The organism is Clostridium sp. UBA5712, from assembly GCF_002419845.1.
Taxonomy (GTDB): Bacteria; Bacillota; Clostridia; order Clostridiales; family Clostridiaceae; genus Clostridium_J; species Clostridium_J sulfidigenes.
Genome location: NZ_DIGW01000001.1, coordinates 115,344 through 173,014 on the forward strand (window position 1 = coordinate 115,344; position 57,671 = coordinate 173,014).

Genomic DNA, 57,671 nt, shown 5'->3' on the forward strand with positions numbered 1-57,671 from the left:
CCATGGGCTAAGGGGAAATATATAGGCGTTATAGAAATTGATGATGAGGGAGTTATAGTTACTGCTGAATTAAAGGCTGTAGAATTATAATATAATAAGTAAGAGATTATTTTAAAATACCATAAACAGAAAAACAGATAGAAAATATAGTGTTTTTACAATATATTTTCTATCTGTTTTTCTTTAATGGATTATTCACTTATTAAATAAAGAAAATCTCACTAATTATCAAGAGTTAAATTAATATAATAATTCAAACTCGTACCCTTGATTTTTGACGTCTTTTATAACTGAATCCAGTATTTCAGTATTAGTTTTAGATACTGCATGAATAAGTAATATTGCTCCATTATGGAGTCCATTTAGAATTATTTTCTTTGCTTCTATTGGGTTAGGTTGATTATTAGGGTCCCAATCAGCGTAAGCAAAACTCCAAAATATAGACTTATATCCTAAATTTTTAGTCATAGCTAAAGACTTTTGGGAATATTCCCCCATAGGTGGTCTAAAATATGGTGGAATATCCTTACCAGTAATGTCTTTAAATTTATTTTCAACATCCTTAATTTCTTCGATAAATTTTTTTTCATCATCAGCTAAGGATGGCATGGATAAATGACTACTTGTATGATTTCCTACCCTATGGCCTTCATCTACCATCCTTTTAATGATTTTAGGATTCTCATTTAAATAAGGAAGTGTAGCAAAAAACGTTGCCTTTACATCATTAACTTTAAGAATATCTAATATTTGAGAAGTATATCCATTTTCGTAACCTACATCAAAAGTTAAATGCAATACTTTTCTATCTGTATCCATAACATAATGAGCATCATATTCATGTAAGTCATAATTTAAATTGTCATTTATTCCAGGTGTTGTATGATCTTTATTTGGATTAAACCACCAAGCTGTTTTTTCATTATCTAAAGATGAGGTATTAATTATTTTATTTAAAGAATCCTTTTTCTCATTAGCAGTAGTAGTTTCTTGATTAATTTCTTCCTCAGTTGTATAATCACTTTTTATTGATGCATTTTCACTTATTTCATACTCAAGTATTCCAATAAATACTATAATTAATAGAGCTATTAAAATTATTATGTTTACCTTCTTATTCATTTCATCACCTACCATTTCTTTATAAATTTATAAACACATAACAAAACAGAGACTTATATAATATAAAAGTTTAAGAAATATACTCTAGAATTCCATCAGCGATGGCTTTTGCACACTTAGCTTGTCCCTGTGTTGACAAGAGAAATTCAGTATCAGAGTCATTAGTTAAGTATCCTAGCTCAACTAATGTGGAAACAGCATTATTTAGTCTAATTACCTTAATTTCACTGTCAGACTCATATTTTATTCTTCTATCTGTAGTATAGTTAACACTTGCTAATTTATTTTGAATATTCTTTGCTAAGGATTCCCCTTCACTACTTGGAAATCTACACCAGCTTTCTACACCTTTAACACTTGAATCTTCAAAGGAATTACAATGTATAGATACAAATACATCGGCATTTTTTGAATTTGATATATCTATACGTTTAAGAAGATCATCACTTTCATTACTGGGCCATGGAACTTCATCACTGGTTCTTGTGTAAACAACATTTATCTGATTTTCCTCTAATATTTTACCGATTTCAAGGGCTACCTTTATTGTAATATCTTTTTCATATATACTAGAGTCTGTCATAGTTCCAACGTCATAACCTCCATGACCAGCATCAATACAAACTATAGGTCTATCAGGATACTTTAGGACTTCTTGTGTTTTAGTGTCTTTCCTTCCGACTAATGTGATAGCATTACTTTTGAAGATGTTTAACTGTTTAATTCCAATGACAACAAAAACTATTAGGATAATACCTATGACTTTAAAATTACGTTTCTTTCTATTCTTTTTATATTTACTACTATTAACTTTATATGTATATTCACTTTTCACATTTTTTTCTCCCATAAATACACCTCTAATCAATCTTTATTTTAAATATTCCTCTAGACAAATTCCTCTTTCAGTAATTTCTTTTGCTGTTTCTTTTCCTACATATCTATAATGCCAAGGTTCATACTCTATTCCAGTAATATTAGTTTTATCAGAGGGATATCTTAATATAAATCCATATTTATAAGAGTTTTCTATTAACCACTTTTGCTCCGGTGTATTTTCCTGTTCCTTATTTAGTAACTGATAACTAGATGAAACAATATCTAATGCAAGTCCAGTTTGGTGTTCACTTGTTCCTGGTATTGCTATCCATTGAGCAGCCTTCTTTTTAGCTTCTTCTTGAGAATAATTTTGTCCCATATATTTACTAACCTCTTGATTAAATATCTGTTGTTGAAAATCCATGGTTCTATAAGAAGAGCAAATCATAGGAGCTAAGCCTTCCTTACGTGCATCATCCATCATATTTTGTAAGTCATTATATGCACGACTATTAATCTGGTGGCCATTGCTAAGTTGTGCCAAATCTACACTAAAGTCTTCTGGTAAAACGGTTGAAGGATTTGCTAAAATTAAGTTCCAACCTTTTTTATCTTGTGAAGATAGATTGTTTTTTTCTTTTAAATTTTCTTGATTAGATAAATTGGATTGAGTTTTATTTCCTAGTGCTAACATACTAGCGGATTTCCGTACTTTAGTAACAGCATTTTTTGAAATTTTGAAAACCAATGTAGAAAATGTGAAAAAAACTATGCAATATATTAAAATTAAATTTCTTTTTCTCTTTCTCTTTCTTGATACTCTTTTATCTTTAGATGTTTTATTCATGTAAATCACTCCTTCTATGAATCTATAATATAAAAGGAATGTTTAAAAACTATATCATTTTTCCATCAAAGTTGCATACTTTGTAAAAAAACTATAATCATGATATTTATCATGATTATAGTTTTTTTAATAATTTATTATATTAAATCCTATATAGCTATCTGATACACTATATCTATAAAATATTTGTTTTTCTACTATTGAATAAGTTGTATCATTAGAATATCCATAGTTTTCCACACTCGACCATTTGATACCTAAATAATTAGCAAATTCATTAGGATTAGTTACTAATTTAATATCTCCATTATTCATAAAAGACGAAATACTAAATCCATAAATTATATTGGTTTCTACATCAATTATTATGTTAAGGTCACACTCATCAGTACTTAAGCTAATATCCCAGATTTTAACTTTGGTTTTTAAATTCTTTGAATCTATATATGTTTTAAGAGAAAAATTTGTAATCCTTAAGTTATTATCTAAATTAACCTTTGGAAAAATCTCTTTATCTTGTAGCTTCTTAATTTCATTAACTATTGAATCTGGTATTCTTATATTGTTCATTTTGGGTTCAAATAGTTGTTTTTTATCAATTAGAATAATATCTTTATTCATATTTCCATAGCCACATACCATAGATAATTTATCAATAATAGATGTTTCAGAACTGTTGATATTATTATCACTATTTATAGCAGAAGTCTCAACTTTGCCTACAAGGTAGTTCTGTTGAACGTAAGATAAAATTAGAGGCAAAGAAGCAAAGGCTGCTATAATGCTGAAAAATATTATACCAATTATAATATTTTCGTATTTAATTTTATCTTTTCTCATATTGTATTTCACCCCTTAACTTTACTATAACTTTAGTTCCTTCATTTAGCTTACTATGAAATAGAATTTCCCCATTATGAAGTTTTATAATTTCTACGCATACTGCAAGTCCAAGACCAGCTCCACCTTGACTCCTTGCCCTTGATTTATCTACCATATAAAAGGCCTCTGTAATTCTTGATAGTTCACTTTCTTCCATGCCCTTACCGTTGTCTTCTATAGTAACTATATAATCTTCACCTTGTCTTCTTCCTAATAAAGATATTCTACCACATTCATTATGCTGTCCAGCATTAATAGCCTTAACAGAATTGTCTATTAGATTTATAAATACCGTCTTTAGGAAATCGGGCTCTATATATATTTTTTCTTTATCTACATTAAGTGAAAATTCTATATTATGTTTTCTAAAGGAAGGATGCATAATTCCATTTATCTCTTCAAAAAACTCACCTGTTGATATATAGTACATTTTAAATTCTCTCTTCTTTAAAATAATTAAATCTAAAAGCTTCATAGATAAAGCTTCAATTCTTTTACCCTCCTCAAAGATATAATTAGCTGAAAGCATTATTTCTTCTTGTGACAATTTTTTTGAGCGAAGCATATCTGCATATCCAATCATAGATGTTAAAGGAGTTTTTGTTTCATGGGCAAAGCTTCCTATAAATGACTCCTGCCTAACATTTAAATCTTTAAGTTCTTTCACTGTTGTATCTAAGTTCTCTGCCATCAAATTAAAATTATCTGCAAGGTCTCCGGTTTCATCCTTAGATTTTGTATATACTCTTTGTTCAAAATTCCCCATTGCAATTTCTTGAGTTGCCTTTGATAACCTATATATAGGTTTTAAAATTAGCCATGAAACAAAAAATGATACCATTCCGCTTATAGCTATCATTATAATAACTATATATATAAAGGTTTTGTATTGGTTGTTTAGACTATCAAATACGTGAGAGATATCAGTAAAATTTTGTACATAGAAGGTTTCTTCCAAAGTTTGCATTGGAACTATAGCATGTATGTAGTATTTATTATTTATATGTACGATTTCATGAGCTTTTGTATTTTTATCAAGCTTTTTTATAATTTCATTACCAAACTTGTCTTCCAAGTTTTCATAAATAACTTTACCGTTATCATTGCTTATTCGAAAATTCATCTTGCCTTGAACAGTACCAATATTCACTGTAGGGGCAATTTGAGCTATCCATTGGGATTTAGTGTAATTTGCCTCATCACTATTACTATTTGAAAATTCAATAAACGATTCACTGATGTCATCAAGTTCTTGGGATAAAGTAAAATTTAAAATATCATTTTCTATATAAGTTGTATCAATTTCTCTTTTTAGTGAAGACTTAAAATTGCTGTTAATTAAAATATAGCTTCCAATACTAAAACAGCTAATAGATATTATGATAGTTGCAAAAAAAATTTTCCAAAATATCTTCAAAGACTATACCTCCAGTCTATATCCTATTTTGTATACTGCCACGATTTTATCCTCTAAATCTAATTTTTTTCTCATTCTTTGTACATGCAAATCTACAGTTCGAGTATTTCCCATATAATCGTCGCCCCAAACTCTCATGTATATCTGCTTTCTAAATAGAGCAATATTTTTGTTCTGGATGAAAAGCAATAATAAATCATACTCTTTAGCAGTTAAATTTATAATTTCACTCTTCTTTTTTACTATTCTAGATAAAGTATCTATCTCTATATCAAATAGATAAAGATGATCTTGAAGCTTATTAAAGCGTCGAAGTACTCTCTCCACTCTTGCAAGTAATTCCATTATTTCAAAGGGTTTTGTAAGGTAATCTTCGGCTCCAAGCTTTAAGCCTTTTACCATATCTTTTACATCAGATTTTGCTGTTAAAAATATAACTGGAATTTCTAGGGGTTTTATATATTCAAATAGTTCATATCCATCTACCTTAGGTAGCATAATATCTAAAAGAATTAAATCATAATTATTTTTTTCAATCATTTCAATAGCTTGTTCTCCATCAAAGGCACATTCGCAATCATAGCCAGCATCTAAAAGATTTATCCTTATTAAATTAGAAATTGGTTTTTCATCTTCAACTGTTAATATTTTAATCATACATTCATCTCCTTATGGAATATAAAATACCCTTATTTCTTTATTTTATATCATAATTGTATCATTATTGCATCATTCGTCATTTTTTATATAAATAATGCCTTTGTCTTTTTTATCAAATTTAGGAACACTAGAACCTTATCTGGCTAATTTAATAAACAGCAATAGAAATAAAATACAAATAAAATATTAAATCAACTAAATATAAAAGTTAATTAGTCAATTAAATTAAAAAAAGCTGATGCAATACTTATACCGCAACAGCTTTTTTTAATGAAACTTAAATATTTAATGTACCTTATTAGGTATGATGTATAAATGATATTCAAAGAAGTAATTATATTCTATTAGATATCAAATTAACTAAGAGTTATCCAATACCTTTGAGTTATTTCATCTCCATTTATAACTTCATTTTCTAGAATTCCACCATTATTCATAATGGTTTTAGCTGAACCTACATTACTTTTGTCACAAGTAATTAATGCCTTATTTATTCCTAATTCTTTAGCTATGGGTAGTGCTAGAGTTAACATTTGAGAAGCATAACCTTTTCTCCTCTGAGAAGGTCTTATTCCATATCCAATATGTCCTCCATATCGTAATAAGTAATCATTTAGCTCATGCCTAATATCTATAGCTCCATAAATTTTTTTGTCTTCATCCATTAAAAAATATATGGAAGAAGGTACTAATCCTTTCTCATACATCCTTTCTGACTCATATTCTTTCCACTTATTTACTAACTCTTTGAAACTCATGCTATCTCGTTTAGATGCATTTGGAACAATCTTCTCTTCAGTAGCTTCCCATTCAGTAATATAGTCTATATATTCTTTCTCCATAGATAATGAGGGTTTAACTAATTTAAACAACTATCTCACTCCTTCTCATATTATATATTTATTAAAGCTTTAATCTATATTTTAATGCCCTTTTCTTTTAAATAATTGATTATATGTTCTTTATCTTTTAATCCTTTGAATAATATTGCCTCATAAATGTAATATCCACTTGTAAATGGAGTTCTTCCTTCTTTATTTATAATGGAGTTTTTTAAATTTAAGATTAAGCTCCTGTTTTCTTCATTTAAATTTTTAATTACTTTAGAGGTATAGTTTTTATTAAATTCAAAACTTTCTTTATCTACAATCCACAAATCCATTTTCCAAGTTTTATCGGTGATCTTACTTTCATAATGAATTCCCCAATAAAATCCCTTTGGAAGCCCTTTCTTAGGGTAATTAACAAAGTCTTGAAATTTCATTAGTTTAATGTTCTTTATCTTTGCAAGTTCACTCCCCATTTTAAAGAAATTATCTAAAGAAAATTCTTCTCCATTCATTACCATGTTCATATCAATATCTTCCCAGGCCATTAAATTAAATCTATAACTACCAGTATAATTAATTTGTCCATATTTCTTTAGAATAGAGTCAATACCTTCTTTATAAATTATATCTTCAGCTTCTTTATGTAATTCTATAGCACGATTTAAATAATTCATTATTTCACCTCACTCACTATTTTAATTGTGTAATAATCTATTTTCAATTTCAGATTTACATGATAAAGTTCCTTGATGAAAAAACATTTTCCATTTTCCATCACAATATTTCCATATGGAACTACGAAGAGAATATTTTTTATTTTCATCAGTTTCATTATGCTTTATTACTTTATACATGGCTAATATACAATCCTTTGATAATTCTTTTATATTAAAATCTAAAATTTCCCACTGTAATGTAGTATCATCAGCTTGATCTTGATATACATCTCCGTTTTCATAATAATATTCTCTTCCTGAGCTACAAAATTCGATAAAATCATCTGTTAATATATCATTTATCTTTTGTGCTGATTTTCTTACTTCTGATTTTAGTAAATTATTCTCTAACTTTAATATATGTTCTTTGATATAATTCATTATTTCACCTCACTATTAAAATAGTTATCTATATTGTTCATAATAAAATCTGCAAGGTTCACTAGACCTTTCTCATTAAAATTAGCTTCTTCTCCTTTTTCATAGCAGTTTAAAGCTTTTTCCACAGTCTTTATATACTCCTTCGGAAGATTAGAGCATGCCCATTGTCCACCCTCTTTTTTTGAACAAATAACGTCTTCTTTAAGATAATATAAAACTCTACAAAGATTAAGAATAGTATACATAGGCAACTCTATAATTTCTTCTCTAGAATTTGATATGTCAAAATAAATTGATTTTAAATAGTCTTTTCTTGGTACAGGCGAAAAGATATCTTCTATGGAACTACCATATATACAAATCCCTCTAGCTCTTGTTATTGTAATATGAGCAGCTAAATCAGGATCTTCTCCATCTTCACATAAATAGCTATGATTAGCTTCATAAGTTGCTTTATATGCATTAGAATAGTGAAGTATATATGGAGTTGGATGCTTAAAGTTCTTAACATCCTTTTCTAAAAGCACACTCATTTCCAAACCTTTTCCTGGTCCATCTTTAGATAGTCCTAATAAAATATCTACAAGTTTTCTTTTATCATTGGCATTTAGGTTTTCTTTTACTACTACTAAAAAATCTATATCACTTATATCAGGGTTAAAACAATCCATAGCTAAAGAACCATGAATATAGATTCCTATCAGGTTATCCTTTAATATGGTCTTATAGCTTTCTACTATACTATCTAATATGGTTTTTATATTTTGCATTTTATACAATTCCTTTCCTACAACTCATACTTTTCATTACAGATCTCTATGATAAATTTGATGAAGTCTTTAACTGAGTGTTCTCTTTCAAATGTTGATCTGTAAAAGGATGAATCAGAATTTCTCTTCCTAAGTCTTAAACATTCTTTTATGATTAAACTGTACTCCTTAGGTATAGTAGTTATTGTATATTCTAAAGCTTTATCTTTAGAAGTTATAGCTTTATTTTCTAAGGTATATAGTATTCTACATAGGGTTGCAACTGCGAATTCAATCCATTCATCCTGAAGAAATATATGATTTTCACTTAATTTATCTTTCCAATAATTATTTAAATTGTAGTTCATATTATCTATAATACTACACCAATCTACTTCTATAGATAAACTGTTAACATCAGAGCAATTTATAGGTATGCCAAAATACTTTAATGTCCACCAAGTAATATAATTAATATCGTAATAGCCATAGTAATGAAGAATATTATCACAAAAGTATATATAAGGACTTATTTCTGAATTAAGCTTACCTACTTTATCCTTAGTTATATACATGCCTTCCATCCTATTACCATATTCAAAAGCTTCACTTATTTTCCTATGGACTTTTTCTACGGTACCAATATCTTCATTTTCAAATTCCTCATTTAATATTGTTATAAAATCTATATCGCTTGTTTTCTCACTAAAACAACCTAGTGCTACTGAATTATAAATATATATACCAAATATCTTATTAGGAAAGTTTTCTCTTAGGGATTTATCATATTCATTTAACATAGGAATTAAAATCTCTGGAATGGGCGTGTTTTTTACCTTCTTCTCATAGCAATAAAAGTGACCTTCTCTATTAGGAAAATATAATTTACCTACTCTTTTATATCCATGATTCTCATATAATTTAAGTGCTTTTCTATTTTCGCTATAAGCATCTAATCTGATAGATGTATATACGTTTTCATCAGCAAACTCTTCAATGAATTTTAACATTTTCTTTGCAATTCCCATACCTTGATATTCAGGAAGTATAGCTAACCTATGAATAACCAATACTTTTTCATCTTGAGTAATCCAATTTATGTTATTGTACTCTGATGGTTGCTCTTCATCTAAAGCGAAATATGCTATAGATAGTCCATTGTCTTTTAACAAATAGCAATTACCACTAATAATATCAGTTTCTATAATATCTAAGCTGGGATAAAATTCATTCCATTGATAGATATTATGGCTTTCCATATGAGTTTTACACTTAGAAATTATATCAAAAATACTTAACAGATCTTGTTTTTGGCATTTAACAATATTCATAACATATTTCCTTTTTAATCATATTTTTTTATTGAATATATTTTAAAATAGTAGTTATATTATACCATTTATATAAATATAATTCATAAATTTATAATAATAATATTGAAGTTAGTGTATAATATTTATATATTTTCAAATTAATTATTTTCATAGAGGTTGTGATTTTTGAAAAGCCTTTAGGTATATTATTTGACTAAGGAGATAAAATAATGGATATTTTAATTAATAATATTGATGAGAATATGAGCTATGAAAAATCATGTGGAGCAGTAGTATATAAAACCTCAAATAAAGGAATTAAATATTTGCTTTTAAATAGTATTGGCCTTGATAGTTATTGGGGATTCCCTAAAGGCCATATGGAATATTCAGAAACAGAAGAAGAAACAGCTTTAAGAGAAGTTTTTGAGGAATGTGGACTGAAAGTTAACTTAATAGATGGATTTCGAGCTACAGATAAATATAATATTGATAATTTTATTGAAAAAGAAGTGGTATTGTTTTTAGGAGAAGCTGATAATAGTTTAATTAAAATTCAAGTAGAAGAAATTGAGGACTATAGATGGTGTAATTATGAGGAAGCTAAGAGCTTATTAACCTATGAAAGTGGGCGAAGAATCCTTAGTGATACTAACAAATTTTTATGTAAGTGAACTTAAGTAAACAGAAATTAAAATAAGAGGTAACCCGGAGGTTACCTCTTTTACATCTGCTCAGCTGCAGCTTGTGCTTTTTCCATCATATCTTTTACCTTCATTAGACGGCTTAAAGCACCTCTTTCATTTTCATCCAGTTTCATTTTAATATACTTAATTGTTTCTTGAAGCTGAGGAATTGTCATATATTCTAGAGCGTTTACCCTTCTTCTTGTCTTCTCAATCTCATCGGCCATAAGCTGACAAGACTTTTCTACTTCTGCAAGTTCTAGAAGCTTAGGAAGAATTAAATAAAGCTGTTCAATTGAATTATCAAGTTCTGAGGAAGTACTGTAAAATCCATAAGGATATATACTACCTGAATCTCCTTCTAGCTTACGTACAAAGTTCATAACAGGTACATTTACACTCATTATGTTTTTTTCTGCTAGCTCTAAAGATATGCTTTCCTTAGGATAAGAAATAGCTTCTTCCAAGAACTCAGGTGATATAGCTGCTGATGCCATTAGGAAATCCTTAAAGGCACCTTGAAGCTTATCTTCAACTTCACCACGTAACTTATTGTTGTATTTTATTAGATCTATGAACCTTCTCATTAATTCATCTTGTTTATCTTTAAGAAGTTTATGCCCTCTAGTTGCTGTAGCTAGTCTTTTCTTTAATTTGGATAGCTCCATTCTAGTAGGATTGACATTTAATCTTGCCATATGCTATGCCTCATCTCCCTTAGGCATATACTTTTCAAGGTATTCATCTCTAATTCTCTTAAGCTCTGTAGTAGGAAGTATGGTTAGAAGCTTCCATCCAAGAGATAAAGTTTCTTCTATGCTTCTATTTGTATTAAATCCTTGAGAAACATATTCATTTTCAAAAGCCTCAGCAAACTTAGCATATTTTTTATCTGCATCTGAAAGAGCAGATTCACCTAGAATTGCTGATAATTCTTTTGCTTGCTTACCTTGTGCATATGCTGAAAATAATTGGTTCATAGTATCTGCATGGTCTTCTCTAGTTTTACCCTTACCTATTCCTTTATCTTTAAGTCTTGATAGTGAAGGTAATACATCTATTGGAGGCATTATACCCTTTTGATATAATTCTCTAGATAGAATAATTTGTCCTTCTGTTATATATCCAGTTAAGTCTGGAATTGGGTGAGTCTTATCATCCTCTGGCATTGTAAGAATCGGAATTTGAGTGATAGATCCTTCTATACCTTTTAATCTTCCAGCTCTTTCATAAAGAGTAGATAGGTCCGTATAAAGATATCCTGGATATCCACGTCTACCTGGAACTTCCTTTCTAGCAGCTGATACTTCTCTTAAAGCTTCTGCATAGTTTGTTATATCAGTCAATATAACAAGTACGTGCATTCCTTTTTCATAAGCTAAATACTCAGCTGTAGTAAGAGCCATTCTTGGGGTAGCTATTCTCTCGATAGCTGGGTCTGAAGCTAAGTTCATGAATAGTACTGATTTATCTATAGCACCAGTCTTTTTAAACTCATCTACGAAGAATTGGGCTTCTTCAAAAGTTATACCTATAGCTCCAAATACAACGGCAAACTTAGAATCTGAGTTAAGAACTTGAGCTTGACGTGCTATTTGAGCAGCCAATTGTGCATGTGGAAGTCCTGAACCTGAAAATACAGGTAGTTTTTGACCTCTAACTAATGTATTAAGCCCATCTATAGCAGAAATTCCAGTTTGAATAAATTCAGATGGATAATCTCTTGATACTGGGTTAATTGGCTCACCGTTTATATCTACTCTTTTTTCAGCTATAATACTAGGACCATCATCGTTTGGATTTCCCATACCATCAAATATTCTTCCTAACATATCCTCAGATACACCAAGTTCTAGAGGTCTTCCTAGAAATTTAGCTTTAGTACCTTTTAAGTTTATTCCAGATGAACCTTCGAAAAGTTGAACCATTGCTTTAGAACCATTAACTTCTAGAACTTTACCTCTTCTCTTTTCTCCAGTTTGTAATTCTATTTCAACTAATTCGTCATATTTAACGCCTTCAACACCTTCAACAACCATCAAAGGTCCTACAACTTCTGTAACAGTTCTGTATTCTTTAAGCATCTAGAACCCCTCCTTCGCTAATTAATCTATTAATTTCTACTACTAATTCCTCAGCGATGTTATTGATAGTGTCAATATTATCTTCGGCAATATATTTACTTCTTGCAATTTTATCTCTCATAGGTAAATTTAATATATTGTTTAGATAAACTCCAGCTTCTAAAGCACGTTCAGCTTCTTTTCTAAATAATAGAATTAATTTTAGCATTTTATGTTGTTTGCCAAGTGAAGCATAAGTGTCTATTTCATGGAAAGCATTTTGTTGTAAATAGTCTTCTCTAAGAGACTTTGCAACTTCTAATTTTAATCTATCTTTTTCAGATAGTGCATCTATACCTACTAATCTAACAATTTCATCAAGGCTAGCTTCTTCTTGTAGTAGTGTCATAGCTTCAATTCTTAATTGAGACCAATCTGATGCTACTTCATCATCCATCCATTGACCTATACTATCTAAGTATAATGAGTATGAACTTAACCAGTTTATTGAAGGGAAGTGACGCTTATAAGCTAATTGAGCATCTAGTCCCCAGAAAACCTTAACTATTCTTAAAGTAGATTGAGTAACTGGTTCAGATAAGTCTCCACCTGGAGGAGATACGGCTCCAATAGCAGTAACTGCTCCTTGTCTACCATCTTTTCCTAAACATACAACCTTACCAGCTCTTTCATAATAATCTGCAAGTCTTGATCCTAGGTAAGCTGGATATCCTTCATCACCAGGCATCTCTTCAAGTCTACCGGACATTTCTCTTAGAGCCTCAGCCCATCTTGAAGTAGAGTCTGCCATTATAGAAACTGAGTATCCCATATCTCTAAAGTATTCTGCTATAGTTATACCAGTATAGATACAAGCTTCACGGGCTGCAACTGGCATATTTGAAGTATTAGCAATAAGTACTGTTCTCTTCATTAAGCTTTCACCAGTTTTTGGGTCTTTAAGTTCTGGGAATTCATTAAGAACGTCTGTCATTTCATTACCACGTTCACCACATCCAACATAAACAACAATTTCAGTATCTCCCCATTTAGCTATCTGGTGTTGAACTACTGTTTTACCAGCTCCGAAAGGTCCTGGTACCGCTGCAGCTCCACCTTTAGCTACTGGGAAAAATGTATCTATAACTCTTTGTCCTGTAATCATTGGCTCAATAGGTTTTAGCTTGCTAGCATAAGGTCTTCCTTTTCTAGCTGGCCATTTTTGCATTAGGGTTAACTCTTTATCACCCTTTTCGGTTTCTACGATACAAACAGTTTCAACTATAGTAAAGTTACCTGATTTTATTTCTTTAATCTTTCCTTTTACTCCATAAGGAACCATTATCTTGTGAAGAACTACGGCAGTTTCTTGAACTGTTCCAATAATATCTCCAGCTTCTACCTCATCTCCAACCTTTGCTGTAGCATTAAATTCCCAAACTTTTGTTCTGTCTAGAGATTTAACTGCAACACCTTTTTTAAGGAAGTGAGAATTTGCAGCTTCTTGCAAAGCATTAAGAGGTCTTTGAATACCATCAAACATAGCTTCGATTAATCCTGGTCCAAGTTCTATACTTAGTGGCTCTCCTGTTGTAATTACTGGGTCTCCAGGTCCTATACCAGAGGTTTCCTCATAAACCTGAATGGAAGCTTTATCGCCTCTCATTTCAATGATTTCACCAATAAGTCCCTTTTCACCAACTTTTACAACGTCAAATATATTAGCATTATCCATGTCCTTAGCAACTACTAATGGACCTGAAACTTTAACAATAGTACCATTCTTCAAGTTTTTTACCTACCTTTCTATAAGATATTTACTCCAACAGCTTTTTCTACATAATCGCTGATTTTTTGTTTACCAATATTTAGTGTGCCTTGATTGCTTGGTATAAGTATAATTGCAGGTATAAGCTTCTTATTATACCTTTCAATAGTTTCTTCTAAATGCTGAGCTAATTGCTCAGTTAAAAATATTACAGCATAATTTTCAAAAGCCATTTTATCTACAATTTTTCTTGCTTCTTCAGCTTCAACTGCTGGATAAACATCAATTCCTAAGGCCTTAAATGCTAGTATTGAATCTTTATCTCCAACTACACCTATCTTATACATATAGTTCACGCAACCTTTCTCTGATAACTTCAGTAGCAACCTTATTAATCTTTCCTACCATAATAATTCTAATTATTTTAATTTCAGTTTCTTTAGCAATTATATATGCAATGATAGGCTCTGGTCCGAAGTTAACTCTCTTAGCTTCCTTTGCATGATCCATAATATAATTATCATAGAGTACATCTAAGGATGAAATGCTACCTGTAGCCATGTATTCTTCTAAGATGGTATGTAGTACCTTTGAGTAAGGGGTTCTAGATATTTTACTAGTAAAGATTTCTAGGGATTCATTTATTCCTTCTATAAAAAAGTTATGCTTTATAGTTCCACCAGGTATTAATACACCTTCAAGGAATCTACCATCTTTATTTTGCTTTTTAACTCTAAGCATAGTCTTTATATTAGTAATATCTATAGACTCATTTACATATCTAGTTATATACTGAACATCTATATTCCTTGCTTTTTCTATCATACCTTCAAACATGTATTTATCTAAAAGAGTGTCTATTACTTGAGGATCTGAATTAACCTCAAACTCTTTTTCTACCTTAATGATAACTTTTTGAATTTGCTTATCTAAGGATTTTAGCTCATCAGATAAAATACAGTTTTTAAGAGTATCTAAAGGAATTGTTCCTATTGGTATTAAAATATTAGATAAATCCTTGCCCAAGGCTTTTGCCTTTAATAAAACTTTAATATTATGATAATCATATCTTAAACTCATAATATCTATAATTTCTTTTACAGGAGATATTTTATATAAAGTGCTGTAAAGATTCACTAGCTCTTCCTTAAGGATTTTTTCATAATCATAAACTGAATCTATATTATTAATAAGTTCACCATAAGTAGTTTCTTGTAATATCTTTAAAACTTCCTGTGGTCCATCACTATCCAATAATCTTTCAATTTTATTTTTATCAAGGAGTCTTTTTTCCATTACCCTTAATCGAGCTACAGCATGGGTAAAATCCATTCTGTCCATTTAAATACCTCCTCACTATTCTGTAAACAATATTTTCCCAACTTCATACTCTAATTCATATTTAAGTGAGTTCACAAGTTCATCAAAGGAATTATTTATCTCAATTCCATTTTTACTAAGGATAAACCCACCATCAATTTCATGAGTTTTAACGTTGAATTTTAAATTTCCTAATTTGCCCTTAGATATTAAGGCCTTATTTACCTCGGCTAAGAACTTTTCAGGAAGCTTATCTCTATCTACTGGGTTTATAATTATTTCTTCATCTCCATGGATGTCTAAAGCCATAATAGAGTTCTTTATAAATTTAGTGAATTCTTCTGCATTCATAGCTTTTAGTTTTTCCTTAGCTGCTTCAAACACTTTCTCAATAACTTGTTGTTTTGCTAATAATTTTTTATTTCTTATTTCTAAATCAGTTTTTGAGATAATTCTTTCTTTTATAGTTTTACTTTCCATTTCAGCTTTTTGTAAAATAGAAGAAGCTTTTTTATTGGCATCTTCTGTTTTCTTTTTAATTATTTCATCAGCTTTAACGGTAGCTTCATTTAAAATTTCAATTTTTTTTACTTCTGCATCCTTTATAATTTTAGAAGTAAGATTATCCAAATTAGACATATTATTCACTTCCTTAATTAAAAGTTACCACTCATTACTAGTAGAAGAGACATTACAAATCCTAAAAGTGCATAAGTTTCAACCATAACAGTTAATATAATACCTTTTGTGTTGTGCTCTGGTCTCTTAGCTAAAATTTGAACTGCTGAAGCTGCTGTTTTCGCTTGAGATATAGCTGATTTCCATCCTGCTATAGCTATTGGAAGACAAGCTGCAAATAGATAAAACCCTTGACCAAAAGACATATCTGGTGATAATTGTAAAGATACTAAAAGTGCTATAACAAATCCATATAATCCTTGAGTACCTGGAAGTAATTCAAGAATTAAGGCTTTACCAAACTTCTCTGGTTCTTCTGCTAAAAGTCCACTTGCTGCTTCACCAACTATACCAACACCCTTTGCTGATCCTATCCCTGGTAATGCTGCTGCAAGAGCAACTCCTATAGCTGCTATAATTATTCCACCGTTTCCCATTAAAAAATCCATCATAATATTTTTTCCTCCTAATTTATCTATTTTGATATTTTAAAATATTTAGAATTATATTTTAAAGGCTCAAAGGATGTACCTCCACCTTCATAAAATTTTCCGAAATATTCAAGGTATTGTAATCTACAGGTGTGAACATAGGCACCTAATGCGTTGATAAATAAGTTAAATACATGGCCCACTACGAATATTGCTATACCAAATATAATTGTAGCCCATGAAGTTGATACCATACTTACCATAATATTAAATGCATAAGCGATAAATCCTGTTGCAAGTCCTAAAGCTGCAAGTCTAGTATAAGAAACCAAATCACCTACATAGGATGTTATTCCATATAGAGCATAGAATCCTTGGCCTAACTTACCACCTATAGAACTTTCTTGGCGTCCGTTAGTAAGTACAATTCCTACCATTCCAGCAATAGTACCATATTTTGCTATAGCAATTATTACAGCTGGAACTCCAAGAGAAGCTAAATCTACAAAAGCACTTAATGCCCAAATAATAGCACCAGTTAAGGTAATATACCATAATCCAACGTCTGCAAAGGCTCCAAAGTAATCTTTATCTCTTATTTGCATGTATGCTTTAATTCCAAGACCTACATAAATTTGAATTAGTCCCATTACTACAGAGACAATCATTAGTAATCCTACATTACTATCCGGTTTCATCCATAGAGGAGCTATCTTGATAAAATCCCCAAAATAACTACCATACATGATGCCCCAGAATATAGTAGAAATACTTAATAAGAAAAACATCTTTATAGATTTTCTCGTGTCCTCATCTAAATTAAAAGTAGTAAGTGCAATTAAAGTACCTACAAACATCACAAGGCCATATCCAGCATCTGATAGCATCATTCCAAAGAAGAATATGTAAAAAGGTGCTAACAGTGGTGTTGGATCAATCTCCTTATACTTAGGTACACTGTACATAGAAGTAATATTTTCAAAGGATTCAAAGACTTTATTGTTTTTTAATTTAACAGGTACATCGTCACCTTCTGCGGATTCTGATTCTAAATAATAATCATCACCTAAAATACTTTTCAATGTGCTTTGAAAGTCATTATGCAATTCAGAAGGATAGTATCCTTCTATAGCCACAATGTTTTTACTCTTCAGGAAATTTTCGGTAGATTTTAATCTTAATAATAAAGAACTGTAGTATTCGTAAACTACTTTATATTCTTCTAGTTTATTAACATGTTCTTTCATACCTTCTTGAATAAAATTATTTTCTGTATTTATTGATTCAATGGTTTTTTTGTACTCTTTTATAACTTCTTTAGGTACCCCATCACATTGAATATCAATCTTACTGAAACTTGAAGATTTGAGCAGTTGTTCTATATCAGCTAAGTCATCATTGTGAGCTATCACCATTATGTAGCTGTTTCTACCTATGCTGCTAATAACTTCAAAGTAGTAGTTTTTAGTTGTTTCCTCTAACTTAAGCCTTAAAGAATCTACATTCCCTTGTGGAATTTCACCTAGTATAGCCTTAGATTTTTTTAGTACATTTATGCTTTCTACTGAGGTGTCTAAAGATTCCCATGGTTTTAGCTCTTCTATATTGGCCTTTAATTTAGTTATATAATTATGATTCATGTTTATTTTATTATCTTTTTGTTTTAGGTCACTATATACCTCATGCCAATGAGAGGTACTTGTAATCTGCTCTAACACATCATAGCTATAGCTCTTTTTTCCTTCCTTTAGGTCTTTTAGTAGTTTAGGCTTTTCACTAAATGTGCTCAAAAGCTCAATGATAAATTTTACTTTTGATAATTCACCTTCTACTTCAGAAATTTCACTGCTTGCACTATCACTTTTTAATTGATTCAATTCACTACTTTCATTTTTACTTAAATCTAGGAATTGTACATTTTGGAAGGATTGCAGTTTCTCAAGCAAAGATTTTTTTTGATTTTCAAAGGCTAAGAGCATAAATTTATTCATTTTAACTATTGCCATTGAACTTCACTATCCTCTCAATTACTAAATTAATAGCTAAATCAATCTTTTCCTTAGAAGTATTAATTATATTTTTAACTTCTTCATCCCCTTTAGCTAAGGTTGGTTGTGACTCCTCATTTCCTTTATTAAGAGCATCTTCTTTCATTTTTTTTGCTTTTTCTGTAGCATCTTCAATGATAGCATGGTACTCTTCATTGCCTTTAACTTGAGCATCACTAATTATTTGTTTGCTATTTTCTACTGCTTTATCTAATATATTCTTTGCAGTAGATTCGGCTTGTTGAATTTTACTAATTGCTTCTAGCGCCAAAATATCACCACCTTTTAAGTATTAATTATATATATAACCACTTATATTAAGTCTGCTTTCTGTACTTATGTAAACATAATAATTAAGTGGTATTGGATAACTTATAACATGGATTAGCTCAACTCTTTAAAAGATATATTAAAATCTATTATATCAGTTTTCTTAAAAAGTACAATATATCAATACAAAAAATTAATATATTGTACTTTTTAAAATAACAAAGATTTTACTTGACATTTTATTGAACTTTTAATTCACTTTCCTGTATAAATATTCTTTCCTTAACGTGATTATTTATAAAGGCAACATAATTTAGGGTTTTCTTTATTTCTCCACATTCAATAAAACTTTGTATATTATGATTGAATTTAAACACACTTATTTTATTTATATTATCTATAGAATTTTTATTCATAATGTATTCTTTTATATTTCTCTCTTCAGCTTTACTCATTTCTATTCTTAGAAAGTCAGGTATCCACTTTGTGTTATTATATGAGAAATACTCATATCTTATTATGTCTAATAATAATTCTTTCTCACCAGCTTTGATAAAGTCATTAAATTCAACAAAGAGAGAGTAATAATCTACAGATGCTATGCTGCGTCTAAAGTATCCCTTGACATCATAAAATTTAGATAGTTCATAGTAGAATTCGAATATATCTTTGAATTTATTACTTTTTTTAAAGAAATTTAATATAGTATAAAACTTACCACTATTTAAATACTTATCGACCATATGCTCAATTTTCTTTAGTATAATTAATTCATCATAACTTATATTTTTTGTTTTTAGAATTTCATAAGGTGGATAAGGTGAATAAACCATCCCCCATTTTTCACTTTCTTCCCTCATTTGAGAACCTTTTAAAAGCTTTAAAAATCCTAATTGTAACTCCTCTGGACTAATCTCATATACTTCATTAAAGGATTTTCTGAAGGAGTTAAAATCTTCACCAGGTAACCCTGCAATTAAATCTAGATGTTGCTTAATATTCTTTAGTTTATTTAGCTCTAATACTTTTTCTTTAATAGTTGAAAATTCTATAGTTCTATTAATATTTCTTAATATTTCATTATTGGTGGTTTGAACACCTACCTCAAATTGAAACATGCCACTAGGTGCTTTACTAAGTATATCTATTGATTCACTACTAAATAGATCTGCAGATACTTCAAAGTGGAAACAGGTATTCTCTCCATTTTCAATTAGATAACTCCATATAGCATTTGCAAAAGCTTTATTACAATTAAAGGTTCTATCAACAAATTTAACTAATTTAACTTTTTTATCTATAAAATATTGTAGTTCTTTTAACACTCTATCTATGTTTAAGAATCTTACTCCATGGGTAGTTGAAGATAAACAGTACTTACAATTAAAAGGACATCCTCTAGAAGCTTCATAATATACAATTTTATTTTTTAAGTCGTCATCAGTCTCATAAGGAAATACTATATTGTTCATATCCATTAATGGTCTATTACCTCCATATATAATGCCTTCCTTACTTTTGTAGTATAATCCCTTAATATTTTCACAATTATTATTATCTCCATTAACTTCAATATTTATTTTAAAATTAATTAATTCTCTATAGGTTTCTTCACCTTCTCCTTCAATTAAATATTCACCTACATTTTCTGTTAAAAACTCAATAGGATTATAAGAAGTTTCTGGGCCTCCATATATAATTTCAATATTACTGTCTATAAGCTTTATTAAAGTTGATACCTTTTTAACAAACTCAATATTCCAAATATAACAGGAAAATCCTATTATATTTGGTTTTTCATATAGTATTTCTTCAACTATTCTTTCTTCTCTATCATTTATAGAAAACTCCATAGTGTGACAATTATAATCTAAATCCTTTGTATATGCTTTTAAATATCTTACTGCTAAATTGCTGTGTATATACTTTGAATTTACTGCAACTAAAACTACTTTCATTTTTATTAACATCCTTTCTTTCTGCCCACAATCCTAAAGGTACCATTGGAAGATACTGCTTCTACAATATCAAAATAATTCTTTAGTCCGTCTATAATTTTTGATGAAGTATTATCAGTAAATAGGTTAAGTAAGTTTATTTGAAAATTCTTCATACTTTTATCAGGTAATGATACCCTTATATTTTTTTGTAATGTCTTTAATGGCTCCTTTTCCACATCCCAAATATAAACATATCCATTATTTTTCATTAATCTATATATACTATCAAAAAGCTTTAGCTTTTGTCTATGGGTTTTAATTTTATTTAAGGTAAAAAATACTATACAGCTATCATAATACCCTTCATTATCACAGGATTTAGAAGGTGCATTCTCCAAATAATTAACATCTATAAAATTATCATAATATTTATTAGCCTTATATATTATACCCTGGTTTCCATAAGTAATATCCAATACGTTACCTCTAAAAACCTCTTTTTCTAAACTTACAAATAAGCTCTCCATTTCACACCTCCATATTTTTATATTATTGATAATATTCTTTTTAATTTTGTAAATTCCTTTATTTTTACTATTGCATAAGAAAAAATAAGATTATGTTGAAAATTACAGTTATAGTACCCAAAAAAAAGAACTACCAATATATTTTCGTGGTAGTTCTTACATTATATATAGCTCTAATCTTCACTTTTAGATTCTATAATCTTTAAGGTGTTATAAAAATCAATGAGTAATCCTGCTGTTGTTGTGCAAGCTCTAAGTAATATCACATCTGCAATTTCATTAAACCGATTTTCTTTGATTCTTATACTTTCAAAGGACTTAGCGGTTTTAACAGCAAACTTTGTGTTTTCAATAACATATTTTTCAGGACTTCCATAAGTGATTATAGGATCTTTTAAAGGAATTTTATATCCATTAATAACTTTATCTATTATGAAACTTTCCAGAGGTTTATGTTTTTTCAAGTTTTTCATAGCATGAGCTGGCACTGTGGAGTCTTGTACTAAATGACAAGCAGCACCTAATAAAAATAGAGCTTTATTCATATCAGAATTTGCACCGTAAAACACAGATGCCTTATAATACTTTACACATTCTACTTTAGCATTTGAAAATCCATATAGACCGATTCCCTTCTCATGATGATAGAAATGATTAGTACTTTTCAAATCTGCATCAGCCCATTTTACACCTTTATTCAAATCTAACAAATGTTTAACAAAAAAATGATATTCATCAATATAGCCCTCCTGCTTTAATAAACGTAGAGCTTCTTTATTTATAAATTTATGGACTATACATTCAGTCTTTTTTATTCTCTTTTTTATAGGATTTGCAACTTTTATAAAGGCTGTCATAGTTCTATTATAAGTTCTTTCCATTTTCTTCATGTAATACACCTACGATTCTTTAAGAATAATAAAATAATCATTGAGATATATATTATTATACTCCAATTTAACCATATTATTTTATTATCTATTAAATTTAACGTAGTATTTATATGGAAATTATATATAGTAGCCTATTTTCTAATAGCTAAGGTAAATATAAATCCATGGTTACCATCTAATATATATAGCTCATCTTTTAAAACCTTCATATTAGATACCGTGCAATTTTCCTTTAAAGTTATTAATTTATTTGGAACACCATTTACAGCGCTACACATTATATTATTTTTATTACAATCATAAAAATATAGTTGCAAGGTATTTTGTCCATTAATTTTCCCTGTATCATCTATTGCAATCCATTTTAAACTATTTAAATCATTATGTTGATAAGCAGGTGCTGGTGGTGACATAGGATGTTTTTTTAACAATGGAGGATTTTTTATATTAGATTCACCTTGAAATCTTGGTGAATCTAGAGGATCCCCTCCAGAAAAATCTGGGAATCCATACCAATAACCTTTTTTTAGTTCATAGATATAATCACTGTCATTTTCTACTGGTCTTAATCCTCTGTTTTCATAGCCTCCTATGGTAGCAAAGATTCTACCATCAAGAGTTATATCTAGTCCCTCAATATTTCTTATTCCCCATGCATAGGTTTCAATAGCTTTGGTGTTAATATTATAAATTAGCAGAGATGAATTGCCTATGGACTCACCCTTTATAACCTCGTTGTCTTCATTAGAAGCTCCCTGTGGTACAAAGGCTCCTTTTTCATTTTTATTTAATACTATATTAAAAGGTGATATATCATAACCAGTTGGATTTTTATCTATCCATTGGTTATCACTTCCAACTACAGCTGAATTAGTTGCAGCTCCAATTGAAATAAATAAATAGTCCTTATATCCTCTTATTAAAACATTGCTATAATCTCCTTTATTAGGTATGTTTGATAAGCATTGTTCTAACTTCCCATTGTTTATATCCAAGCTGAGTATTTCATTATTAGTAAGGAAGTATAGTTTATCTCCATTACATTCAAGGGTGGTAATGTTATAGTTTTTGTCTTCAATTAAAGTATAGGGCTCTCCAGTTGATGGAATAGCCATTATTTTATTTTCAAAGGCAACATATAATCCTTTATCATTACTAGTAAAATCTATGGCATTCTTTAATCCCTTATATCTAATTTTCATCTCAACTTCTGAGTCTTTAACCCCTATATTATATATATTATTTTTATCTTTTACTATTAATAAAGAACTAATAGCTAATATTATAAGCAGAATCCATCCAATTATTTTTTTCATAGTTCCTCCATTTAAATATTATTTACACTAATATATATTTAAATATTCTTAATTAAATTACATTAAATGAAATATAAGATAAAAATATATGGTTAGAGAATAATCTTTAATCTACCTTCATAAGTATTATTATATTAAGGCATCTTCAAAAAATAAATAAGTCAGAATGCTCGTTTATTTTGTGTTATACTGCGTCAACAGAACCCTTAGATAGTGCTACTATCTGCGGAACCTGTTTCCTTGTCTAACTCAAAATATACTTCTCATCTTTGATTTGTTATTTATTTTCAGATGCCTAATTGGAGGTAATAAAGATGAGTAAAGATACTTTTTATAGAGATACCTTTGTGTTAACTCTTTCTAATTTAGCCATGGGTGTATTGAGATTTATGTTTTCTATTATACTATCAAGACAGTTAGGACCAGAGGGAGTTGGACTTTATGGTTTGATAATGCCTATATATGATTTATTTTGTTGTTTAGTATGTGGAGGAATAATTGCTGCAATTTCACGAGAAACTTCTGCTTACCTGGGTACTAGTAGATTTGAAGATTTACATAAAACTGTTAATGCTTCCCTAGTTTTTATAGTACTTTGGTCAATTTTTATAGCAGGTATTATGTTTATACTTAGTCCGATAATCTGTAATTATATTATTAAAGACCCTAGAGCCATACGTTCCTTATGGATAGCTTCTCCTGCTATTGTTTTTATTGCTATATCCTGCGTATATAAAGGTTATTTCTATGGAGTAAGTCAAGTAATAACCCCTTCAGTTATAGATATATTAGAAAAAGCTGTTAGAATGGTGATATTAGTAGGAGTAATCTACTATTTATCTCTTAAAACCATCGAAAATACAGTAGCGGCAACCTATCTTTCATTTACTATTGGTGAAATAATAAGTTTCGTATTTCTATATATTTTCTATAAAAGAAGTATTAAAAAGATTCCTTATACCAATAGTGTAAGACCAGATAACAGCTTTCAATTGTTATTTAACATACTAATTATTGCTGTCCCTTTAGCTATAAATGGTTTTTTAACTACAGCGCTTCAAAGTGTATCTACACTTTTAGTACCCATAAGGTTAGTCGCTGCGGGTTTTGATCATATAGGTGCCCTTGAGATAATAGGTAAATTTAATGGTATGGCTCTTGCTATCGTGTACTTCCCATTAGTTATAGTTGTATCTTTGTCTACAGTAATAATTCCAGATATATCTAAAAAGATAAGTCAAAAGGATTTTTCTAATATAAATTCTAGAGTAAATGAAGTAATTAAAATTTGTTTTATGTTAGGGGTTTCTACAGTAATTATTTGCTATGTATGTCCTAATTTATTAGGTGAAGTATTCTTTGATAGAAGTGACTTAGGTAGCTTTATAAAGATAGCTTCCCTTGCAGCTCCATTTATGTATTGTCACTACTGTACCTATAGTATTTTAAATGGTATAGGGAAACAAAAAGTTATCCTTTTAAGCTCCATTGCTACAGCTTTGATTGAGTTAGTTCTAATATTTATACTTATAGGTATTCCTAGCATAAATATCTATGGATATGGAATTTCCTTAATTGTAACCTCTATTATAGGCCTTTTAATAAATCTGTATTATATTGGACAAGTGATAGAGCTATCTTTTCCTATTTGGGAAATATTAATCCTAGTGTTACTAACAGTTTTAGTATACTTAGTAACAACCATCATAAGTTCTATAATTCCTAATACCTTTATCATTCCTAAAATTATAACTATCATTGTAGTTGCTTTTTCATTATTCTTTGTATCAAGTTTTTTAATACGAAAAAGCTCATAAAATAGAACCTAGGACTTAGTTTTTTAGATACTAAGTTCTAGGTTCTATTTTAAAATAAATTAATAATATTTACTTTAACTTTTTATATATTCTTCTAGGTATAAGTTTTGTAATTTTATTTGGCAGTGAATTTAAATCAGACTTTTTAACACCACCTATAGTTACTAGCACTAATCCGTAGGCTCCAGCAGATAATGCTATACTTATTAATGATGCAAATAAGTTTAATATGTAACCACCGAAAATTAATCCTAGAACTCCATTAAATATCTTATATGAGAAAAATGTTACTATCCCCATAGCTAATCCAGCTATTAAAGGTTTTATATAACAAGGAATCAAGTGTATCCTTCCATCAATAGAGTCATTTATTTGCCACTGGAATAATATAAGCATTACTAAATAACAGGCTGCATTACCCCAAATAGCTCCAAGGATTCCAAAGGAAGGCATTGCTATTAATATATAATTCACAACAACTTTAGCTAAAATTCCAACTACAGAAAATATAGTTACTACGTTTACCTTACCCATTCCCTGCAAAATAGAAGTTTGAACTAATGTGATAGCATATAAGATTAAAACCCAAGCTCCCCATATTAATAAGGGTGATACCTCTTTATCATAGCCTAGTATTCTTAAAATAGGCATAGATAGAACTCCTAATCCCACAGCACAAGGTATAGCTATCATAAAAGTAACTCTATAGGAAGATTTAATATTAAATCTTAGACCTTTTTTATTATCTAGGGCATGGATTCTAGATATGGCAGGAACAAGAGCAATAGCTAAAGCTCCTATAATTGCCATAGGAATTGACATAAGAGTGTTGTAAAGACCTAAATATCCCCATTGAATATCAACAGTTTTCTGACTTAATCCTGTAGATAAAAGTCTAGACTTTACAATTTTTAAGTCTACTATAGTTCCTGAGTTCTGCAGTGCAGAAGCTATAGTTATTGGAAATGCATATTTTAATATGGATTTAATAATAGTTTTATTACTTAGTCTACTTACCCCTGCTTTGTTCTTTTTGGGGGAATGATTAGATCCATACATTTTATATGCTAATATAAAGTATAAAGATGCTCCAATAGCTCCAACCACTGTACCTATAGTTCCTCCAGCAGCTCCATAGGATACACCTTTTCCCATGAGTAAGTAAGCAAATAATAAACTAAATATTATATTTAGAATTTGTTCGCCTACTTGGGATACTGCAGTGGTAGTCATATTTCCAATACCCTGAAAATAACCTTTGTATGCACCCATTATTGAAGTAAATAATAATGCCGGTGCAAGCCATCTAGTAGCTAATATTGATTCAGGACTATTAAAAGCCATACTTAAGGGTTTTGCCCATATAAACATGAATACGGATAGGATAAGCCCCAAGAGTAAAAGTAAAGTCCTAGATGCTCTAAAGGTTTTTATTGCATCTTTGTAGTTTCCCTTTGCTTCAAGTTCCGATACTAACTTTGCAATGGCTACAGGTATACCTGCATTAGCTATAATGTATATATAAGAAAAAATTGTATATGTAGAATAGTATACTGACCAACCTGTTGATCCTAAAATCTGCCTAAGTAAAGGTGTATAAACTACCGATAACACCTTTACTGACATCATAGATATGGTGAGTACCATAAAGCCTTTAGCTACAGAGTGCTGAGCCCCCTCAGTTCTGTCATTCATATTACCCCTCCATTAAAACTTAAACACATCATTCTTTATCTTCTTTAATACTGGTGGTAAAGATTCTGCTATAGTTTTATTTTTCATATATTCAAGCTCCCCTGAGTTTGATTTAAATATTACTTTATATGCATATAGGAATTGAAAATCTAAACCATATCTATTTACAAAGAAGCTATTAAGCTTTTTATCTCCATATTTAGAATCTCCAACTATAGGATTTCCTAGCTCTGATAAGTGAGCTCTTAATTGATGACTTCTTCCAGTAAGTAAATTAATTTCTATTAGGGAAAAAGTACCACAACTTTGAATAGTTGTAACTTCCATAGCAATTTCTTTACTGTTTGGAACTTCAGTGCTATATACCTTAGAAATATTTGCATCTTCATTTTTTAAGATATATCCTGTATAAGTTCCATCCTTTATTCTTCCTTGTACTAGAGCCATATAGTATTTTTCAATACTTCTTTCTCTTATAGCTTCATTAAGAGCCTTTAGATATTTGAAATTTTTTCCGAATATAACTACCCCAGAGGTATTTCTATCTAATCTATTGCATGGAGCAGGAGTAAAAGTTACTTCTTTTTCAGGTTCATAATCACCCTTGTCATATAGATAGGATAAGGCATAGTCTGTTAAAGTTGGTTCTCCATTCTTTGTGTCACTATGAACTAATAAATTGGGCCACTTTTCTACCATAAGTATATTTTCATCCTCATAGGTAATTTTAAGATTATTTTCTATTCTTTCAAACTTCTTTTTTTCACCACTAGTCTTTATATATCTTATTTCTATGGTGTCTCCCTCTTCTAAAACATATTGTTCTTTTATTTTTTTACCATTTACTCTAATGTCACCTTTTCTAAATGCCTTATATATAGCACTTAATGGTACATCCTTCAGTAACTTTCTAAGGAATTTATCGCATCTTTGACCGGCTTCATTTGAACCTATTTGTATATTATTCATATTGTCCTCCAATATTTCTTTCTTATAGTTTGTTAAGATAGTTTACAGCCATATTACAATGAACTGCTACTCCTATTTGTAGACATTCCTCATCTATATCAAATTTACTACTATGCAGAGGATATATTATTCCTTTTTCAAGGTTTCCACATCCTAATTGATAAAACATAGCTGGAACCTTAAGGGAAAAGTATGCAAAACTTTCTACACCCATAGTAGGTTCTCGTAATATTTTAACCTTATCTTTCCCTAATAGATCTACACTATTATCATAAAATATATTATACATAGCGTCGTCATTATATAAACATGGATAACTCTCATCAATAGTAATTTCACAGGTACCTCTTAAACTTTCTACCTGCATGGTTACCAATTCTTTTAATCTTTTTTTCATGTATTCCCTATCCTCTAGGTTCATAGTTCTAATTATACCAGTTATAGTAACCTTATCTGGTATAATATTGGCTGCTGTACCTCCATTTATAGTTCCTATAGTTATTACCCCTGGTGATACTGGATTAGTCTCTCTACTTACTAATAACTGTAAAGCATTTATAACCTGAGCTGCAATTACTATAGGGTCTATGCCTTTATGGGGACTTGCACCATGAGAACTTTTACCACAAATAGTAATGGTAAAAGGATTAGAAGCAGCATAAGCTACCCCTTGCTTAAGTCCAATAGTTCCCACCTCAAGACTTTCATCTACATGACATCCAATTATTGCATCCACATGAGGAGCTTCTAATGCTCCTTCTTCTATCATAATCTTAGCTCCACCAGTAGTTTCTTCTGCAGGTTCAAAAATAAACTTTACGTTTCCTTTTAACTCTTTCCTATGGTTATTTAAAAGTCTAGCTGCTCCAAGTACCATTGTCATATGAGCATCATGGCCACAGGCATGCATTTTTCCATCCATCTTAGAAATATAGCAGTGACTATTTTTTTCATGGAGAGGTAGTGCATCCATATCACACCTTATAGCTATAGTTTTTCCATTACTACTACCTGCTTCTCCATATATAGTAGCCACAACACCTGTACCTGCACAAGAATAAAATTCTATATTCTCATTCCTCAAGAAATTTTTTATTCTATCAGAAGTTTTATATAAATCAAAATCTAACTCTGGATTTTTATGGAATTCTCTTCTTATATAAATTAATTCTTCACTTATTTGTTTAGCTTCATGGATAAAGTTCATCTGAAACCTCCTTACTGATAATTATATATTATATACAAATATACAAAAAAATAATAGACTTGAAGTCTATTTAAGAGAAGTCTTAACTATATTGTACTTCAAACCATTATATAACAGAAAAGCTTTCCTTTCAATATTATAGTCAAATATGTTTCAGCTGTGTAAAACCTCCTAGGTGATTCTCCACAATATTTATAATCCTTCTTATAGTCTATAACTATGAATATATGTAACATTATATATATGACTATGGATAATTTTCACTAGGAAACTAGTTAAATATATACCTATATTAATATTAAACTATATAACTATTTAACTAGTTAACTAGTTGTACTCATAGTGAGGCTTTGGGGTGTATTACCATAACCTATCCATTTCACTGAAACTATGTCTATATACATTAGAAAAGGATGAACTATTCCTCCAAAACCTCTATAAGCCCATTGGTTACAAGGACATCAAAGTCAAATTTTCTCTCCAAATCAGAAAATTTAATAGAGATATTACTTTCTTCTAAGGCTGTTATAGTTCCTGTTCCATAGAATTTATGGGTTACAGTTGTTCCAACCTTAAATTTAACTCTTTCTAGTATCTCTTCTTCTAGCTGGCACTCACATAGAAATTGAGATTTATTTTTCTTTTCACCTCTTATAAATTGGGGGAAAAGAAATATTAAGTTGTTAATAGCTCTAGTAACTCCTACATAAAATAGTCTTCTCTCTTCCTCTATATCATTATTTTTATAGGGAATAGCTCCATCTACTGTGTTAATCATAAATACCGTATCAAATTCCATTCCCTTAACACCGTGAATAGTACTAAGAATTACGCCTTCATTTTTATCCTTATTTCTAGAGCTAGCTTTCTTTGTTTCCTCTTCTACAGTATTTACATGTTCTAAGAAGTCTTTAATAGTTTTAAATCCCTTCACGCTTTCTTTAAACTCATTTAACACATTTTCTAAATCTTCTATGGAAAATTTATATTTCTGTGCATATTCCACCAGATGTTTATGATACATTAAGTCTCCTATAATAAATTCTACGGCAGAAGGTAGTGAAATTCTATTTAAGCTAGAAATATCCCTTTCGAGATTATCTAATATTTTTAATTGAAACACTGGAGTACTATCTAAGTTTTTTAATTTAGTAAAGATACTGCCTAAGCTATTGCTCTTTTTAACTTCTTCTATACTATTTTTACTTATATACCTATAGGGTTTATTTATTATTCTAGTAAAGCTATCCATGTTTAGAGGATATATGCTTAACTTTAGATAAGCTAATATGTCTTGGCATATGAAGTGAGAGAAAAAATTATATTGTCTATCTAGTAAGGTAAAGGGAATTTTTTTTCTAATAAAACTATCAATTATACTTCTACTTTCTATATTAGTTCTATAAAGCACTGCAAAGTTATTAAAGTTATTATCTTCACTTTCCCTTACCTTAAGAATATAATCACTTATATATGTACCTTGAGCTGTTTCATCACGAACCCCTTGAGCCTTTATTATTCCATCATCAGTTTTACTGGCTCTGATATTCTTTGAAGTTCTAATCTTATTATTTTTTATAGACTTCATAGATAATCTTACTATATTCTGCTTTGACCTATAATTTGTAGATAGATATAAGGTTTTACCTTCTTTAAATATATCTTTAAAGTTTACTATATAGGTTGGATTAGCTCCTCTAAAACTATAGATGCATTGATCCTCATCCCCTACTACAAATAAGTTATTCCCCTTATTTAAAAGCTTTAATATGTCCACTTGTACATCATCACTATCTTGAAATTCATCAACTAATATATGTTTAAATTGATTTTGATATGAATTTAATATGGAGCTATTCTTAATAAATAAATCTCTACACATTAACTGTAGATCTTCAAAGTCAAGGAGGGATTTTTCCTTTTTATAGGATTCATAGAAATTTACACAGTTTTTTAAAAGTTCTTTATCGATTTGATTATTTCCATCTCTATTATATTCTCCCTTGCATTTATAGATGGATATGGCATTTACATATTCCTTAACTCTATCTTCACTAACATCCTCCACATAGGCAGTTAAAAAGTTTTTTACTACTCTATAGCTTTCAAAGGGCTCTATTATATTAATTTCTCCATAATAGGACTTTAGTATTTTATAGCAAAGTCCATGAAAGGTTCCAAAGAAAGGACTTACCTTATTCTTATCTATGGCTAGGAACCTATTTCTCATATTAGTTGCTGCTGCCTTGGTGAAGGTTATTATAACTATATTTTTAGGTGATATGTTTTTATGCTTTATAAGCTCATAAACTCTATTTACAATAACTACAGTTTTCCCACTTCCAGGACCTGCACTGACTATTATATTTTCATTTGAACAGTTAATGGCTATTAACTGTTCTTCACTTAAAGTGTTATTTTTGTTTCTTATCATAATATAAATCTTTCCTTTTACATACTTTCAATTTAATAATATTACCATATTATTTGTCCATATACTATAGAAATGAAAGTTTTCTTATGGTACGATATATAGGATGTAAATGTTAACCTATGGAGATTTTATAAAATTTTATGGTTTATATAAGTGAGGAGAACTAAAAATGGATACAATTACTAGACTTGACCTAAGAAGCCAAAGAAATCTTACCATGTTAGTAGATTTTTATGAGCTTACAATGGCTAATGGTTATTTAAATACTGAAGCAGATGATACCATAGCTTATTTTGACATGTTTTTTAGGAAAATTCCTGATGGTGGTGGCTACTGCATAATGGCAGGAGTTCAACAATTAATTGAATATTTAACCAATCTTAAATTTACTGATGAAGATATAGAATATCTAAGAAGTAAAGCTTTATTTAGTAAAGAATTTTTAAATTATTTAGCTAACTTTAAGTTTAGTTGTGATGTATGGGCTATTCCAGAAGGTACCCCAGTATTCCCTAATGAACCACTTGTAACTGTAAGGGGTCCAGTTATGGAAGCTCAGTTTATAGAAACTATGATACTACTAACAATAAATCATCAAACTCTAATTGCTACTAAAGCTGCAAGAATTTGTGAAGCTGCTAGTGGTAGACCTGTAATGGAGTTTGGTTCTAGACGAGCTCAAGGTTATGATGGTGCCTTATATGGAGCTAGAGCTGCAATTATCGGTGGATGTAATGCTACTGCTTGTACTATGGCAGATGAATTATTCAATGTGCCTGTAACTGGAACTATGGCACACTCTTGGATTCAGCTTTTTGATAGTGAATATGAAGCTTTTGCAGCATGGGCTAAAACTTATCCAGATAATACTGTACTTTTAGTAGATACATATAATGTTCTAAAATCAGGTATTCCAAATGCTATAAAGGTTTTTGATGAAATCTTAAAACCTATGGGTAAAAGACCTAAGGCTGTAAGAATAGATAGTGGTGATATTGCATATCTTTCTATAGAAACTAGAAAAATGCTAGATGAAGCTGGCTATGAGGATGTAAAAATCACAATTTCAAACTCCTTAGATGAATTTATAATTAAAGCTGTTCTTGAAAATGGTGCTAAAATAGATAGTTTTGGTGTTGGTGAAAGATTGATCACTGCAAGAAGTGAGCCTGTATTTGGTGGTGTTTATAAGCTTGTTGCTATAGAAAAAAATGGAACAATTATCCCTAAAATTAAGATAAGTGAAAATGTAGAAAAAATCACAAATCCAGGGTTTAAATCTCTTTATAGAGTTTATGATAAGAAAACCAATAAAGCTATTGCAGATTTAATTGCTTTAAATGATGAGAATTTCGATAATAATAAGCCTTTGCAGTTGTTTGACCCTAACTACACTTGGAAGAAAAAAAGAATTAAAAATTATAATATAAAAAATCTCATGGTACAAATATTTGATAAGGGTAAATGTACTTATGAAAGTCCTTCTGTAATGGAGATAAGAGAATTTTGTGGTAAGGAAAAAGCTAGTCTATGGTCAGAGATAAGAAGATTACAAAATCCTCATCAATACTATGTAGACTTATCTAAAAACTTATGGAATTTAAAAGAATCATTATTACACGAATACTCTTCAATATATGAAGAATAATATTAATATACTATCTATGAAGGGTATGATATCTATTGAATAAGAAACTTAAAATAAAAATTTCTAATGATGCCTTTGATTTTATTATTAAACTACTGGAATTTCATGATGAATATGATTGTATAGCATTAAAGGAACCTGAAAATGGTGGATGTTGTAAAAATTCTAAGGTTGATATAATTTTAGATAATACCATTAACTACAATGTTATTGAAGATATACAGGGGTTAAATATTGCTTATAGTGAAGATTTATCTAGTAATTTTAATGAAATAATTATTGTACTAAAGAAAGATTCTCTCTACCTAAAGGCAATACCTTCGTTTACTAATAAATCTAAGGGATGCGGTGGATGTGGTGGATGTGGATCAAAGTCAAAGTATTGCACATCATGTTCAGGATGTAGCATGAAATCAAAATAGTTAATAAAAAATCTCCTAGCCTAGGCTGGGAGATTTATATGTTTATTGAAATATACTAATAACACACTTGGATTAGTTTAATCTGGTTGGAGCTTAATATAGATATTATGTTATAAAAAATCCATATTAAAAATAATTTAATTATAAGTAGCTGTCTTTGTATAAAAGAGATATAGGCAACGACTTATCCTCCTTGTACAAATCATAATCATAGAGATTTTTTATTTTGCTCCCCTTGCTACTAAGCTCTTTAAAGGGGCACTTATTATTATTTTCAGCCCAATTATAAAGGACACAGTCCTTTGAACACTCTACATACTCATCATAAGTTGATAAAAAATCACACTTAACCAAGCATACCACCCCCAATAAATACACATTTAATACCCTAAATTATAAATGAGAATTTTCACAAAATAAAGTATTTTTAGTGGATTTATTGAGAGGTTTTCTATATTTAAGAATTTTCGAATATATTTAAAATATAATTATAATATTTTAAAAAAAGATGGAGTTGTACTACAATTACTAAAATATATATATAAATTTATCCTATGAAAACTACACTTATGTCAATACTTATATTTTTATGTCCTACATTTCTTTGAGTATTATGGATATTCAAGTTACTATCTTCTTTTTTTGCTATATGATTTTTAAGGTTAATAATCTTTTCACTATCAATATTCATTATTTTTTCATATATAGGAAGTAGCTCATTAGGAATCTTATTATTTAAGCCTATATTAATGACTGCTATTTTTTTTATTCCATAAATACAACTTAACAAATCTTCATTGTCAGTGATATAATGAGAAAATTCAGTAAACTCGTCCAATAAGTGGCTACAACCATATAAATCTAGTTGGGATATAGTTGAGGATCTTTTTTTGCCCTCTTTGAAATCTAAAGCCCCTACTTCTTTGTTTAATATGGTACCACCTTTTTCTATGACAGCTTTTTCTAAGTTTAAATCATTTAACTCTAAACAATCATCTATTCTTACTTGAGTTCCAATATCTATATGATACATAATAAAATTTTTAGCTTCTTCCTTAGATCTGACAAGAATACTGTGAATACCAATTTCCTCAAGTTTATTCATCATATCTTGTATTAATATGCTTACAGAAGTTCTATTTACCATACATATTACACCTCCTAAGGCAGTTAAATATTTTCTTTACTTATTTATATGGATGTAATTACTATTTTATGATATCAATGAAAGATTTTATAATATGAGCTGTAAAACCCCAAATTACATAATTATTCCACTGATAAAAGTATTCATCTAATACCCCCTTTGAAAATTTATAATCCTTACCTCCGTTTATTAAATGAAAGGGAAATCCATCTTGATTTATTGGGCCAATATCCATTTTATATAGTAATGGTTCTGTATCAATAAAAAATTTTATTGGTACCTTAAATATATGATCAACTTCACTTGTATTAAACTTAATATTATTTGTATTAAGTTTAGCGATATAGGGACGCATTATCATGAGGTATGGTGATAAGAAATAATCCATTTCACCAATAACTTCAAAATCTTCTTTTTTAATATTCATCTCTTCCATGGTTTCTCTTATTGCAGCATCTCTAAAAGACTCTCCTTCTTCAACCTTTCCACCAGGTAGACAAACATCACCAGGCTGACTATTTAATTTTTTAGCTCTAACTTGAAAAATTATATAAACCTCATCGTCTATAACCTGTAAAAGAATCATCACTGCTGCTTTTTTCATAGGTTGTATAGATGTGGACTCCCTATCTTTAAAAATATCATTTATTCTATCAATATTTATATTTGTCATCAGTTCACTGCTCCTTCTAAATATCTTATATATAGCATACCACAATATTAGATAATAAAAATATAACATATTATTAATAACATATTTTTTCTTTGTCCTTGTTGAAAATTACAGTAAATGTTATACTAGATAGGACTTATTTAATTCTAAAATATAAAATTGGAGAGATGACTTGTGAAAAAGAGAATTTTATCATTATGGGTATTTTTTACTTTAGTATTTACCTTTTCTTTCTCAACTATAGCCATTGCAGAAACTCAACCTGAAATCGTTGGTACTTCTGCTATTGTTATGGACTTAGAAACAAAGGAAATAATCTATTCTAAAAATATCGATGAAAAGAAACAACCAGCCAGTATTACTAAGCTGATGACTGCTTTACTATTAGCTGAAAATAAAAGTAAAACCGATTTACTTACTTATCCAGCTGCAGCCTTAAAAGAAGAGCCTTATTCTTATGGACTTAATGTTCATCCAGTAACTCCTGGAGATACATTTACCGGTAAAGATGCTATGGACATACTACTTCTTTATTCAGGTAATGATATTGCTTATATGGTTGCTGAAAATGTTGGTGGAACAAAGGAAAAGTTCATTACAATGATGAATGAAAAAGCTAAAGCTTTAGGTATGACCAATACTAATTTTGTAACACCTAATGGCCTTGATGATAACACTGATGATCACTATACTACAGCATATGATTTATCCCTATTATTAAATGCAGCTTACGGTAATGAGTGGATTAGAGAAACTATGTCTAAAAAGGAATCAGAAGTAAAATCTACTAATGGACCATCATCAATAGTTGAAAATAGAAATAAACTTATAGGTGTAGATGGAAACATTGGTGGAAAAACTGGTTATACAGAAAAGTCTGGAAGATGCTTAGCAGCTTTATATCAAAGGAATGGACATACTTTAGCAACGGTGGTATTAGGCTCAGATTATAATTTTCCAGTAGACACTCAGGTTTTTGAAGATACTACAAACTTAGCCAATTATGGCTTCAATGCAGAAAAAGAAGTCTTCAAAGCTAAGAACACTGAAATTTCAGAAGTTACTATGGAATATAAAATTTTACCTCTTATAGGACCTAAAAAAGCAATTAAAGTTCCAGTTACTATTCATGAGGATATTTCATTATATCCAACAGACTTAGAACCAGAATTTAATTCTGAAGTAGGTAAGATAAATATTTGGACTTTAAGTAAAGATAAATCTATTGGTAAAGCTACTGTTAATATAAAGGGATATGAAAAACAATATGATATATATTCTGGACTATCCAATATGGATATAATAAAAAGTAATATCCTTTATTATGTATTAGCTCTATTAGTATTAATAATAATAGCATCTTTAGTAATACTAATAATATCTAAAATAAACAAAAAACGTAGAAAAAAAAGAAATCGTATATATAGATAGCTTTAAAGATTCCCTATGTTAATATTAATCATAGGGAATCTTTTTTTTGTGTAAATATTTGTAATTTTATATATGTAGGTGTTTTCTATTTACTAAATAATTTTATTTATCATAATAAGTTAAATTTAAATTTTATACTTTTTTATTTTATCATTCTCAATTATGACAATAATACTTATGATAATTTTTTTTCGGTAAACACCTAAAATACTAAATAAACTTTATAATGTCTTCAATTTTATCTATTATATTGTACTTTAATCTTTTCTATATTTAGTGCAGTATAATTTACTAGACAAGTTTTTGCTCCTGCATTCTTTCCGCATAATATATCATTATGGCTATCTCCTACCATTATAGTTTCATTAGGATTAACTTTTAAGACTTCACAAGCTTTTAACACTGGTTCACCATCTGGTTTATGTTTCCTACTATCTTCTGGAGTAATTATTACATCAAAATATTTCTCTAAGTCAAAACAATTAAGTCCTCTTAAAGCCGTTCCCCTTTTCTTAGATGTAACTATTGCTAATTTTAATCCCTTATCTTTCAGCTTTAATAGTCCATCTTCCACGTGATCATAAGACTTTATGTATTTATCATGGCAATTAAGACAGTATCTTATGTATTCATCAACTAATTCATCAGCTCTATCCTTATCATATTCACTCAATACATCTTTAAGTGGTATACCAAAGGATTCTACAATTTCCTCCTTTCCTATATTTAATCCTAAATAATTATTTAATACATAATTAAAGGAAGTCAATATTAATTCATTGGTATCTATTATTGTACCATCTAGGTCAAACAGTATTGCTTTAATCATATCTTTCTACTCCTTATTTATAAGTAATTTTAGTGGTACGTACCATTTTGAATAACTAAATCCATGGTTATCTCTATATTCACCCTTTATATCCTTCACCATCACTGTAGCTCTTTTATTAATATTTCTAATTATTCCTTCATACAATACACCTTTGTATTTAAATTGAATAACTTGTCCTTTAACAAATGAGTTATTTATGGTTTTATTGAAGGCATCTTTACTCTTTAATATTTCATGATAACTACTTGTATGTCCAAATAAATTAAAGGCTAGATTCTTAAATCTTTCACCTTTACAATTAGAGCTTCCATAATCACTAAATTCTATGACATGGCAAAGCTCATGCTCTAAAATAAGCATAAGAGCTTCTAGTGCATCCTTAGCTTCTATTCCACATACAACTTTACTTCTATTATCTTCTATATATTCTTTCATGACTCTATTACTTATTCTAATCTCATAGGTACATTCTCTTCCTCTTTTTGAAAAGATAGTCTTTCCGCCACTTGAAGTCATCCTATTGGATAAGGATACTTTAATACCCTTTGGTATAGCATTTACTAAATACCCCTTTAATACATAACCATCGTATATATCTATAAGGTTAGAAATGTTTTCTAATGTCAAAATATCTAGAGAATTTAGCACATTAAGTTTATGTCTTCTGCAAAAATCTTTCTTTATAAAATCTCTCATATTCACTTTATCATTTTTGTTAACTTCAGTGTCAATCATTAAGTATGTACTACCTTCCTTAAATAGATTTTTCTATAAAAATGCTGAGCATGCATTATAATTATATTACATGCTCAGCGCTTATCTAATATTTAGAGCATTTTAACACAAACTAACTTAATATTTTATTGATTTATATATAAGTCTGCTTAATTGATCTTTTTCTTTTGCGCCTTCTATACTACTTAAAATTTCCTCATTAATCTTACTTATATCAATATTTAATTCTTCAATATGACTTTCTAAGGAATTTATTGCATTTAAAAGCCTTGTCTTTTTATTATCTTTAACTATTACCTTATCTGCAAAAGATTTAAGAGCAACATATGTGGAGATTAGTACATCTTCATTCTCTACAAATTCTTCATAATTTTCCACAAGATATACTACAGCTTTAGTTAATAGATTTTTATACATTTCTATACCTTCACCGTGGTGAGTAAAGGCTACTATACTTCTAGCAGTATATATAACCTTATCTATTTTATCATCTTCTACAGATTTACCAAAGGCACCACTTGCTAATTGCTGTGTTGCTAGCACACGTAAGAACTCTGATTTATCTATACCCTCATCCATTAAATTTTCTAACTGCAATTCATCTAGACTTTGACTATAATAAAACTTTGGAGAGATTATATTTGTATCACCCTTATTGAAATCTATGTTAACTGGTAAGAATTTTCTCATAACTCCTCCCAGTACAGGTTCATAAATTTCTTCTATTAAAATAAATGATGTCTCATCACTTATAATTCCAATGTCAGTAGATAACTCTATAATCTTATTTTTCATAGCCTCATGAACTTCTCCACGTTCATAGACGATTCTATTCTCTAAAGATTCTATCCTTTTCTTATACCAAACCTTTTCAATTAAATTTGCATTAACCTCTAAGTCTAATTTAGTTAGAACTATTCTTCGTTGTATTCTTCTATCTCCAACCATACCATTAAGAGTAACAATACCTTCTAGATTCCCATCCATCTTAGCAAATATTGAAAATGGTTCTCCATCATACATATATTCTATGGTTCTAGGGTAAGTTTTCTCAACCTTCATTCCACCCCAATCAATTTCAATATCTGTTATTTGTAGTCCTCTTATTCTATTGAACTGATTTAAGATTACATCTTCTATTCTAATACTTCTATTAATAAATTCTGCTTTTCCAAAGGTAATTCTTGCTATTTTATTGATGAAATAGGTATTAACAGAGGCATCTATTCCAAAAGGAAAAATTCTGCTTCCTACGCAAGTTTTTTCTACATAATCAAGGATATCTTTCTCATCATCCACTACGTCATCAGTAAATAAAATTATAGTATTTTCTTCTCCCTTATCTTCATTTAAAAAGGCATATTTTATTCCATCAAATATATTAGCATCATTTTCACAAGTTAACTTATCTATCCACTTAGATGCTTCCTTTAAATTTTCATCATTAAATTCAACTCTTCTACTCTCTGAAAAATGCTTTAGGGTGTCACCCATAGCAACTATGTTAAAGGTATCACCTTTATATAAATTTCTAAGACATAAGTGTAAAGCAGTTTTAGCCTCCTTTAACTTATCTCCTTCCATAGATTCTGATATGTCTATAAGGAATATATAGTTACCACTTTTCTCTTCTACATCCTCTTCAATTTCAGGTAGAAACCTCAAATAAACAATTCCATTGTCTTCGCTATAATTCTCATATATAATTCCACTTGTTTCGCTGGAATTTTCTTCTAAATAAATTGTCATAGCACTATCCAGGATTTGCTCTTCACCATGAAGGGTTATTTTGTATAAATTGCTCTCATCATCCTCTTCTTCTTCTACCTGAATTTTATGGGTATTACAAGAAAATTTAGCACTTTCAAAGGTCTCTACTAATAGATTTAAAGATAATTTATAGTCTTCTTGTTGACTTTGTTCTTCATTATATGGATTTTCCGGAAGTACAATCTTAGGAATAATTAACTTAAGCTTAGAATGTTCATATACTAGCTCTTCAATATAAGAAATCTTTATAACTACAGTTTCACCTTTTAAGATTGTTCCAATTGACATTTTAAAATAGTTGTTATTTAGTTCTTCTAATATAAGTTTACTTCCTGAATCTTCTCCAATATTTTCATAAATTTTCTCTATTTCTTTTTTATCTTCTACTTTACCTTTTATAACACTGCCACCTATATTAGCTTCAAAACCTGATATAACAGCAGTATCTGGTATAGGGAAGGTATAAATTCCTTTTACATCATCTTCACCAATATTTTCATAAACATGGCTAATTGTAAATTCAACAAACTCTCCACAAATATTACCGTCTATATCTACCTTTTTTAACAATATTTCTCCCTTAGAAATATTGTTCTGTAACTTTTCATATTCCATAACCTCACTCCTTTTATGTTATCTACATTTGCTTCAGAAGGAGTTTTACCTCCCTCTGAAGGATAAATTATTATCTAGGTACTTAGCCATAGTCATATAATTTAATATAAAGGTTTCTATAAATTATATTGTACTACATAACTTCTTTTATTACTCTCAAAGCATTCCTATATAATATTTTTTCTATATGACTTTCATGATATCCTTCTTTTTGTAATGCAGTTATGAGTTTATCTATCTCTCCCATGTTACTAATTTCTAGATTTTTAGGATTTATTCCATCAAAATCACTACCAAGGGATAATACATCTATACCCCCAACATTACAGATATGATTTATATGTTTAACCATATCTGTAACAGCACTTTTACTTCCGCCTTCTATTAAGAAAGATTTTTCAAAGTTGATGCCAGTTATGCCCCCCTTTTCACTGAGAGTTCTAATCATATCATCAGTTAAATTTCTGCTGTGATTACATACAGCTCTACTGTTTGAATGTGATGCTACAAAAGGTTTCTTACTATATCTTGCCACATCATAGAACCCTCCATCGGATAGGTGTGAAACGTCAATAATCATGCCTAGCCTATTCATTTCTTCGAGGGTTTCTAATCCAAAGGTTTTTAACCCTTTATTTCGAAACTCTTCTCTGCAATTTGGATAACCTATACTATTTTCATAATTCCAGGTTAATGTCATAAGTCTAACTCCTAGGTCATAAAAATTTCTTAAATTCTTAAGAGAGCCTTCTATAGCTTCACCTTCTTCAATGGTCAAGAAAGCTGATATTTTATCCTCCTCCTTATTCACTTCAAAATCCTCATAATTTTTTGCTACAGATATTTCATGATTATTTTTTTCTAACTCTTCATAAAATTTATTAAGCATATCCATGGCTCTATTAAATGCCTTAGGATGCTCATTAAGATCAATAAACAAGGCAAAAAATTGTGCTAAGGAATTACCTTTTGTTAACTTTTCTAAATCAATAGCTAGATGATTTCTCTTTAATTCCATATCCTTATTATCTATTAAATGACAAATTGTATCACAATGCAAATCAATTATACTCATACTATATCCCCCTTAATTCTAAGACTATATCTTCTATTAAATTACGAATTTACAAGTTATTTATAACCATAAATATTAAAATTCTATCCCTATTATCTATATTATAAATTCTCCTTCTTTATTTATATATCCTTCTTTTTCATCTATTATAACCTTACATATTCCATTATAAAAGTTATCTACTTCATGAAATTTAGGTTCTATAACTATATGACCTTTTAAATCTACAAAACCCCACTTCTCGTTAATTTCAACAGAAAATAAACCTTCACTGTACTCTAAAACATTATCATACTCTATAGGTATTATTATGTTCCCACTTCTATCTATAAATCCATATTTATCTTCTATGGAAACTGCTGCATAATCTGTATTGAAATTATCTGCCCAGCTATATGTTTTTTCAATAACAAAGTCACCAGAATTATTAATATATCCCCATATATTATCTTGGGATACAGCTGCAAGTCCATTAAGAAATTCGCTAGTAAAATCAAAATTTCCTTCAATCTTTATATTAAAGGTTTCATCCACATATACATTTTTACCTTCTAATCCCACATTGGCTAAACCCTCATTAAAATTGTTAGCATATTCATATATAAATCCGCTAATACACTGACCTTCCCCATTTATATATCCATAGTTCTCACCTTTTCTAACTATAGCGAGGCCATTCTCTTCAAACTCATTAGCTTCATCAAAGGTAGGTGATATAATCATTTTGCCATGTCTATTGATATATCCCCACTTTCCTAATATTTTCACTGCTGCAAGTCCTTCAGTGAATCCTTTTCCTTCTTCATATTTTACTTTTATTACCTCATTGCCTTGTAAGTCTATATATCCATATCTATGGTTTAACTCAACTAAAGCCATGCCTTCATTAAAATAATTTATATCATCATATTTAGGAGCTATTATGTAATCTCCTTGTCTATTGATAAAACCACATAATCCATCCACCTCTATAAAGCCCATTTCATCCTCAAATTCATCGGCAAAATCAAAAATAAAAGGAACTATAGTTTTTCCATTTTCATCTATATAACCATATTTATTATCTAATTCAACGGGATACATTTTCATAATCTTTTCTCCTTTGCTTTTTAAATATATGAATATTATACCATTTATACGAATAAAAAGTCTTATGTTAACCTAATTAAAGATAACCTATTCTATATATTTAACTATTTAAAAACTATTATCTCATACCTTATATATTATTAATACAATGTCTATTTAATTATACTAATTGTTAGTAATTATAATTTATATTATAATTAAAAAGATGTAATAATAAGTGTAGGTATCTCTACACAATACAAAGGAGTGTTAAATATATGAAAAATTGTATAGTAGCTCAATCTGGTGGTCCTACATCTGTAATAAATGCCAGCGCTATGGGAGTATTTAAAGCAAATGAAGAACTACACTATTTTGACAATGTATATGCAGGAATTAACGGTATTGAGGGAATTTTAAATGAAAATATAATAAATCTTTCTCAGATTGACAGTGAAGTTATTGACAGATTAATTTATACACCATCTTCAGGACTTGGATCTTGCAGATACAAATTAAAAACCTATGAAGATAACAAAGAAGAATACATAAAACTTTTTGAGATTTTTAAAAAGTATGAAATTGATACTTTCTTTTACATTGGTGGAAATGATTCTATGGATACAGTTCATAAACTAAGTAACTATGCAAAGGAGCATAACCTTCCTGTAAAATTCTTTGGAGTTCCTAAAACTATAGATAATGACCTTCCAGTAATGGATCATACTCCTGGTTTTGGAAGTGCTGCTAAGTTTATATCAACTATAGCTCTAGAAAACAAACTAGATGCTAGTGTTTATACTGCAAAAAATGTATTTGTTATAGAGGCAATGGGACGTGATACAGGATGGCTAGCTGCTAGTTCTTGTATTGCTACATTAAATGGAGAACCAGTGGTAGATTTAATTTATCTTCCTGAAGTTGCCTTTGATGAAGCTAAGTTTTTAAAAGATGTGGCTAAAAAATTAGAAGAAAAAAATTCTGTAATTATAGTAGTTTCTGAAGGAATAAGAACTGCAGATGGTACTTTCCTTGGTGAAATGGGTGGTACTGGTCTAGATAAATTTGGTCACGCTCAATTAGGTGGTGTTTGTAGTTATATCAAAAATGTAATCACTGAAAATGGAGTTTGCAAAAAAGTAAGAGCTATAGAACTTTCAACTATGCAACGTTGCGCAATGCACTTTGCTTCTCAAACTGATATTGATGAAGCCTTTAATTGTGGATTTGCTGCATTAAAATACTCTGCAGAAGGTGAAAGCGGTTATATGATAGGTATTGAGAGAGTTTCTAATGCTCCATATAAATCAGAAACCTTTGCAGTGCACACTTCAAAAGTAGCAAACTCAATAAAATATTTCCCTAAGGAATGGATCAATGAAGAAGGTAACAATGTAACTAAAGAAGCTTATGAGTATACACTACCTCTAATCATGGGAGAACCAAAAATTCAATACGAAAACGGTCTTCCAAAATATGCTTTCATAACAAAATAGTATTAACAATTTAATTTGCCTATATTAAAAGGAGTGATTTTAAATAAAAAATCACTCCTTTTATAAATTAAATTTTCGCCTTTTTTTCAATGGTAGAAAGAGCATCTTTATCTGCGATAACAGTTAAATTAGGATGTAATTGTAATATTGAAGCAGGAACTTTTGGTGTAATTGCTCCTAAAAGAGCTTCATACAAAATGTCCGCCTTACTAATTCCATTTACTACTAAAAGAATTCCTTTTGACTGCATAATATCCTTTATTCCCATAGTAATAGCATACTTAGGCACTTCTTCAATACTATTAAAGAATCTTGAATTAGCATCAATAGTCCTTTTATTTAACTTAACCTTATGAGTGTTCTTTTCAAAGACTTCTCCCGGTTCATTAAACCCTATATGACCATTATGACCTATACCTAAAAGCTGAAGATCAATGCCTCTAAAATCTGAAATTAATTTATCATATCTACTACACTCTAAATCAATATTAGAAGCGAGTCCATTAGGTATATTAATATTATTTGACGGCATATTAATATGTTTAAAGAAATTTTCCTTCATATAAGAATGGTAACTTTGATTATGGTCTGGTGCCAAACCATAGTATTCATCTAAATTTACACTATGTACCTTTGAAAAATCCAATTCTCTATCATTATATATATCAATTAACTGCTTGTATACTCCTAACGGAGTAGAACCAGTGGCAAGTCCTAATACAGAGTTTGGGTAAAGTATAACTTGAGCAGAAATTATATTGGCAGCTTTTCTACTCATACTTTCATAATCTTCTGCTTTAATAATATTCATTTTTATTCCTCCTATGTGCTTAAGTTCAATTACAAATTGGTTGTATGCTCTCTTTAAGTTTAATTTAGTATATAGTAGAATATATATTGTATTATAACATATATTGCATAAATAAATTTTAATATAAAGATTTAATTTCGTAACTTATGCCAATAAAAAAGAGCGGAAAATAATTGCATCACCTTCCTATGAACTACTTTCAGGAATAGCTAATAGGAAAAATGTTTAAAATCCACTCTCTTATATTTTATATTATAGAAGTTTGTAAAATATATCTTTTTATTAAGGTTCAGATCATTAATTATGTATTATCTAGATATATTTTAAGATTAATTTACTAGGTTATATATCTATTATTCTGTATATTTATCATCCGCTCCTAATATATACTCAGGGTAAAATTGTGTTCCTTTTCCAGCTGTAACAGTAATTACATTATTAGTTAAAGCTACAGTAAAATTAGTTTTTAAAGATTGTGATGTTGGAAATTTACCATCAAAATATTTACTACCTATTTCCGTTATATCACTTTCATCAATAGGTCCTGAAGCTTTTATATCTCCCTCTATTATCTCGGTTTTAACTGCCATAGCTATGGCATTAGCATTTGAAACATCTGTTTTTTCTTTAGCTTCACTAACCTTAGATACCATTGTTGGTGCTACTGCTAAGGCTAATACACCTATTATCCCTAAAACTACTAGTAACTCAATTAAGGTAAATCCCTTTTTCTTAGATCTATTAATTTTCTTATTCACACTATTCCTCCTTTCTTTTTTCATTTAAGAATTTATGTAACAATTTATGTACATAAACTATGTTATCCATTAAATACATTTTTATACAATATTTTATATTTTTATAATTATAAATATATTTTCTTCATAAATAAAAACACCTAGGCTTTATTTCAATCCTAGATGTTTACAATATTTATATACTAATTATCTGTTAATTTTTCATTACATTTTTCTCTTATAAGAAAAGCTTCATCATAATGATCGTCAATAACTATAGCTTCTTCTGCACACTTTAATGATTCTTTAAACTTTCCATCTTTAAAGTATATTTTAGCTTTAAGCAAGTAGTATCTTTCATCATCAGACATCTCAATAGCATTATTAATAAAGGTTAAGGCTTTATCATATTGAAAATCAACTATAGCATAAAAATAATAGGCTATTATATAGTAAATTTTATCTTGCCTTGTATATAAATTAAATATACCCATTAAGAAACTAAGAATTTCCTTTCTTGAAAGAAAAGTTTTTCTTACGGTACCTCTATTCATATCTTTATAGGACATCTTAAATAAATAATCCACTGCTTCTGTGTACTTATATCTTCTAATATAAATACACACCTTATTTAAATTCATATATAAATCATTAGGTGCTAGGGTAAGTGCTTGTTCGATATATCCCATGGACTTCTCATATTCCCCAATCTCAAAATGAGTTCTTGCTAAAAGGTTAAAGTATTTACCATTGTCACTTTTTAAACTAATAGCCTTATTAAGATTATATATAACCTCTGAATAAGAAAAACAGTCTAAATTATGAACTCCAACTAAATCCTTTAAGGAGGTTTTAGAACTATTTAAAAGTCTCAACACTAATACAATTGCCCTTCCTTTTCTATAATACCCATGGGGACCATCACTTTTCACCTCAATGAGCCTATCATATATATTTATGGCTTTATTATAATTTTGTATCACTTTGTATACTGATTGGTTTTTTACAATAACTTCATATTCCTCACCTAATTCCAAAGATAACACTTCTATATAATCATACCAAAAATCATTATCTAGTTCTAAATTAATAGCCCTCTTACAGTTGTGTATTATTCTGTCACATCTATCATCTAAAGTTAAATATTCATCTTCCTTTATCCTATGAATTTCATCTCTAAGGAGATCTGACATACTTTTTTTATACTCATCATAATTTCCCTTATATATATCTTCAGCTTCATACATTTTTTTAATTATACACTCATAGCTTTGAACTTTTATATTATAAGGTGATTTCTTATCTCTAGTTATGCCATCTAATACCTCTAATGCCTCATCATATCTTTTTAGTTTCATAAAAATAAAACCTTTATGATACAAGTAATCATAGTAATCTCTATTTTTAATGCCTATAACTTCATTTAAAACCGTTAAAATTATATCTACATCCTTAGTAAGTGAAGTTCTTTCCATAACAGCATCAATAAAGTCCCTCACCTTATTATCTATATAGGTTTTATTAATGTACTCCCTATCCTCATACTCTGAATTGCTTTCTATTTGATATAGAATTTTATATATATTAATCATCCCTAAAAAGTAATCATTATCAATTAAAATATATTTTCCTTCTTCAACTAACTCTAGATATTTTACACTTACATATTCAGAACTACTATGATAGTGATCATTTTCTTCCTCCTTAAGAATAACTTGAAGAAGTTTCATATAGTTTTCATAAAGATTATAATAATCTCTTATATTTATAAATTTCTTTATGTTATCTAAATATTGATTTTTTAAAATTCCCCCTAGTCTAGCTAAATTTTCACCAAATATCTCTACATCTCCATAACTACTATAACTAGAGAGAGCATAATTAAGTCCTTCATAATAGGTTTCGAAAGCTTCTTCAAACCTATCTAATCTTTCTAAAGTTTTTCCTTTATGATTATAAATAAACTCATCTACTGTTATTCCAAAGGATAAATTTATATAATAAAGTGCTTTTTCATAATCTTCCTCCTCGTAATATGCAAAGGATAAAAGGTCATAAACTTCATCAGTTTTATTAAAGGTCATAGCCTTTTCTAAGGTATGAAAAGCATCCTTCATTCTATCCAGCTTAAGGAGCATCTTTCCCTTTAATATGTAATAATCATATCCTTTATCATGATCTATCACACTATCTAATTTTAACAGTATCTTTTCAGCTTCTACCTTGGTTATATTATTATAATTATCATATTTTTCTTCTATGTTAAATTTGTTGTAATCCATATTCCCTCCTAAACATAAGATAAGCTCTACGCATCCATATTCAATTTTACCATATATGGATATAAATCTAAATTAATAAATGATTAACTTTCATATATTGTCATATTATTTATATTTCATATGGACTATAATTACTATATATTTCTTTAAAATATGGTAATATATAATTAAAAACAAAATTTAGGAGGCAATTGAAAATGCAGAATATTAATAGTGAAAATTACAAAACTGCTATATTTGCTGGTGGCTGCTTTTGGTGCATGGTATCCCCTTTTGATGTATTAGATGGAATTATAAGTGTTACTTCTGGGTATACTGGAGGTGAACTTAAAAGCCCTACCTATAAAGATGTAAAATCTCAAGGTACAGGTCATTATGAAGCTATTAAAATTATATATGATTCTACTATCATCTCCTATGAAAAGCTCTTAGATGCCTTTTGGAGACAGATAGATCCAACGGATGATGAAGGTCAATTTCAAGATAGAGGTTCTTCCTATATTTCTGCTATCTTCTACATGGATGAGAATCAAAGAATAATTGCTGAAAAATCTAAAAAAGTTCTAAATGATTCAGGTAGATTCCCTGAAGAAATAGTTACTAGGATTCTTCCGGCATCAACCTTCTATGAAGCAGAAGAATATCATCAAGAATTTTATAAAACCCATCCTACAGAATATAAAAAGGATAGAAGTATATCTGGAAGAGATGAGTTTATAGCAAAATATTGGGGTGATGATTATTATAAAATATATGAAGACTAAAATATTTTAAGATTGGATGTGCTGTTATGAAAAAACAACATAGTGAATTATTTAAAATCCTTATCAATGCCTACTATAATGATAAATTAGAGAATGTTATTGAAGAATTATTAAAGGATAATATAGTTGATAAAGAAGCCTTAGCGGGAGAAATTTCTTCTCTCTGTGGAGTGAATTTGTCCTTTAGTAATAATTACATAGAAGATTTAAAAAAAGCCATAAATAATTATGAATCAGATCATAAAATTGTTAATAAAATTAAACTATGTAAAATGGAGTGTAAAGTAGATTGTGATGGAAAGACAAAATGTCAAGAAAGCTGCCCCTTTGATGCTATTTTATATGATGAAAAAACTAAGTGTACTTATATAGATAATGATAAATGTACTGATTGTGGGTTCTGTGTGGAAGGATGTCCAACTGGAAGCATTCTAGATACTGTTGAATTTATGCCTCTTGCTAAACTTTTAAAGGAAAATACTCCTGTAGTAGCTGCTGTAGCCCCTGCTATAATGGGTCAATTTGGAGATAGCACCATTGAACAACTTAGAACTGCCTTTAAATCTCTTGGATTTACTGATATGGTGGAAGTAGCATTCTTTGCAGATATGCTTACCCTTAAAGAAACCATTGAATTTGATGCTCATGTTAAAACTAAATCAGATTTTATGATTACATCTTGCTGCTGTCCTATGTGGGTTGGCATGATAAAAAAAGTATATAAGGATTTATTGCCACATACATCTCCTACTGTATCTCCAATGATTGCAGCTGGTAGGGTGTTAAAAAAATTAAACCCAGATGTAAAGGTAGTATTTATAGGACCATGTGTAGCAAAAAAGGCAGAAGTTAAATCTCCTGACTTGATTGGTGACATTGATTTTGTTCTTACTTTTGCAGAATTACAAGAGATTTTTGAAGCCTTTAATGTAGTTCCAGAAACCCTTGAAGGCACTACCTCCATGGAATATGCATCACGAGGTGGAAGGCTTTATGCACGTACCGGTGGAGTTTCAATTGCCATTGAAGATTGCATAGAAAGAATGTTCCCTGAAAAATATAAACTTGTAACTCCTATTCAAGGTAACGGAATAAAAGAATGTAAGGAAATATTACAAGATCTTCAAAAAGGTATTATAAAAGGAAACTTCATTGAAGGAATGGGATGTGTAGGTGGATGCGTTGGTGGGCCAAAAGCTATTGTCCCTAAAGATAATTCTAAAATTGCCGTAGATACCTTTGCAGATAACTCTAAATATAAAGTTGCCTACGATAGCCCAGTAATGAATGGAATCTTAGATGCCATTGGCATATTCACCATAGAAGATTACAAAGATGAAAATAAAACTGAAATATTTCATAGAGACTTTTAAAAACACTATCTCTATGAAACTTCCTACTAGATTAATTTATCTCTCACAAAAATTGAGCATGCACTTTAATATAAGTGGATGCTCAATTTTTTTATTTATATAATTCCTTCATTTTTTCAAAGGCTTCATTACTTAGAATGTGTTCTATGCGGCAGGCATCTCCATCAGCTACTTCTTTAGATACTTTTAAAGTGTCCATAAGATATTTAGTGATGAGAGTATGTCTTTCATATATTTCACTGGCTTTTTTCATGCCTTTTTCTGTGAGAGTTATCTCCCCTCCTTGTTCCATGGTTATAAACTCAGCTTTTTTCAGTATGCCCATGGCTCTGCTAATGCTAGCCTTTGTATAACCTAATTCATTTGCTATATCTATAGAACGTACAGAGCCCTTTTTTCTCTGAAGCAATAAAATAGTTTCTAAATAATTTTCTCCGGATTCATGTATTTTCATAATAATCTCCTATATAGTTTCTTTTAACCTATTTTATCATAGGTTAAATTTTCATTCAACTTTCCAAAATTATTCTTTACTTATTTAAAATAACCCAATATATGAAAATTATTCTCATTTTCAGTTGACATCATAAATCATTTATAGTAAAATCAAAATATAGGTTAGTTAAAGCTAACTTATGTTTTTCAATATTAGTTAGCTTGTGCATACTTAAAGGAGGGATTTATATGCCACTTACTATGGCCAAATCTGGAGAAAAAGTTTTTATAAAGAAAATTAATGGTAAAGAAGAAACGGTGAGATTTTTAAAAAGCCTAGGATTTATTGTAGGTGAAAGTATAACTCTTATTTCAGAGTTAGGTGGAAATATAATTATTAATGTTAAAGATAGCCGTATTGCTATAGATAAATCTATGGCAAATAAGATTATTATATAGGAATTATTTTAGGAGGTAATTATGAATACATTAAAGGATGTAAAGCCAGGACAGACTGTTACAGTACTTAAAATTCAAGGAGAAGGTGCTGTGAAACGTAGGATTATGGACATGGGAGTTACTAAAGGCTCTTCTATTCATCTTAGGAAGATAGCTCCCTTAGGAGATCCTATTGAGATAACTATTCGAGGATATGAACTTTCTATTAGAAAATCTGATGCTGAAAAAATATTAGTTGAATAGTTTTTGATTCTAAAATTTTCATAGAGTTAAATCTCTGTATATTTTTCATTAGTAAGTTAGCATTGGCTAACATTTAGGGGGGATTAAAATGGGTATAAAAATAGCTCTTGCTGGAAACCCAAACTGTGGTAAGACCACAATTTTCAATGAACTTACAGGGAGTTCCCAATATGTAGGAAACTGGCCTGGAGTAACTGTAGAAAAGAAAGAAGGAAAATTAAAAGGACACAAGGATGTAACTATCGTTGATTTACCAGGGATTTATTCATTATCACCTTATACCTTAGAAGAAGTTGTAACTCGTAATTTCTTGATTGATGAAAGACCAGATGTGATTATTAATATAGTTGATGGATCAAATATTGAAAGAAATCTTTATTTAACAACTCAACTCGTAGAACTTGGAATTCCTGTAGTTATAGCCTTAAATATGATGGACGTAGTAAATAAAAATGGAGACATAATAAACACTTCAAAGCTTTCTAAATCACTTGGATGTGAAGTATTAGAAACCTCTGCCCTTAAGGGAAAAGGTCTAAAGGAATTATCTGATAAGGCTGTAGAAATTGGTAAAAGTACTCCAAATGTTACCTTATTAAATACCTTTAGTAAGGATACAGAAGAAGTTATAAGTAACATAGAAAAACTATTAAAAGGAAATTCTTTAATAAAAAATCCACGTTGGTTTTATATTAAACTCTTTGAAAGAGATGAAAAAGTTCTAGAATATTTAAAACTAGATAACAATACAAAAGATAAATTAGATAATTTAATTAATAACTATGAGGAATCTCTTGATGACGATGCGGAAAGTATTATTACCACTGAACGTTATGACTACATAGGTAAAATAATTACCTCCTGTGTTAAGAAGAAAAATAATTCTAATTTATCTACTTCAGATAAAATAGACAAAGTTGTTACTAACAGATGGCTTGCCCTTCCGATTTTTGCACTAGTAATGCTAGGTATATATTATATTGCCGTTACTACCATTGGAACCATAGCCACTGATTGGGTAAATGACACCCTTTTTGCCGAGCTCATTCAAGGAAATGTTTCTAACTGGTTAATGAATATGCAGGTAGCTGACTGGTTACATGGACTAATTGTAGATGGTATTATCGGTGGTGTTGGTGCAGTTCTCGGATTTGTACCACAAATAATGGTATTATTCTTCTTAATATCTTTACTAGAAGACTGTGGATATATGGCTCGTGTAGCTTTTATCATGGACAGGATCTTCCGTAGGTTTGGACTTTCCGGTAAATCTTTTATACCTATGTTAATAGGTTCTGGTTGTAGTGTTCCTGCTGTTATGGCAAGTAGAACCATTGAAAATGATAGAGATAGAAAAATGACTATAATGCTTACTCCATTTATTCCATGTAGTGCTAAACTACCAGTATTTGCACTACTAGCTGGTGCCTTCTTCCCTAGTCAACCTTGGGCAGCACCATCAATGTACTTCTTAGGTATAGCCATGGTTATACTTTCAGGAATAATCCTTAAGAAAACTAAGCTATTCAAAGGTGATCCAGCTCCTTTTGTTATGGAACTGCCACAATACAGAATACCTAGCTTAAAAGGACTTCTTATCCACATGTGGGACAGAGGAAAAGCCTTTATCATAAAAGCTGGTACCATTATCTTTGTAGCTTCAGGTCTTATCTGGTTTTTACAATCCTTTAGCTGGTCTTTACAAATGGTAGACGCACAAGATAGTATATTAGCTTCCATTGGAAATGTAATAGCTCCGATATTTGCACCTCTAGGCTTTGGTAACTGGCAATCTGCCGTTGCTACTGTAACAGGATTCTTAGCTAAAGAAAATGTAGTTGCTACCTTTGGTGTCCTATTCGGACTTGGTGCTGAACTAACAGAAAGTGACCCTAACCTAGTTTCAACTATGGGACAACTATTTAATGTAGTTAGTGCTTACTCTTTCATGGCATTCACCCTACTAGCTGCTCCATGCTTTGCGGCTATAGGCGCTATTAAACGTGAAATGGGTTCTTGGAAATGGACATTTATCGCTATAGGATATCAAACAGGTTTAGCCTATGTGGTTTCCTTAATAATATATCAAGTTGGACGCTTAATCTTTTTATAAAGGAGGTGTTACTATGGCAACATTTTTAATAGGTGCTGTAGTTATAGGTGCTATGATATTAGTATCAGTAAAACAATTAAAAAAACACTCTAAAGGTGACGGTTGTGGCTGTGGTTGCTCAGGCTGTTCCCAGGCTAGCAAGTGTCATAGATAAAATAAAGGGGCTTTCGCAAAATAGATAACTCTATTTTGTGATTGTCCTATCAAAAAAACTGAAATCAAGATTTGATTTCAGTTTTTTTATTGAAAATATTTCTGAAAATATAATCTTTTATTTAAATTATGGTTTAAACTAATCTTATTGTTGTATCTTCCTTCAACTCTTCTTTTAATCGCTTTCTTAAGTTTTCTAATAATAATTCTATGTCCTCATGATTTTTTATAGCCTTTTCATCCTTAACCAATTCCATCACACTAAGTACTTTAGCAATGTTTTCTCTTCCAGTTTCTAAAGTAATTTCATTTAACCACCTTAACTTTAGTTTCTCTCCAAGTTTATACATTGATAATATAACTGGAAAACTCTTTGAACATAGAGTTTTCTTAGTAAGGTTTTCAAAGTCTTCATTAATTTTAGCTTCAAATTCATTATAGAAATCATAGCCCTTCAAGTTTTCTATAATTTCATCCTTACAAGCTTTAATAAATTCTATTGCTGGAGTTATATCTTTATTTAATAGATCTAACACCCTATTATTATACTTTTCTATAAGTGTTGGTAGCTGAGGAATCCTGTTATATGGCTCTTTCATCCTTAAAATACCATATAGTTCTTCTACTAGTCCTTCTATTTCAGAATCATATATAAATTCCTTATTTTCTTCAAAGGAATTAAGGATGTCTGTAGCCGCATCAAAGATTATTCTCTGCTCTCCTCTTACATTTAAGTCAACTGTATTGTTTTCTTTTCTATAAAAAAATCCCTTTATATTATCAACATAATCTATATAGTCTAGGAATTCTTCTTCTAAATCATAGACATACTTAAAAAATTCTTGGATGTCATCTATATTAAGTAGACCTTCAAATAACTTTTCACCTAGAAATACTATTTCTTTTCCAGGATAATCTTTATTTATTGAATAATTAAAATTCATATCCTTAATTTTCTTAAGTTCTTCTTTGCCTAATTCTTTGAAATACTTCATTAGAAGTTCTTCATCATTAGGTATAGAGCCTCCTCCAAAGAGTTCTTTAATTAACTCCCTAGCTGCATCTATATATTTACTAGGTACCTTTTCTCTACTAATAACTATAACCTTTTCTTCATACTCTCCCTTAACTAGGTAATCTACTATATCATTGCTATTAGAAGACACTACCTCATTAGCATATATAATACTTATATATTGCTTTTTAAATAGCTTCAGGAGTATCCCTTGAATATCTAGGTCCTTCCAACCATAGGGTGGACTTGTAAATCTAGCTAATATGCTTTTCACCGTTAATTTAATACTTCTCATGGTACTAGTTAATATATAATTATTTACTTCCTCCAAGGCTAATTTATTTGCCTCATTATCTTCTATACTTCTTTGACGAGTATCAGCTTCCACTATATTATATAGTTCCCTACTATTATATATAAACTCTGTAATGTAGTTTATTTTGTTAAACCTTGAATCTACAAGGGTTCTTAATCCCTCATTGATTCTACTCACTAAACCTTTTACCTTAATGTTTAAAAGAGAGCCACTTACATATATATCTGACCACCTTAAAGCTTCCTCTATTAAGAATTTAGCCCTTTTTAACCTGAGTTCTCTTTCCTTAGTTTTTTTTATCTTAATATCCTCCATGTGAATAGTTGATATTAGGGTACCTTTAAGCCTTATATAACCCTCTATTTTAAGTATATTTTCAATTTCCTCTATATAATTATCCTGGTTTGATATATCAATTATCACATTATTTTCTCTATCAGATAATTCCTTAAGATAATTTTTACTAACCCCTTCTACTAAATTATAATTAGCAGTTATAATCCTAATTCCTACAGGATTTTTTTTAGACCCTCTTACCTTTTCATCTATTAACTTATTAAAACTAAAAGAATAAATTTTAGAATAGGCAAACTTAGAATTTTCATATATATGTTCAAAAACTATCTCACCTATCCTTTGAGCAATCTCTCCACTATCAATTGTCATATTTTTTATCTCTTTATTTACCTCTTGTTCCTGAATTGTTAAAAATACAAATTCATCACCATTTTTTTCAACCAGAGTTTCTCTGATAAGTTTACTTAATGACTCTTGCACCTGCTCCTTAACTTCTTTCTTTGAGGCTTCTATATTATCTATTAAAAGAGTAGATAAGTTCTCAATATTACCCTTTATTCCCCTAGCATATTTTATAAGGAATAGTAATTTAAGGACTTTAACATCATAGCTATTTAGCTTTTCATTATTTTCAGCATAACCAATAACTGTTCTAATAGAAGGGTCTAAAAAAGTCTCTATAGTATTATAAAAAGCTGAGAATGGAATTAAGGTTCCTATGTTTTTGTCCATATACTCAACTGCCACTTGCTTATACGCTCCCAGTAAACTTCTCTCGCCTTTAGACAAGCTTCTTCCAGCTACTCCATGGCTTCTTATGCCATTAAAAACATGTTGTAATAAGTTAAACTGATAAGGTACAAAGGGATAAACCTGTGCAAAATTATCCATGTCCTTATATAATTTCATGTCCACAGTATCTGTGGTGAAGGTTAAAAGATTTCTAATAAAAGATTCTCTCTCCTCATATAGACTTTGTAGCATCTCCATTGCCTGAGTTTTTTTTCTCAAAATACGTTTTTTAATTACTTCATCCACATTAGCAGAAGATAATGACAATCTTGTATTAAACCTTCCTTGAATCTTAGAAAAGTCATTGCCTTTACCTAAAGTAAACACATCTAAATCCTCTTGAGATGTAACAATAACCCAGCATCTACCTTCACATTTGCTACCTAAATCCTCCACCACTGTCTGAAGATTTAGCATAAGCTGAGTATCTTCTCCTAAATATTGGCCAATTTCATCTATTAAAAATACCACATGATGATTATTTCCCTTTAAATCACAATACTCCCTAACCCTAGAAGAAAACTTATCTATAGTTAAGGAATAATTTTCTTCACATTTACTATACCAGTTTCTTGCAGCATCTTCACTCATCTTAGTAGCCTTTGATAAAGCCTCTATTAAGGCATCCTCTTCATAATAAAAATCTTCCCTACCCTGAGTCCAAGGTTTTCCTGATATATGATGAAACACTTCTTTAAAATCTTCATATACCCCATCTTCAGTCATCTGTCTTTCCATATCAGCAATCCAAGGCATAGATCCACAAAAACCCTGCATTTCATTGAAAACCCTATTAAGTACATTAACAATAGCATCCCTATGGGATTCTGAAGCCCGGTCAGACTTAGAATCTATATTAAAAAGGATAGTATCTGTAGATTGGTTATTTATAAGCTCCATATTCCTTAGGGTAGAATCCTGTAGTTCCTTACTATAAAAATAGTCTAAAGTACTTTTATTTCCTATGGTTTCATTAGATAAAACATAGGATAAAATCTTTAAAAAATGAGATTTACCGCTACCGAAAAATCCTGAAATCCATACTCCAATCCTATCAGTACTATCTAATATGTCTCTGCTGTATGCCTCAAAAAACTCATTAAAATTACTACGTAGCTCATCCGTAATCACGTATTCTTCAAGTTCCTGCTTTATATTCTCCTGGTCACAT

At 29.6% G+C, this 57,671-nt stretch carries 54 protein-coding genes (2 of these 54 cut by a window edge); 13 read left to right on the forward strand and 41 right to left on the reverse strand.

Annotated elements, in window-relative coordinates:
- Positions 1-90 carry the end of a metallophosphoesterase gene (locus B3B03_RS00535; RefSeq protein ID WP_346876211.1) on the forward strand. It extends 405 nt beyond the left edge of the window, so the window shows 90 of its 495 coding nt (coding positions 406-495); its start codon lies off the left edge, out of view; its stop codon occupies positions 88-90.
- A gap of 150 nt (positions 91-240) precedes the next feature.
- Here the strand turns inward: B3B03_RS00535 and pdaA are convergent, their stop codons facing one another.
- The 11 genes from pdaA to B3B03_RS00590 all read right to left on the reverse strand — a co-directional run bounded on the left by pdaA (position 241) and on the right by B3B03_RS00590 (position 9,754).
- On the reverse strand, positions 241-1,122 hold the full coding sequence (gene pdaA / locus B3B03_RS00540; RefSeq protein ID WP_346876212.1) for a delta-lactam-biosynthetic de-N-acetylase: 882 nt from the start codon (positions 1,120-1,122) through the stop codon (positions 241-243).
- A 70-nt stretch (positions 1,123-1,192) separates the two neighbouring features.
- Entirely contained in the window at positions 1,193-1,972 is a 780-nt protein-coding gene (locus B3B03_RS00545; RefSeq protein ID WP_346876213.1) for an N-acetylmuramoyl-L-alanine amidase, read from the reverse strand.
- A 21-nt stretch (positions 1,973-1,993) separates the two neighbouring features.
- On the reverse strand, positions 1,994-2,788 hold the full coding sequence (locus tag B3B03_RS00550; protein WP_346876214.1) for a M15 family metallopeptidase: 795 nt from the start codon (positions 2,786-2,788) through the stop codon (positions 1,994-1,996).
- Between the two features lie 126 nt (positions 2,789-2,914).
- Positions 2,915-3,628 (reverse strand): hypothetical protein, encoded by a 714-nt coding sequence (locus tag B3B03_RS00555; protein ID WP_346876215.1) that lies wholly within the window; start codon positions 3,626-3,628, stop codon positions 2,915-2,917.
- Positions 3,615-5,087: a HAMP domain-containing sensor histidine kinase gene (locus tag B3B03_RS00560; protein WP_346876216.1), complete on the reverse strand. Its 1,473-nt coding sequence runs from the start codon at positions 5,085-5,087 to the stop codon at positions 3,615-3,617. The genes B3B03_RS00555 and B3B03_RS00560 overlap by 14 nt, the downstream gene beginning before the upstream one ends.
- Before the next feature lie 3 nt (positions 5,088-5,090).
- Entirely contained in the window at positions 5,091-5,744 is a 654-nt protein-coding gene (locus tag B3B03_RS00565; protein WP_346876217.1) for a response regulator transcription factor, read from the reverse strand.
- Between the two features lie 359 nt (positions 5,745-6,103).
- Positions 6,104-6,619, reverse strand: a complete 516-nt coding sequence (locus tag B3B03_RS00570; protein ID WP_414632825.1) for a GNAT family N-acetyltransferase — start codon at positions 6,617-6,619, stop codon at positions 6,104-6,106.
- Between the two features lie 44 nt (positions 6,620-6,663).
- On the reverse strand, positions 6,664-7,251 hold the full coding sequence (locus tag B3B03_RS00575; RefSeq protein WP_346876218.1) for a hypothetical protein: 588 nt from the start codon (positions 7,249-7,251) through the stop codon (positions 6,664-6,666).
- Positions 7,252-7,272: 21 nt separating this feature from the next.
- The gene (locus B3B03_RS00580; protein WP_346876219.1) at positions 7,273-7,674 is read right to left on the reverse strand and encodes a DUF4440 domain-containing protein; all 402 of its coding nucleotides are present in this window, start codon (positions 7,672-7,674) and stop codon (positions 7,273-7,275) included.
- Entirely contained in the window at positions 7,674-8,444 is a 771-nt protein-coding gene (locus B3B03_RS00585; RefSeq protein ID WP_346876220.1) for an aminoglycoside adenylyltransferase domain-containing protein, read from the reverse strand. The genes B3B03_RS00580 and B3B03_RS00585 overlap by 1 nt, the downstream gene beginning before the upstream one ends.
- 17 nt (positions 8,445-8,461) lie before the next feature.
- Positions 8,462-9,754, reverse strand: coding sequence for a GNAT family N-acetyltransferase (locus B3B03_RS00590; protein WP_346876221.1), 1,293 nt, complete (start codon positions 9,752-9,754; stop codon positions 8,462-8,464).
- A 212-nt stretch (positions 9,755-9,966) separates the two neighbouring features.
- Between B3B03_RS00590 and B3B03_RS00595 the strand changes: the two genes are divergently transcribed.
- Positions 9,967-10,410 carry a bis(5'-nucleosyl)-tetraphosphatase gene (locus tag B3B03_RS00595; RefSeq protein WP_346848166.1) on the forward strand — a complete coding sequence of 148 codons (444 nt, stop codon included), beginning with the start codon at positions 9,967-9,969 and terminating at the stop codon, positions 10,408-10,410.
- Between the two features lie 50 nt (positions 10,411-10,460).
- On the opposite strand, the gene B3B03_RS00600 is transcribed toward B3B03_RS00595, so the two are convergent.
- The 13 genes from B3B03_RS00600 to B3B03_RS00660 form a co-directional block, all read right to left on the reverse strand.
- On the reverse strand, positions 10,461-11,120 hold the full coding sequence (locus B3B03_RS00600; RefSeq protein WP_035131357.1) for a V-type ATP synthase subunit D: 660 nt from the start codon (positions 11,118-11,120) through the stop codon (positions 10,461-10,463).
- Positions 11,121-11,123: 3 nt separating this feature from the next.
- Positions 11,124-12,506: a V-type ATP synthase subunit B gene (locus tag B3B03_RS00605; RefSeq protein WP_035131359.1), complete on the reverse strand. Its 1,383-nt coding sequence runs from the start codon at positions 12,504-12,506 to the stop codon at positions 11,124-11,126.
- Complete coding sequence (locus B3B03_RS00610; RefSeq protein ID WP_346876222.1) at positions 12,499-14,274, reverse strand: V-type ATP synthase subunit A; 1,776 nt, start codon at positions 14,272-14,274, stop codon at positions 12,499-12,501. The genes B3B03_RS00605 and B3B03_RS00610 overlap by 8 nt, the downstream gene beginning before the upstream one ends.
- Positions 14,275-14,291: 17 nt before the next feature.
- Entirely contained in the window at positions 14,292-14,600 is a 309-nt protein-coding gene (locus B3B03_RS00615; protein ID WP_035131363.1) for a V-type ATP synthase subunit F, read from the reverse strand.
- Positions 14,593-15,594, reverse strand: a complete 1,002-nt coding sequence (locus B3B03_RS00620; protein WP_346848167.1) for a V-type ATP synthase subunit C — start codon at positions 15,592-15,594, stop codon at positions 14,593-14,595. The genes B3B03_RS00615 and B3B03_RS00620 overlap by 8 nt, the downstream gene beginning before the upstream one ends.
- A 15-nt stretch (positions 15,595-15,609) precedes the next feature.
- Positions 15,610-16,212: a V-type ATP synthase subunit E gene (locus B3B03_RS00625; RefSeq protein ID WP_346848168.1), complete on the reverse strand. Its 603-nt coding sequence runs from the start codon at positions 16,210-16,212 to the stop codon at positions 15,610-15,612.
- A 17-nt stretch (positions 16,213-16,229) separates the two neighbouring features.
- A complete protein-coding gene (locus B3B03_RS00630) occupies positions 16,230-16,703 on the reverse strand; it encodes a V-type ATP synthase subunit K (protein ID WP_156964299.1) in 474 nt (157 codons plus the stop codon).
- 23 nt (positions 16,704-16,726) lie between these two features.
- On the reverse strand, positions 16,727-18,688 hold the full coding sequence (locus tag B3B03_RS00635; protein WP_346848169.1) for a V-type ATP synthase subunit I: 1,962 nt from the start codon (positions 18,686-18,688) through the stop codon (positions 16,727-16,729).
- On the reverse strand, positions 18,675-19,001 hold the full coding sequence (locus B3B03_RS00640; protein ID WP_346848170.1) for an ATPase: 327 nt from the start codon (positions 18,999-19,001) through the stop codon (positions 18,675-18,677). Before B3B03_RS00640 ends, B3B03_RS00635 begins: the two co-directional genes overlap by 14 nt.
- A gap of 238 nt (positions 19,002-19,239) precedes the next feature.
- A complete protein-coding gene (locus B3B03_RS00645) occupies positions 19,240-20,958 on the reverse strand; it encodes a B12-binding domain-containing radical SAM protein (RefSeq protein WP_346848171.1) in 1,719 nt (572 codons plus the stop codon).
- 5 nt (positions 20,959-20,963) lie between these two features.
- On the reverse strand, positions 20,964-21,467 hold the full coding sequence (locus B3B03_RS00650; RefSeq protein WP_346876223.1) for a hypothetical protein: 504 nt from the start codon (positions 21,465-21,467) through the stop codon (positions 20,964-20,966).
- 173 nt (positions 21,468-21,640) lie between these two features.
- The gene (locus B3B03_RS00655; protein ID WP_346848172.1) at positions 21,641-22,357 is read right to left on the reverse strand and encodes a zinc dependent phospholipase C family protein; all 717 of its coding nucleotides are present in this window, start codon (positions 22,355-22,357) and stop codon (positions 21,641-21,643) included.
- Between the two features lie 134 nt (positions 22,358-22,491).
- Positions 22,492-23,676 carry a hypothetical protein gene (locus B3B03_RS00660; RefSeq protein WP_346876224.1) on the reverse strand — a complete coding sequence of 395 codons (1,185 nt, stop codon included), beginning with the start codon at positions 23,674-23,676 and terminating at the stop codon, positions 22,492-22,494.
- A 314-nt stretch (positions 23,677-23,990) separates the two neighbouring features.
- Here B3B03_RS00660 and spoVB point away from each other — a divergent pair, with 314 nt between their 5' ends.
- Positions 23,991-25,493, forward strand: coding sequence for a stage V sporulation protein B (gene spoVB / locus B3B03_RS00665; protein ID WP_346867233.1), 1,503 nt, complete (start codon positions 23,991-23,993; stop codon positions 25,491-25,493).
- A 69-nt stretch (positions 25,494-25,562) separates the two neighbouring features.
- Here spoVB and B3B03_RS00670 read toward each other — a convergent pair whose 3' ends face one another.
- The 4 genes from B3B03_RS00670 to B3B03_RS00685 all read right to left on the reverse strand — a co-directional run bounded on the left by B3B03_RS00670 (position 25,563) and on the right by B3B03_RS00685 (position 31,798).
- Positions 25,563-27,188 (reverse strand): polysaccharide biosynthesis protein, encoded by a 1,626-nt coding sequence (locus tag B3B03_RS00670; protein ID WP_346876225.1) that lies wholly within the window; start codon positions 27,186-27,188, stop codon positions 25,563-25,565.
- Positions 27,189-27,200: 12 nt separating this feature from the next.
- The gene (locus tag B3B03_RS00675) at positions 27,201-28,157 is read right to left on the reverse strand and encodes an RluA family pseudouridine synthase (RefSeq protein ID WP_346876226.1); all 957 of its coding nucleotides are present in this window, start codon (positions 28,155-28,157) and stop codon (positions 27,201-27,203) included.
- Positions 28,158-28,179: 22 nt separating this feature from the next.
- Positions 28,180-29,364 carry a M20 family metallopeptidase gene (locus tag B3B03_RS00680; RefSeq protein ID WP_346876227.1) on the reverse strand — a complete coding sequence of 395 codons (1,185 nt, stop codon included), beginning with the start codon at positions 29,362-29,364 and terminating at the stop codon, positions 28,180-28,182.
- Positions 29,365-29,782: 418 nt separating this feature from the next.
- A complete protein-coding gene (locus B3B03_RS00685) occupies positions 29,783-31,798 on the reverse strand; it encodes an ATP-dependent helicase (protein WP_346876228.1) in 2,016 nt (671 codons plus the stop codon).
- Positions 31,799-31,967: 169 nt separating this feature from the next.
- Here B3B03_RS00685 and B3B03_RS00690 point away from each other — a divergent pair, with 169 nt between their 5' ends.
- Together B3B03_RS00690 and B3B03_RS00695 are read left to right on the forward strand one after the other, a co-directional pair.
- Positions 31,968-33,446 carry a nicotinate phosphoribosyltransferase gene (locus tag B3B03_RS00690; protein ID WP_346876229.1) on the forward strand — a complete coding sequence of 493 codons (1,479 nt, stop codon included), beginning with the start codon at positions 31,968-31,970 and terminating at the stop codon, positions 33,444-33,446.
- 35 nt (positions 33,447-33,481) lie between these two features.
- Positions 33,482-33,868: a hypothetical protein gene (locus tag B3B03_RS00695; RefSeq protein ID WP_346876230.1), complete on the forward strand. Its 387-nt coding sequence runs from the start codon at positions 33,482-33,484 to the stop codon at positions 33,866-33,868.
- A 141-nt stretch (positions 33,869-34,009) separates the two neighbouring features.
- On the opposite strand, the gene B3B03_RS00700 is transcribed toward B3B03_RS00695, so the two are convergent.
- The 3 genes from B3B03_RS00700 to B3B03_RS00710 all read right to left on the reverse strand — a co-directional run bounded on the left by B3B03_RS00700 (position 34,010) and on the right by B3B03_RS00710 (position 35,688).
- Positions 34,010-34,222: a hypothetical protein gene (locus B3B03_RS00700; protein WP_346876231.1), complete on the reverse strand. Its 213-nt coding sequence runs from the start codon at positions 34,220-34,222 to the stop codon at positions 34,010-34,012.
- Between the two features lie 193 nt (positions 34,223-34,415).
- Positions 34,416-35,015 carry a hypothetical protein gene (locus B3B03_RS00705; RefSeq protein ID WP_346876232.1) on the reverse strand — a complete coding sequence of 200 codons (600 nt, stop codon included), beginning with the start codon at positions 35,013-35,015 and terminating at the stop codon, positions 34,416-34,418.
- Positions 35,016-35,076: 61 nt separating this feature from the next.
- The gene (locus tag B3B03_RS00710) at positions 35,077-35,688 is read right to left on the reverse strand and encodes an NUDIX hydrolase (RefSeq protein ID WP_035131399.1); all 612 of its coding nucleotides are present in this window, start codon (positions 35,686-35,688) and stop codon (positions 35,077-35,079) included.
- 174 nt (positions 35,689-35,862) lie between these two features.
- Here B3B03_RS00710 and B3B03_RS00715 point away from each other — a divergent pair, with 174 nt between their 5' ends.
- Entirely contained in the window at positions 35,863-37,119 is a 1,257-nt protein-coding gene (locus B3B03_RS00715) for a D-alanyl-D-alanine carboxypeptidase family protein (RefSeq protein WP_346876233.1), read from the forward strand.
- 238 nt (positions 37,120-37,357) lie between these two features.
- On the opposite strand, the gene ppaX is transcribed toward B3B03_RS00715, so the two are convergent.
- The 5 genes from ppaX to B3B03_RS00740 all read right to left on the reverse strand — a co-directional run bounded on the left by ppaX (position 37,358) and on the right by B3B03_RS00740 (position 43,235).
- Positions 37,358-37,948, reverse strand: coding sequence for a pyrophosphatase PpaX (gene ppaX, locus B3B03_RS00720; protein WP_346876234.1), 591 nt, complete (start codon positions 37,946-37,948; stop codon positions 37,358-37,360).
- 6 nt (positions 37,949-37,954) lie between these two features.
- On the reverse strand, positions 37,955-38,686 hold the full coding sequence (locus B3B03_RS00725) for a hypothetical protein (protein WP_346876235.1): 732 nt from the start codon (positions 38,684-38,686) through the stop codon (positions 37,955-37,957).
- 117 nt (positions 38,687-38,803) lie between these two features.
- A complete protein-coding gene (locus tag B3B03_RS00730; RefSeq protein WP_346848198.1) occupies positions 38,804-41,071 on the reverse strand; it encodes a VIT and VWA domain-containing protein in 2,268 nt (755 codons plus the stop codon).
- Positions 41,072-41,204: 133 nt separating this feature from the next.
- Complete coding sequence (locus tag B3B03_RS00735) at positions 41,205-42,146, reverse strand: dipeptidase (RefSeq protein WP_346876236.1); 942 nt, start codon at positions 42,144-42,146, stop codon at positions 41,205-41,207.
- 96 nt (positions 42,147-42,242) lie between these two features.
- Positions 42,243-43,235 carry a WG repeat-containing protein gene (locus tag B3B03_RS00740; RefSeq protein ID WP_346848200.1) on the reverse strand — a complete coding sequence of 331 codons (993 nt, stop codon included), beginning with the start codon at positions 43,233-43,235 and terminating at the stop codon, positions 42,243-42,245.
- 257 nt (positions 43,236-43,492) lie between these two features.
- Between B3B03_RS00740 and B3B03_RS00745 the strand changes: the two genes are divergently transcribed.
- On the forward strand, positions 43,493-44,710 hold the full coding sequence (locus B3B03_RS00745; RefSeq protein WP_346876237.1) for a 6-phosphofructokinase: 1,218 nt from the start codon (positions 43,493-43,495) through the stop codon (positions 44,708-44,710).
- Positions 44,711-44,777: 67 nt separating this feature from the next.
- On the opposite strand, the gene nagB is transcribed toward B3B03_RS00745, so the two are convergent.
- The 3 genes from nagB to B3B03_RS00760 all read right to left on the reverse strand — a co-directional run bounded on the left by nagB (position 44,778) and on the right by B3B03_RS00760 (position 48,540).
- Complete coding sequence (nagB, locus tag B3B03_RS00750; RefSeq protein WP_346876238.1) at positions 44,778-45,521, reverse strand: glucosamine-6-phosphate deaminase; 744 nt, start codon at positions 45,519-45,521, stop codon at positions 44,778-44,780.
- A gap of 353 nt (positions 45,522-45,874) precedes the next feature.
- A complete protein-coding gene (locus B3B03_RS00755; RefSeq protein ID WP_346876239.1) occupies positions 45,875-46,279 on the reverse strand; it encodes a type II secretion system protein in 405 nt (134 codons plus the stop codon).
- A 182-nt stretch (positions 46,280-46,461) separates the two neighbouring features.
- Complete coding sequence (locus B3B03_RS00760; RefSeq protein ID WP_346876240.1) at positions 46,462-48,540, reverse strand: hypothetical protein; 2,079 nt, start codon at positions 48,538-48,540, stop codon at positions 46,462-46,464.
- A gap of 197 nt (positions 48,541-48,737) precedes the next feature.
- On the opposite strand from B3B03_RS00760, the gene msrA reads away from it, so the two are divergent.
- Positions 48,738-49,304 (forward strand): peptide-methionine (S)-S-oxide reductase MsrA, encoded by a 567-nt coding sequence (msrA, locus tag B3B03_RS00765; protein ID WP_346876241.1) that lies wholly within the window; start codon positions 48,738-48,740, stop codon positions 49,302-49,304.
- A 26-nt stretch (positions 49,305-49,330) separates the two neighbouring features.
- Positions 49,331-50,677, forward strand: coding sequence for a [Fe-Fe] hydrogenase large subunit C-terminal domain-containing protein (locus B3B03_RS00770; RefSeq protein ID WP_346848206.1), 1,347 nt, complete (start codon positions 49,331-49,333; stop codon positions 50,675-50,677).
- Positions 50,678-50,768: 91 nt separating this feature from the next.
- Here the strand turns inward: B3B03_RS00770 and B3B03_RS00775 are convergent, their stop codons facing one another.
- On the reverse strand, positions 50,769-51,131 hold the full coding sequence (locus B3B03_RS00775; protein ID WP_035131426.1) for a metal-dependent transcriptional regulator: 363 nt from the start codon (positions 51,129-51,131) through the stop codon (positions 50,769-50,771).
- 230 nt (positions 51,132-51,361) lie between these two features.
- On the opposite strand from B3B03_RS00775, the gene B3B03_RS00780 reads away from it, so the two are divergent.
- From B3B03_RS00780 to B3B03_RS00795, 4 genes are all read left to right on the forward strand, one after another.
- The gene (locus B3B03_RS00780; RefSeq protein ID WP_346876242.1) at positions 51,362-51,571 is read left to right on the forward strand and encodes a FeoA family protein; all 210 of its coding nucleotides are present in this window, start codon (positions 51,362-51,364) and stop codon (positions 51,569-51,571) included.
- A gap of 21 nt (positions 51,572-51,592) precedes the next feature.
- Positions 51,593-51,814, forward strand: coding sequence for a FeoA family protein (locus B3B03_RS00785; RefSeq protein ID WP_035131429.1), 222 nt, complete (start codon positions 51,593-51,595; stop codon positions 51,812-51,814).
- An 88-nt stretch (positions 51,815-51,902) separates the two neighbouring features.
- A complete protein-coding gene (feoB, locus tag B3B03_RS00790; protein WP_346876243.1) occupies positions 51,903-53,927 on the forward strand; it encodes a ferrous iron transport protein B in 2,025 nt (674 codons plus the stop codon).
- A 13-nt stretch (positions 53,928-53,940) separates the two neighbouring features.
- The gene (locus tag B3B03_RS00795) at positions 53,941-54,081 is read left to right on the forward strand and encodes a FeoB-associated Cys-rich membrane protein (protein ID WP_150845475.1); all 141 of its coding nucleotides are present in this window, start codon (positions 53,941-53,943) and stop codon (positions 54,079-54,081) included.
- Between the two features lie 133 nt (positions 54,082-54,214).
- Here B3B03_RS00795 and brxC read toward each other — a convergent pair whose 3' ends face one another.
- A protein-coding gene (gene brxC / locus B3B03_RS00800) for a BREX system P-loop protein BrxC (protein WP_346876244.1) crosses the window boundary here: on the reverse strand, positions 54,215-57,671 show its 3' portion. It continues 74 nt past the right edge of the window; only the last 3,457 of its 3,531 coding nucleotides appear in the window; the start codon falls outside the window, past its right edge; its stop codon occupies positions 54,215-54,217.

Excerpts from the sequence above, each read along its gene's own strand:
- B3B03_RS00620 (WP_346848167.1), bottom strand. The coding sequence starts at position 15,594 with ATGGACAGAATGGATTTTACCCATGCTGTAGCTCGATTAAGGGTAATG.
- B3B03_RS00705 (WP_346876232.1), bottom strand. The coding sequence starts at position 35,015 with ATGGTAAATAGAACTTCTGTAAGCATATTAATACAAGATATGATGAAT.
- pdaA (WP_346876212.1), bottom strand. The coding sequence starts at position 1,122 with ATGAATAAGAAGGTAAACATAATAATTTTAATAGCTCTATTAATTATA.
- B3B03_RS00680 (WP_346876227.1), bottom strand. The coding sequence starts at position 29,364 with ATGAACTTTATCCATGAAGCTAAACAAATAAGTGAAGAATTAATTTAT.
- B3B03_RS00630 (WP_156964299.1), bottom strand. The coding sequence starts at position 16,703 with ATGATGGATTTTTTAATGGGAAACGGTGGAATAATTATAGCAGCTATA.
- B3B03_RS00605 (WP_035131359.1), bottom strand. The coding sequence starts at position 12,506 with ATGCTTAAAGAATACAGAACTGTTACAGAAGTTGTAGGACCTTTGATG.
- B3B03_RS00710 (WP_035131399.1), bottom strand. The coding sequence starts at position 35,688 with ATGACAAATATAAATATTGATAGAATAAATGATATTTTTAAAGATAGG.
- B3B03_RS00635 (WP_346848169.1), bottom strand. The coding sequence starts at position 18,688 with ATGGCAATAGTTAAAATGAATAAATTTATGCTCTTAGCCTTTGAAAAT.
- B3B03_RS00550 (WP_346876214.1), bottom strand. The coding sequence starts at position 2,788 with ATGAATAAAACATCTAAAGATAAAAGAGTATCAAGAAAGAGAAAGAGA.
- B3B03_RS00675 (WP_346876226.1), bottom strand. The coding sequence starts at position 28,157 with ATGAATAATATACAAATAGGTTCAAATGAAGCCGGTCAAAGATGCGAT.
- B3B03_RS00685 (WP_346876228.1), bottom strand. The coding sequence starts at position 31,798 with ATGATAAGAAACAAAAATAACACTTTAAGTGAAGAACAGTTAATAGCC.
- B3B03_RS00775 (WP_035131426.1), bottom strand. The coding sequence starts at position 51,131 with ATGAAAATACATGAATCCGGAGAAAATTATTTAGAAACTATTTTATTG.
- msrA (WP_346876241.1), top strand. The coding sequence starts at position 48,738 with ATGCAGAATATTAATAGTGAAAATTACAAAACTGCTATATTTGCTGGT.
- B3B03_RS00740 (WP_346848200.1), bottom strand. The coding sequence starts at position 43,235 with ATGAAAATGTATCCCGTTGAATTAGATAATAAATATGGTTATATAGAT.
- B3B03_RS00615 (WP_035131363.1), bottom strand. The coding sequence starts at position 14,600 with ATGTATAAGATAGGTGTAGTTGGAGATAAAGATTCAATACTAGCATTT.
- B3B03_RS00770 (WP_346848206.1), top strand. The coding sequence starts at position 49,331 with ATGAAAAAACAACATAGTGAATTATTTAAAATCCTTATCAATGCCTAC.
- B3B03_RS00795 (WP_150845475.1), top strand. The coding sequence starts at position 53,941 with ATGGCAACATTTTTAATAGGTGCTGTAGTTATAGGTGCTATGATATTA.
- B3B03_RS00545 (WP_346876213.1), bottom strand. The coding sequence starts at position 1,972 with ATGGGAGAAAAAAATGTGAAAAGTGAATATACATATAAAGTTAATAGT.
- B3B03_RS00660 (WP_346876224.1), bottom strand. The coding sequence starts at position 23,676 with ATGAAAAAAATAATTGGATGGATTCTGCTTATAATATTAGCTATTAGT.
- spoVB (WP_346867233.1), top strand. The coding sequence starts at position 23,991 with ATGAGTAAAGATACTTTTTATAGAGATACCTTTGTGTTAACTCTTTCT.
- B3B03_RS00780 (WP_346876242.1), top strand. The coding sequence starts at position 51,362 with ATGCCACTTACTATGGCCAAATCTGGAGAAAAAGTTTTTATAAAGAAA.
- feoB (WP_346876243.1), top strand. The coding sequence starts at position 51,903 with ATGGGTATAAAAATAGCTCTTGCTGGAAACCCAAACTGTGGTAAGACC.
- nagB (WP_346876238.1), bottom strand. The coding sequence starts at position 45,521 with ATGAATATTATTAAAGCAGAAGATTATGAAAGTATGAGTAGAAAAGCT.
- B3B03_RS00745 (WP_346876237.1), top strand. The coding sequence starts at position 43,493 with ATGAAAAATTGTATAGTAGCTCAATCTGGTGGTCCTACATCTGTAATA.
- B3B03_RS00735 (WP_346876236.1), bottom strand. The coding sequence starts at position 42,146 with ATGAGTATAATTGATTTGCATTGTGATACAATTTGTCATTTAATAGAT.
- B3B03_RS00670 (WP_346876225.1), bottom strand. The coding sequence starts at position 27,188 with ATGAATGACAGAACTGAGGGGGCTCAGCACTCTGTAGCTAAAGGCTTT.
- B3B03_RS00580 (WP_346876219.1), bottom strand. The coding sequence starts at position 7,674 with ATGAATTATATCAAAGAACATATATTAAAGTTAGAGAATAATTTACTA.
- B3B03_RS00595 (WP_346848166.1), top strand. The coding sequence starts at position 9,967 with ATGGATATTTTAATTAATAATATTGATGAGAATATGAGCTATGAAAAA.
- B3B03_RS00625 (WP_346848168.1), bottom strand. The coding sequence starts at position 16,212 with ATGTCTAATTTGGATAATCTTACTTCTAAAATTATAAAGGATGCAGAA.
- B3B03_RS00760 (WP_346876240.1), bottom strand. The coding sequence starts at position 48,540 with ATGGATTACAACAAATTTAACATAGAAGAAAAATATGATAATTATAAT.
- B3B03_RS00590 (WP_346876221.1), bottom strand. The coding sequence starts at position 9,754 with ATGAATATTGTTAAATGCCAAAAACAAGATCTGTTAAGTATTTTTGAT.
- B3B03_RS00585 (WP_346876220.1), bottom strand. The coding sequence starts at position 8,444 with ATGCAAAATATAAAAACCATATTAGATAGTATAGTAGAAAGCTATAAG.
- B3B03_RS00565 (WP_346876217.1), bottom strand. The coding sequence starts at position 5,744 with ATGATTAAAATATTAACAGTTGAAGATGAAAAACCAATTTCTAATTTA.
- ppaX (WP_346876234.1), bottom strand. The coding sequence starts at position 37,948 with ATGATTAAAGCAATACTGTTTGACCTAGATGGTACAATAATAGATACC.
- B3B03_RS00690 (WP_346876229.1), top strand. The coding sequence starts at position 31,968 with ATGGATACAATTACTAGACTTGACCTAAGAAGCCAAAGAAATCTTACC.
- B3B03_RS00730 (WP_346848198.1), bottom strand. The coding sequence starts at position 41,071 with ATGGAATATGAAAAGTTACAGAACAATATTTCTAAGGGAGAAATATTG.
- B3B03_RS00785 (WP_035131429.1), top strand. The coding sequence starts at position 51,593 with ATGAATACATTAAAGGATGTAAAGCCAGGACAGACTGTTACAGTACTT.
- B3B03_RS00575 (WP_346876218.1), bottom strand. The coding sequence starts at position 7,251 with ATGAATTATTTAAATCGTGCTATAGAATTACATAAAGAAGCTGAAGAT.
- B3B03_RS00555 (WP_346876215.1), bottom strand. The coding sequence starts at position 3,628 with ATGAGAAAAGATAAAATTAAATACGAAAATATTATAATTGGTATAATA.
- B3B03_RS00655 (WP_346848172.1), bottom strand. The coding sequence starts at position 22,357 with ATGAAGAAAATGGAAAGAACTTATAATAGAACTATGACAGCCTTTATA.
- B3B03_RS00650 (WP_346876223.1), bottom strand. The coding sequence starts at position 21,467 with ATGGAGAGCTTATTTGTAAGTTTAGAAAAAGAGGTTTTTAGAGGTAAC.
- B3B03_RS00645 (WP_346848171.1), bottom strand. The coding sequence starts at position 20,958 with ATGAAAGTAGTTTTAGTTGCAGTAAATTCAAAGTATATACACAGCAAT.
- B3B03_RS00600 (WP_035131357.1), bottom strand. The coding sequence starts at position 11,120 with ATGGCAAGATTAAATGTCAATCCTACTAGAATGGAGCTATCCAAATTA.
- B3B03_RS00725 (WP_346876235.1), bottom strand. The coding sequence starts at position 38,686 with ATGATTGACACTGAAGTTAACAAAAATGATAAAGTGAATATGAGAGAT.